This is a genomic window from Streptomyces sp. BR123 (assembly GCF_013401435.1).
Taxonomy (GTDB): domain Bacteria; phylum Actinomycetota; class Actinomycetes; order Streptomycetales; family Streptomycetaceae; genus Streptomyces.
The window spans coordinates 1-40,633 of the sequence record NZ_JACBGN010000033.1 but is presented as its reverse complement, the minus strand read 5'-3'; the positions used below and the strand labels follow the sequence as shown (position 1 = coordinate 40,633).

Below are 40,633 nucleotides of genomic sequence, written 5' to 3'. Positions count from 1 at the left end.
GGGCAGCGGCTCCGGGGAGGGCTTGGACTCGGCGCGGGCGTTGCGCGGGGGCAGGGCCAGCTGGAGGACGTCGGCGAGGCTGCCGGCGTACCGGTCGGCGATGGCGCGGGCGAGGGCGAGCATGCCCGGGGTGAGCACGGCCTCGGGCGAGACGACGTGGGCCAGGGCGGCCAGCGCCCCGCTGTAGTCGGACTCGGCGCGCCGCTCGACGATGAACCCGTCGATCAGCCGGCCGCCCTCGCGGCGTCCGCCGTGGACGTGGTGGGAGCCGGCGCCGAAGCGGACGCGGACGCGGACGCCGGGCTGCGCGGCCTCGGAGAGCTCCTCGGGGACGGCGTAGTCCCAGAGCTGGTCGAGGTGGAGCACGCCCTTGTTGACGAGGACTCGGGCGATCGGCAGGTCGTGGGCGAGGGCCGCGCCCCGCCAGGTGCGCGGCTTGGCCTTGGGTGCCTTGGCCTTGGCCTCGGCGACCATCTCGCGCATGAGCGCAAGCTGCTCCGGCGGGTCGCCGGGCGCCTTGTGCCCGCCCCCCCGGCCGGAATCGTTCTCGCTGCTCACACCCGCATTCTTACCAAACCCCACCGACAGCGGACGGGGTGCGGGCGGCCTCCCGAGGTGTCGGCCGGCGGCGACGCAACGCGCACGGCCCGCTGGGCAACGCGCACGGCCCGCTGGGCAACGCGCACGGTCCGCTGGGGAACGCGTACGGCCCCGGACCACAGGGGCCGGGGCCGTACGCAGCGCGCTCGGGTGCGCTTGGGTCCTGCGGACCGTCCTACAGACCGGCGGCGGCGCGCAGGGCGTCGACGCGGTCGGTGCGCTCCCAGGTGAAGTCCGGCAGCTCACGGCCGAAGTGGCCGTAGGCGGCGGTCCGGGCGTAGATCGGGCGGAGCAGGTCGAGGTCGCGGATGATCGCGGCCGGGCGGAGGTCGAAGACCTCGCCGATGGCGTCCTCGATCCTGGCCACGTCGACCTTGGCGGTGCCGAAGGTCTCGACGAAGAGGCCGACGGGCTCGGCCTTTCCGATGGCGTACGCGACCTGCACCTCGCAGCGCGAGGCCAGGCCGGCGGCGACCACGTTCTTGGCGACCCAGCGCATCGCGTACGCGGCGGAGCGGTCGACCTTCGACGGGTCCTTGCCGGAGAACGCGCCGCCGCCGTGGCGGGCCATGCCGCCGTACGTGTCGATGATGATCTTGCGGCCGGTCAGGCCGGCGTCGCCCATCGGGCCGCCGATCTCGAAGCGGCCGGTCGGGTTGACCAGCAGGCGGTAGCCGTCGGTGTCCAGCTTGATGCCGTCCTCGACGAGTTCCTTGAGGACGTGCTCGACGACGAACTCGCGGATGTCGGGCGCGAGCAGCGACTCCAGGTCGATGTCGGAGGCGTGCTGCGAGGAGACCACGACCGTGTCGAGGCGGACGGCCTTGTCGCCGTCGTACTCGATGGTGACCTGGGTCTTGCCGTCGGGGCGCAGGTACGGGATGGTCCCGTTCTTGCGGACCTCGGACAGGCGGCGGGAGAGCCGGTGCGCGAGGTGGATCGGGAGGGGCATCAGCTCGGGCGTCTCGTCGCACGCGTAGCCGAACATCAGGCCCTGGTCGCCGGCGCCCTGCTTGTCGAGCTCGTCCTCGTCACCTTCGACGCGCTGCTCGTACGCGGTGTCGACGCCCTGCGCGATGTCCGGGGACTGCGCGCCGATGGACACCGACACGCCGCAGGAGGCGCCGTCGAAGCCCTTCTTCGAGGAGTCGTAGCCGATCTCGAGGATCTTGTCGCGGACGAGCTGCGCGATCGGCGCGTACGCCTTCGTCGTCACCTCGCCGGCGATGTGGACGAGACCGGTGGTGATGAGCGTCTCCACGGCCACACGCGAGGTCGGGTCCTCCGTGAGGAGTGCGTCGAGGATCGTGTCGCTGATCTGGTCAGCGATCTTGTCGGGGTGGCCCTCGGTGACGGACTCCGAGGTGAACAGGCGGCGGGACACATCGCTCCCTGGGGTTGCAGCGGCTGCTGGCTGATCATTTGGCGAAACCTTACCGGGGGCTGCGCCCGGTCACGTTCCGAATGCAGTTTATCGGTCGCCACCGTTCGCCGGACCACCCGTCTCGCCTTCTGGGAGGCGTGTGACCTGCGGCACTCCATTCTGGCTCATGGAATCGGCTTCGAGAAGGGCCTTCCGTCAGGTGAGTCGGGGGGCGACCTGGTCCCAAACGGCGTCCGCCAGGGCCTCCTTGGGACCGTAGGGGACTGCTACCTCTTGACCGTCAGAGGAAAGGATCACCGCTTCGTTCTCCTCGGATCCAAAGGTCTTCGCCTCGCCGACCTCGTTCACGACGAGAAGGTCACACTTCTTGCGGAGGAGCTTGGCGCGCCCGTTCGCCAGAACTTCGTCGGTTTCCGCCGCGAACCCGACGATGACCTGCCCCTTCCGGGCCCGGTCGGCCGAGATCTCGGCGAGGACGTCGGGGTTGCGGACGAGGGCGACGGGGGCGGGATCCTGCCCGTCCTTCTTCTTGATCTTGCCGGAGGCGTACGCGGCCGGCCGGAAATCGGCCACGGCCGCGGCCATCACCACGGCGTCGGCGTCGGCGGCCGCCTTGAGCACGGCCTCCCGCAGTTGCACGGCGGTGCCGACGCGGACGACGTCCACCCCGGCCGGGTCGGCGAGCGCCGTGTTGGCGGCGACGAGGGTCACCCGCGCCCCCCGGGCCACGGCGGTGCGGGCCAGCGCGTAGCCCTGCTTGCCGGAAGAGCGGTTGCCGAGGAAGCGGACCGGGTCGAGGGGCTCGCGGGTGCCGCCGGCGCTGATCACCACGTGGCGCCCGGCCAGGTCGGGCTCGGCCGCCGCCCCGCGGGCCAGGACCCGGACGCAGACCTCGTAGATCTCCTCGGGGTCGGGCAGCCGGCCCTTGCCGGTGTCCTTGCCGGTGAGCCGGCCGACCGCGGGCTCGATCACGACGGCGCCGCGGCGGCGCAGCGTGGACACGTTCTCCTGGGTGGCGGGGTGCTCCCACATCTCGGTGTGCATGGCGGGGGCGAAGACCACCGGGCAGCGGGCGGTGAGCAGGGTGTTCGTGAGGAGGTCGTCGGCCAGGCCGTGGGCGGCCTTGGCCAGCATGTCCGCGGTGGCGGGGGCGACGACGACGAGGTCTGCGGTCTGGCCGATGCGCACGTGCGGCACCTCGTGGACGCTCTCCCAGACCTCCGTTCCCGCCGGGTTTCCGGAGAGGGCGGCCCAGGTGGCCTCGCCGACGAAGTTGAGGGCCGACGCGGTGGGGACCACCCGTACGTCGTGGCCGGACTCGGTCAGCCGGCGCAGCAGCTCGCACGCCTTGTAGGCGGCGATCCCGCCGCTCACCCCGAGCACGACCTTCGGCTTACCCACCACACACGCCCCTTCGGCTGACCGTTGCTACGTACCTATGACACACCACAGGCCCGGCAGATGTGCTGCCGGGCCTGTGGTGCAAGGAATTCTCGGTGCCTTACTGGGCCGGGGCCTCGATGGCCTCGGAGGTCAGCAGACCCGCGTTGATCTCGCGCAGCGCGATCGAAAGCGGCTTCTCGTGGACGTGGGTGTCCACGAGGGGGCCGACGTACTCGAGCAGGCCCTCACCGAGCTGCGAGTAGTACGCGTTGATCTGACGCGCGCGCTTGGCCGCGTAGATCACGAGGCTGTACTTCGAGTCCGTGGCCTCGAGCAGCTCGTCGATCGGCGGGTTGATGATGCCCTCGGGCGCAGTGATGGAAGAGGACACGCTCTACCTTCCGAAGATACGGGTGAAAGATCAGACGTTGGCCGAGCGGGTCATCCGGAGCGGATGGAGCACCGGCCAGCGATCACACAACGTCCATCAAGGCTAGCAGCTCGCGCGCCACGTCCTCGACGGAGGTGTTGACCAGGGTGGTGTCGAACTCGGACTCGGCGGCCAGCTCGACCTTGGCCGTCTCCAGCCGGCGCTCGATGACCTCGGCGGACTCGGTGCCCCGGCCGGTGAGCCGGCGGACCAGTTCCTCCCAGCTCGGCGGGGCCAGGAAGACCAGCCGGGCCTCGGGCATGGACTCGCGCACGAGGCGGGCGCCCTGGAGGTCGATCTCCAGGAGAACGGGCTCGCCGTTCTCCAGTCGCTCGGTCACCGCGCCGCGCGGTGTGCCGTAGCGGTTGCCCGCGAATTCGGCCCACTCCAGCAGCTCGCCGTTGGCGATCAGCTTGTCGAACTCGTCGTCGTTGACGAAGAAGTAGTGGACTCCGTGTCGTTCACCGGGCCGCGGCTTGCGGGTGGTGGCCGACACCGAGAGCCACACCTCGGGGTGGACCTTGCGCATATGCGCGACGACCGTGCTCTTGCCGACACCCGAAGGGCCGGAGAGCACGGTCAGCCGCGGACGAACCTCTGCTGCCATAGAGCGATTATCCAGGTTCTCGGGACTGCCTGAGAACGCCGGAGGAACTCCGGGCAACACGTCAGCCGGCAGGAGTGCCGAACTCACGCTCCAGGGAGGCGATCTGGTTGGAGCCGAGACCTCGGACACGCCGGGACTCGGAGATGCCGAGGCGCTCCATGATCTGCTTGGCGCGGACCTTGCCCACGCCAGGCAGGGACTCCAGCAGGGCGGAGACCTTCATCTTGCCGATGACGTCGTTCTCCTGGCCCGTCTTGATGACCTCTTGGAGCGAGGCGCCGGAGTGCTTGAGTCGATTCTTCACCTCGGCCCGCTCCCGGCGAGCCGCGGCGGCCTTTTCGAGCGCGGCTGCGCGCTGTTCAGGGGTAAGGGGCGGAAGAGCCACGCCTACGTCACCTCGGATGTCGAACTGTCGGATATACGGACCGGTGGGGAGCCCGAGGGCGCCACACCAGGCGAGGGCCCGAACAGCGGTGGAACTCGTTCGCTGCTCGTTCACTCTGGTCGGAGACTAGCGGCCACAACCGCTCCAGTCAGCGAGAACGGACGAAAAGTCCTGGTCAGCCTCCACTGAACCGTACATCACGGACAAACCACCCTGGTTTTGTCCGGTGAAAGACGTTCGATTTTCGTCAGACCGTACGACGCGCACCCCGGTCGGCGCGCTCAGGCGGCGACGGCCACGCGGATCTCGTCGGCGAATCGGGCCGCCGCACGGCGCAGGGCGCCGGCGTCCGGCCCGTGCCGCAGGACCCCGCGCGACACGTTCGGCACGACGTTGCGCACGGCCGTGCCGAAGACCCGCGGCAGGTCGGCTGCCTCGGCGCCCTGCGCGCCGATGCCGGGGGCGAGCAGCGGGCCGTTGATGTCCAGGTCGAAGGAGGACAGGTCGCCCAGGGTCGCGCCGACGACGGCGCCGAAGGACCCCATGGGCGTGGCGCCCGCGTTCTCCTCGGCCAGGTGGGCCAGCATGGTCGCGCCGATGGTGCGGCCGTCCTCGCGGACCGCCCGCTGGACCTCGGCGCCCTCGGGGTTCGAGGTCAGGGCGAGGACGAACAGGCCGGCGCCGGACTCGCGGGCCAGCTCCACGGCAGGGGCCAGCGAGCCGTAGCCGAGGTACGGGGAGACGGTCAGGGCGTCGGAGAACAGCGGCGAGTCCTCGCGGAGGAAGGTCTCGGCGTACGCGGCCATGGTGGAGCCGATGTCGCCCCGCTTGGCGTCCATGACCACGAGCGTGCCGGCCGCCCGGGCGTCGGCCACGGTCTGCTCCAGGACCGCGATGCCGCGCGAGCCGAAGCGCTCGAAGAAGGCCGCCTGGGGCTTGAAGACGGCCACCGTGTCGGCGAGCGCCTCGACCACGGTGCGGGAGAACCGCTCCAGGCCGGCGATGTCGTCGCTCAGCCCCCAGGAGGACAGCAGGGAGGCGTGCGGGTCGATGCCGACGCAGAGCGGCCCGCGCTCGTCCATGGCGGAGCGCAGGCGGGTACCGAAGGAGAGGGGCATCACGAGGCGGCCTTTCGGGTTTCGGCGCCGACGGCCTCGGCGAGGGTGGCGTACGGGCTGGCGGCCAGGCGGGCGGCCAGGCCCTTGTGGATGGCGCGGGCGTAGAACGGGCCCTCGTAGATGAACGCGCTGTACCCCTGGATGAGCGTGGCGCCGGCCAGGATCCGCTGCCAGGCGTCGTCGGCGTTCTCGATGCCCCCGACCCCGACGAGGACCAGGCGGTCGCCCACGCGGGCGTACAGGCGGCGCAGGACTTCCAGGGAGCGCTGCTTGACGGGGGCACCGGACAGGCCGCCGGTCTCCTTGACCAGGGCGGGGTCGGACTTCAGGCCCAGGCCCTCGCGGGCGATGGTGGTGTTGGTGGCGATGATGCCGTCCAGGCCGAGCTCCAGGGCGAGGTCGGCGACCGCGTCCACGTCCTCGTCGGCGAGGTCGGGTGCGATCTTCACCAGGAGGGGGACGCGGCGGTCGGTGACGGTGCGGTCCGCAGCCTCGCGAACGGCCGTGAGGAGGGGGCGCAGGGATTCGGTGGCCTGGAGGTTGCGCAGGCCCGGGGTGTTCGGCGAGGAGACGTTGACGACGAGGTAGTCGGCGTGGCGGGCCAGGCGCTCGGTGGAGGTGACGTAGTCCGCCACGGCCTCTTCCTCGGGCACCACCTTGGTCTTGCCGATGTTGACCCCCACGACGGTCCGGAAGACCGCCTTGCGGGCGGCCAGGCGGGCTGCCACGGCCGCCGAGCCCTCGTTGTTGAAGCCCATCCGGTTGATCAGCGCGCGGTCCGGCACGAGGCGGAACAGCCGCTTCTTGGGGTTGCCGGGCTGTGCCCGGGCGGTGACCGTGCCGATCTCGACGTGGTCGAAGCCGAGCATGGACATGCCGTCGATGGCCACGGCGTTCTTGTCGAAGCCCGCGGCGAGGCCGAAGGGACCGTGCATGCGCAGGCCGAGGGCCTCGGTGCGCAGCTCCTTGTGGCGGGGGGCGAGGGCGGCCGCGGCGAAGGTGCGCAGCACCGGGGTGCGGGCGGCGAGGCGGATCCAGCGGAAGGCCAGGTAGTGGGCTTCCTCGGGGTCCATCCGCTTGAAGACCAGGTTGAAGAACAGCTTGTACATAGTCCGGGAGTTCCCTTGTGCGCTCATGAAGAGGGGGACACCGCCGCGCGTCGCGCTCGTGGTGTCCCCCTGTCCGTACGGGTTGTCAGTCGCGTGCGGCGGTCAGGTGCTCGGCGTGCTCCTGGAGGGAGCGGACGCCGACCTCGCCGTGGCCCAGGGCCTCGATGCCCTGGACGGCCGCGGCGAGTGCCTGGACCGTGGTGAGGCACGGGACGCCGCGGGCGACGGCCGCGGTGCGGATCTCGTAGCCGTCGAGACGGCCGCCGGTGCCGTACGGGGTGTTGACGATCAGGTCGACCTGGCCGTCGTGGATGAGCTGGACGATGGTCTTCTCGCCGCCGGGGCCCTCGCCCTCGCTGAGCTTGCGGACCACGGTGGCGTTGATGCCGTTGCGGCGCAGGACCTCGGCGGTGCCGGAGGTGGCGAGCAGCTCGAAGCCGTGGGCGACGAGCTCGCGGGCCGGGAAGATCATCGAGCGCTTGTCGCGGTTGGCGACGGAGATGAACGCGCGGCCCTTCGTGGGCAGCGGGCCGTAGGCGCCGGCCTGCGACTTGGCGTAGGCCGTGCCGAAGACCGAGTCGATGCCCATGACCTCGCCGGTGGAGCGCATCTCCGGGCCGAGGACGGTGTCCACGCCGCGGCCCTGGATGTCGCGGAAGCGCGACCACGGCATCACGGCCTCCTTGACGGAGATCGGCGCGTCCAGCGGCAGGGTGCCGCCGTCGCCGGTCTTCGGCAGCATGCCCTCGGCGCGCAGCTCGGCGATGGTGGCGCCGAGCGAGATGCGGGCGGCGGCCTTCGCGAGCGGGACCGCGGTGGCCTTCGAGGTGAAGGGCACGGTGCGGGAGGCACGCGGGTTGGCCTCCAGCACGTAGAGGATGTCGCCGGCCATCGCGAACTGGATGTTGATCAGGCCGCGGACGCCGACGCCCTTGGCGATGGCCTCGGTGGAGGCGCGCAGGCGCTTGATGTCGAAGCCGCCGAGGGTGATCGGGGGCAGGGCGCAGGCCGAGTCGCCGGAGTGGATGCCGGCCTCCTCGATGTGCTCCATGACGCCGCCGAGGTAGAGCTCGGTGCCGTCGTAGAGGGCGTCGACGTCGATCTCGATCGCGTCGTCGAGGAAGCGGTCGACCAGCACCGGGCGGGTCGGGGAGATCTCGGTGGACTCGGCGATGTACGACTCCAGGCGCGCCTCGTCGTAGACGATCTCCATGCCGCGGCCGCCGAGCACGTAGGACGGGCGGACGAGGACGGGGTAGCCGATCTCGTCGGCGATCGCCTTCGCTCCCGCGAAGGTGGTGGCCGTGCCGTGCTTGGGGGCGGGCAGGCCGGCCTCGGCGAGGACCCGGCCGAAGGCGCCGCGGTCCTCGGCGGCGTGGATGGCCTCCGGGGAGGTGCCGACCACGGGGACGCCGTTGTCCTTGAGCGCCTGGGCGAGGCCGAGCGGGGTCTGGCCGCCGAGCTGGACGACGACGCCCGCGATGGGGCCGGCGAGGGACTCGGCGTGGACGATCTCCAGCACGTCTTCGAGGGTCAGCGGCTCGAAGTACAGGCGGTCGGAGGTGTCGTAGTCGGTGGAGACGGTCTCCGGGTTGCAGTTGACCATCACGGTCTCGTAGCCGGCGTCGCTCAGGGCGAAGGAGGCGTGGACGCAGGAGTAGTCGAACTCGATGCCCTGGCCGATGCGGTTCGGGCCGGAGCCGAGGATGATCACAGCGGGCTTCTCGCGGGGGGCGACCTCGGACTCCTCGTCGTAGGACGAGTAGAAGTACGGGGTGTTCGCGGCGAACTCGGCGGCGCAGGTGTCGACCGTCTTGTAGACGGGGCGTACGCCGAGGGCGTGGCGCAGCTCGCGGACGACGTCCTCGCGCAGGTCGCGGATCTCGGCGATCTGGGAGTCGGAGAAGCCGTGCCGCTTGGCCTCGGCGAGCAGGGCGGGCTCGAGGCGCTCGGCGGAGGCGAGCTCGTCGGCGATCTCCTTGATCAGGAAGAGCTGGTCGACGAACCACGGGTCGATCTTGGTGGCCGCGAACACCTCCTCCTGGGTGGCGCCGGCGCGGATGGCCTGCATGACGGTGTTGATGCGGCCGTCGGTCGGGCGGACCGCCGCGAGGAGCAGCGCGTCCTTGTCGCCGGGCTCGCCGGTGAAGGTGAACTGCGAGCCCTTCTTCTCCAGGGAGCGCAGGGCCTTCTGCAGGGCCTCGGTGAAGTTGCGGCCGATGGCCATGGCCTCGCCCACCGACTTCATCGTGGTGGTGAGGGTGGCGTCGGCGGCCGGGAACTTCTCGAAGGCGAAGCGGGGGGCCTTGACGACGACGTAGTCGAGGGTCGGCTCGAAGGAGGCCGGGGTCTTCTCGGTGATGTCGTTCGGGATCTCGTCGAGCGTGTAGCCGACGGCCAGCTTGGCGGCGATCTTGGCGATCGGGAAGCCGGTGGCCTTGGAGGCGAGCGCCGAGGACCGGGAGACGCGCGGGTTCATCTCGATGACGATGATGCGGCCGTCTTCGGGGTTGACGGCGAACTGGATGTTGCAGCCGCCGGTGTCGACGCCGACCTCGCGGATGATCGCGATGCCGATGTCGCGCAGCCGCTGGTACTCGCGGTCGGTCAGGGTCATCGCCGGGGCGACGGTGATGGAGTCGCCGGTGTGGACGCCCATCGGGTCGAAGTTCTCGATGGAGCAGACGACCACGACGTTGTCGGCCTTGTCGCGCATCAGCTCCAGCTCGTACTCCTTCCAGCCGAGGATGGACTCCTCCAGGAGCACCTCGGTGGTCGGGGAGAGCGTGAGGCCCTGGCCCGCGATGCGGCGCAGCTCCTCCTCGTCGTGGGCGAAGCCGGAGCCGGCGCCGCCCATGGTGAAGGAGGGGCGGACGACGACGGGGTAGCCGCCGAGGGTGTCCACGCCGGCGAGGACCTCGTCCATGGTGTGGCAGATGACCGAGCGGGCGGACTCGCCGTGGCCGATCTTCCGGCGGACCTCCTCGACGACCTCCTTGAAGAGGTCGCGGTCCTCGCCCTTGTTGATGGCCTCGACGTTGGCGCCGATGAGCTCGACGTTGTACTTCTCCAGCACGCCCTGCTCGTGCATGGAGATGGCGGTGTTCAGGGCCGTCTGGCCGCCGAGGGTGGGCAGGAGGGCGTCGGGGCGCTCCTTGGCGATGATCTTCTCGACGAACTCGGGGGTGATCGGTTCGACGTAGGTGGCGTCGGCGATCTCCGGGTCGGTCATGATCGTCGCGGGGTTGGAGTTGACCAGGATGACCCGCAGGCCCTCGGCCTTGAGGATGCGGCAGGCCTGGGTCCCGGAGTAGTCGAACTCGGCGGCCTGGCCGATGACGATCGGGCCGGAGCCGATGACCAGGACGGACTGGATATCGGTGCGCTTAGGCACGCTCGGCCTCCATCAGGGCGGTGCTCATCAAAGACGTGAAGCGGTCGAAGAGGTACGCGGCGTCGTGCGGGCCCGCGGCGGCCTCGGGGTGGTACTGGACGCTGAAGGCCGGCTGGTCGAGCAGCTGGAGGCCCTCCACCACGTTGTCGTTGAGGCAGACGTGGGAGACCTCGGCGCGGCCGTAGGGCGTCTCGGAGACCTTGTCGAGGGGCGCGTCGACGGCGAAGCCGTGGTTGTGCGCGGTGACCTCGACCTTGCCGGTGGTCCGGTCCTGGACCGGCTGGTTGATGCCGCGGTGGCCGTACTTCAGCTTGTAGGTGCCGAAGCCGAGGGCGCGGCCGAGGATCTGGTTGCCGAAGCAGATGCCGAAGAGCGGCGTCTTGCGCTCCAGGACGCCCTGCATGACGGAGACGGCGTGGTCGGCGGTGGCCGGGTCGCCGGGGCCGTTGGAGAAGAACACGCCGTCCGGCTGCACCGCGTAGATGTCCTCGACGGTGGCGGCGGCGGGCAGGACGTGCACCTCGATGCCGCGCTCGGCCATGCGGTGCGGGGTCATGCCCTTGATGCCGAGGTCGACGGCGGCGACGGTGAACTTCTTCTCGCCGATCGCGGGGACGACGTACGGCTCCTTGGTGGCGACCTCGGCGGAGAGGTTGGCACCCTTCATCTGGGGGGATTCCTGGACGCGGGCCAGCAGGGCCTCGTCGCGGACGCCCTCGAAGGCCTCGCCCGAGAAGATGCCGACGCGCATGGCGCCGCGCTCGCGCAGGTGGCGGGTCAGGGCTCGGGTGTCGATGCCGCTGATGCCGACGACGCCCTGGGCGGCGAGCTCCTCGTCGAGGGAGCGCCGGGAGCGCCAGTTGGAGGGGATGCGGGCGGGGTCGCGGACGACGTAGCCGGAGACCCAGATGCGGGCCGACTCGGGGTCCTCGTCGTTGACGCCGGTGTTGCCGACGTGCGGGGCGGTCATCACGACGACCTGCCGGTGGTACGACGGGTCGGTGAGGGTCTCCTGGTAGCCGGTCATGCCGGTGGAGAACACGGCCTCGCCGAAGGTCTCCCCCACTGCGCCGTAGGCGCGGCCGCGGAAGATGCGGCCGTCCTCCAGGACGAGTACGGCGGGAGCTTTGGCTGCTCCCCTGGTGGAGGTCGTCATCGTTCGGCGCCTTCCGTCGTGGTGGATGTGTTCATGTGGTTGACGGCTTCGACCCAGGCGGCGTGTTCGGCCGCCCGGTCGGAGCGGAATCCGGAGTCGATCAGCGTGTCGCCGTGCGCCCAGGTGACGACGAGCAGACCGCCCTCGGTGAGTACCTTGCCCGCGATCCCCTTGTCGAGGCGGGCGCCGCGCAGCTGCGCGGCCGGTACGAAGAAGTCGGTGGCACCCGGACGGACCACTTCGAGGCCCTCGTCCGTGAGCGTGAGTTCGACGCGGCTGCGCACGCCCAGACCGTGGGCGACGATCCGGTCGAGCCACTGCCCGGCGGTGGTGGACCCGTGGTACCGGCCGGTGAGGACCAGCCGGTGCTCGGGGAGTCCGCCGGGGGCGGCGGGCAGTTCCGGCAGGTTGCCCTGCAGGGCGCCGCGCCATTTCCAGCCCTGCCGCATCAGCCAGTACACGAAGGCGATGAAGAGGAGCAGACCGATCACCCACGCGATGCGGGCGCCCCAGTCCGTCACCTCCGCCGACTTCTGTTCGGCAGCCCCTGCGGCCAGTCGGATTGCTCCAGGTGTCACGCCAGTTTCCCGTCCACGACCGTTGTACGGCCCCGCAGGAAGGTGTGAGTGACGCGTCCCGGAAGCTCGCGGCCCTCGTAGGGCGTGTTGCGGCTGCGGGAGGCGAAGTGTGCGGGGTCCACGACACCACGGTACGAGGTGTCGACGAGCACGAGGTTCGCGGGTTCACCTGCCGAGACGGGGCGCCCGTGGTGTGAGAGGCCGCCGATGCGGGCCGGGGCGAAGGACATGCGCTCGGCGACGCCGGCCCAGTCGAGGAGGCCGGTCTCGACCATGGTCTGCTGGACGACGGAGAGGGCGGTCTCCAGGCCGACCATGCCCATGGCGGCCGCGGCCCACTCGCAGTCCTTGTCCTCGTGCGGGTGCGGGGCGTGGTCGGTGGCGACGATGTCGATCGTGCCGTCGGCGAGGGCCTCGCGCAGGGCCATGACGTCGCGCTCGGTGCGCAGCGGCGGGTTGACCTTGTAGACGGGGTTGTAGGAGCGGACCAGCTCGTCGGTGAGGAGGAGGTGGTGCGGGGTGACCTCGGCGGTGACGTCGATGCCGCGGGACTTGGCCCAGCGGACGATCTCGACGCTGCCGGCGGTGGAGAGGTGGCAGATGTGGACGCGGGAGCCGACGTGCTCGGCGAGGAGGACGTCGCGGGCGATGATCGACTCCTCGGCGACGGCGGGCCAGCCGCCCAGGCCCAGCTCGGCGGAGACGATGCCCTCGTTCATCTGGGCGCCCTCGGTCAGGCGGGGCTCCTGGGCGTGCTGGGCGATGACGCCGCCGAAGGCCTTCACGTACTCCAGGGCGCGGCGCATGATCACGGCGTCGTCGACGCACTTGCCGTCGTCGGAGAAGACGGTGACCTTGGCGGCGGACTCGTGCATGGCGCCGAGCTCGGAGAGCTTCTTGCCCTCCAGGCCGACGGTGACGGCGCCGATCGGCTGGACGTCGCAGTAGCCGGCCTCCTGGCCGAGCCGGTAGACCTGCTCGACGACGCCGGCGGTGTCGGCGACGGGGAAGGTGTTCGCCATGGCGAAGACGGCGGTGTAGCCGCCGGACGCGGCGGCGCGGGTGCCGGTGAGGACGGTCTCGGAGTCCTCGCGGCCGGGCTCGCGCAGGTGCGTGTGGAGGTCGACGAGGCCGGGGAGGAGGACCTGGCCGGCGGCCTCGATGACGGTGTCGACGCCGTCGGCGGAGAGTCCGGTACCACTCCGGTCGATTTCGCCCTGCCGGGCGGTGGCGGCGATGGTCTCGCCGTCGATCAGGACGTCCTGCGCCTCGCCGCCGAGGACCTTCGCACCGCGGATCAGGATCTTGGTCATGGTTACTTGGTCTCCTCGGCAGTGCGGGCGGCGGTGGTGGTGGTGACGGCGGGCTCGGAGCCGCCGAGCAGCAGGTACAGGACGGCCATGCGGATGGACACGCCGTTGGCGACCTGCTCGACGACCGTGCAGCGGTCGGAGTCGGCGACCTCGGCGGTGATCTCCATGCCGCGGACCATGGGGCCGGGGTGCATGACGACGGCGTGCTCGGGCATCTTCGCCATCCGGGTGGCGTCGAGCCCGTAGCGGCGGGAGTACTCGCGCTCGGTGGGGAAGAACGCGGCGTTCATGCGTTCGCGCTGCACACGCAGCATCATGACGGCGTCGGACTTCGGCAGCACCTCGTCGAGGCTGTACGACACCTCGCAGGGCCAGGTGCCGACGCCGACGGGGAGCAGGGTGGGCGGGGCCACGAGGGTGACCTCGGCGCCGAGCGTGTGCAGCAGGTCGACGTTGGAGCGGGCGACGCGGCTGTGCAGGACGTCGCCGACGATGGTGATCCGGCGGCCGTCGAGGCCCTTGCCGAGGCCCGCGTCCCGGCCGACGAGGCGGCGGCGCATGGTGAAGGCGTCCAGCAGGGCCTGTGTGGGGTGCTGGTGGGTGCCGTCGCCGGCGTTGATGACGGGGGCGTCGATCCAGCCGGAGGTGGCGAGCCGGTAGGGGGCGCCGGAGGCGTGGTGGCGGATGACGACGGCGTCGACGCCCATGGCCTCCAGGGTCTGGGCGGTGTCCTTGAGGGATTCGCCCTTGGAGACCGAGGAGCCCTTGGCCGCGAAGTTGATGACGTCGGCGGAGAGCCGCTTCTCGGCGGCCTCGAAGGAGATCCGGGTGCGGGTGGAGTCCTCGAAGAAGAGGTTGCAGATCGTGCGGCCTCGGAGGGTGGGCAGCTTCTTTATCGGCCGGTCGGCGACCCGGGCCATCTCCTCGGCTGTGTCGAGGATCAGGACGGCGTCGTCGCGCGTGAGGTCGGCGGCCGAGATGAGGTGGCGCATCATCTGGGTGCTCCGTAAGTCGGGGGAGGTCAGAGCGGCGGGGCTGGCTCGCCGGCGTGCGGGCAGGGCAGGCCGGCGCGCGGGCCCCGGGAGCGGGGCCCTTCACTCGTACGGGCGTACGGGGGTCCGTGGGTACGGCTACGGCTGCTGCGCGACCGCCGGGGCGGTCTGCTGGCCGAGCAGTACGGCGTCACGGCCGTCCTCCTCCTGGAGCTGGACCTTGACGGTCTCCCGCAGTGAGGTGGGCAGGTTCTTGCCGACGTAGTCGGCGCGGATCGGCAGTTCCCGGTGGCCGCGGTCGACGAGGACCGCGAGCTGCACGGCGCGGGGGCGGCCGAGGTCGCCGAGGGCGTCGAGGGCGGCCCGGATGGTGCGGCCGGAGAAGAGGACGTCGTCGACGAGGACGACGAGGCGGCCGTCGATGTCGTCGCCCGGGATCTCGGTGCGACCGATGGCGCGGGCCGGCTTCATCCGCAGGTCGTCGCGGTACATCGTGATGTCGAGGGACCCGACCGGGATCTTCGATCCGGTGATCTCTTCGAGCTTGGCGGCCAGCCGGCGGGCGAGGGACACGCCGCGGGTGGGGATGCCGAGGAGCACCACGTCGTCGGCGCCCTTGGCGCGTTCGACGATCTCGTGGGCGATGCGGGTCAGCACCCGCGCGATGTCCTGTGCCTCGAGCACGGGGCGCATCGCATCGGCGCCAGCGCCAATGGCGTTCTGGGCAGCCTGAGCGTCCATGGAAAGGACCTCCTTCTCCGCCTCACGGGACGGACCTTAAAGGACGTCTGTACAACGCCGTCCACGGTACCAGGGGGATTCGGTGGAGCCGAACCGGGGCGGCGCCGCGCCGCTCTTGCGTGGGCGAGCGACGGCATTCGGCTTGACGCATCCAAGTCACGCTGCGTAACCTCACAGTGAGTTACCAGCCGCGCGGCGGAGCCGCATGGTCTCCATGTAGTCACAGCGTCACAGCGTCCGGGAGCGTTATGTCCAGCGAATACGCCAAACAGCTCGGGGCCAAGCTCCGCGCCATCCGCACCCAGCAGGGCCTCTCCCTCCACGGTGTCGAGGAGAAGTCGCAGGGCCGGTGGAAGGCCGTGGTGGTCGGTTCGTACGAGCGCGGGGACCGCGCCGTGACCGTCCAGCGCCTCGCCGAGCTGGCGGACTTCTACGGGGTGCCGGTGCAGGAGCTTCTGCCGGGCACCACCCCCGGCGGGGCGGCCGAGCCGCCGCCGAAGCTGCGTCTCGACCTGGAGCGCCTGGCGGGCGTGCCCGCCGAGAAGGCCGGTCCGCTCCAGCGCTACGCTGCGACCATCCAGAGCCAGCGCGGCGACTACAACGGCAAGGTGCTGTCGATCCGCCAGGACGACCTGCGCACCCTCGCGGTCATCTACGACCAGTCGCCCTCGGTCCTGACCGAGCAGCTGATCAGCTGGGGCGTCCTGGACGCGGACGCGCGTCGCGCCGTGGCGCACGAAGACGCCTGATCCGGCCCCGGACCAGCAGAAACGTTACCGGTGTGGGCCGGGAGCCTGAAGGGGCTCCCGGCCCACACCGGTTTCTCGTACGGGTGCCTTCCGGGTCGGCGGCCGAGCGCCCGCGGACGGACACAGGGGCCCGCTGCGCGGCTGCGCTGCGGGCCCTTGTGTCGTGCCGGGCGGCTTCCCGGGGGCTACTCGCCCCGGCGCAGGCTCGGCTTCAGGTCCTTGAAGCGTGCCAGGAGGCCGTTGACGAACGAGGGCGACTCGTCCGTGGAGAACTCCTTGGCCAGCTGCACGGCCTCGTCGATCGCCACGGCGTCCGGGGTTTCGTCCACCCAGATCAGCTCGTACGCACCGAGCCGCAGGATGTTCCGGTCGGCGACCGGCATGCGGTCGAGATCCCAGTCCACGGCGTAGGTGACGATCAGGTCGTCGATGCGCTTCACCTTGTCGGCGTAGCCCTCGACGAGATCCATCGTGAAGGCGTTGACCGGCGGCTGCCGGTCGTCCGACCGCGCGTGGCGGACCCAGTCCGCGAGGACCTCGCGCACGGGCACCCCGCGCTGGTCGGCCTCGAAGAGGATCTGGAAGGCGCGCTTGCGCGCGTTGCTGCGGGCAGCCACGGTTAGCTGCTCACCCGGCCGAGGTAGTCGCTGGTGCGGGTGTCGACCTTGACCTTCTCGCCGGTGGTGACGAAGAGGGGGACCTGGATCTCGTGGCCGGTCTCCAGGGTGGCCGGCTTGGTGCCGCCGGTGGAGCGGTCGCCCTGGACGCCCGGGTCGGTGTGCTGGATGGTCAGCTCGACGGCGGCCGGGAGCTCGACGTAGAGCACCGATCCCTCGTGCTGGGCCACGGAGGCGGTGAAGCCCTCGATGAGGAAGTTGGCGGCGTCGCCGACGGCCTTGCGGTCGACGTGCAGCTGGTCGTAGGTCTGCATGTCCATGAAGACGAAGTAGTCGCCGTCCATGTACGAGAACTGCATGTCGCGTCGGTCGATGGTGGCCGTCTCGACCTTCACGCCCGCGTTGAAGGTCTTGTCGACGACCTTGCCGGACAGCACGTTCTTGAGCTTGGTGCGCACGAAGGCCGGGCCCTTGCCGGGCTTGACGTGCTGGAACTCGACGACGGACCAGAGCTGGTCACCGTCGAGCTTGAGCACCATGCCGTTCTTGAGGTCGTTCGTGGAAGCCACGGTTGCGGAATCTCCTGCACTGGAAGACCAGGGGTGCGCGCCCAGCCCGGCACACCGGACTACAGTGCGAGCAGCTCCTTGGTCGTAATGGTGAGTAGCTCGGGACCGCCGTCCGCCTCGGGGCGCACGACGAGCGTGTCATCGATCCGGACCCCGCCCCGGCCCGGGAGGTGGACCCCCGGTTCGACGGTGACCGGCACGCAAGCGTCCAGTTTACCCATTGCCGTAGGTGCAAGCTGCGGGTCCTCGTCGATTTCGAGGCCGACACCGTGTCCGGTCGACGGAGCGAGGGCCTCCCCGTGGCCGGCCGAGTCCAGCACGGATCGGGCCGCGCGGTCCACGTCGCGGCAGGCGGCGCCCGGCAGCAGGGCCTCCCGTCCCGCCCGCTGGGCCGCGAAGACGAGGTCGTACAGCTCGATCTGCCAGTCGGCCGGGCTGGTGCCGATCACGAAGGTTCGGCCGATCTCGCACCGGTATCCGCGGTAGTTCGCTCCGAGGCAGACGGAGAGGAAGTCGCCCTCCTCGACCCGCCGGTCGGAGGGACGGTGCCGGGAGCGCCCGGAATGGGGACCGGTGCCGACGGAGGTCGGGAAGGCCGGGCCGTCGGCCCCGTGGTCGACGAGCCGGCGTTCCAGCTCCAGGGCGAGGTGGCGTTCGGTACGGCCGACGAGGATCGACTCCAGCAGTTCGCCCAGCGCCTGGTCGGCGATCTCGGCGGCGATCCGCAGGCAGGCGATCTCCTCCTCGTCCTTGACCAGGCGCTGCTGTTCCACAGCGGCGCCGAGGTCGCTGAGCCGCAGCCGGGGCGCGACGGATTCGAGGGCGCGGTACCGGGCGACGGTGAGGTGGTGCTCCTCGACCGCGAGGGTTTCGGCCCTGGCCGATCCGGCCAGGTCGGCGGCGGCGACCGCGGCGTCGGCGCCCCGGGTGGGCAGCACGCTGACGGCGAGCCGGTCGTCGAGGCGGCCCTCGTCGACCTCCCCGGTCGGGGGCCCGACAGTGAACAGGGTGTCCTCGGCACCCGGTCCGACGAGGAGGACGGCGTCGCGCGGGGAGCCCCCGGCGAGGTAGCGGACGTTCGCCGGACGCGTGATCAGTGCGGCGGCGTTTCCGGCGGCGGCACAGCGGTCGCGAAGCAGGCCACGGCGGGCCGCGTACACGTCTGACATGTCTTCGAGACTACGAGCGCCCGGCGTGTCCGGCCCGGTGAGCGCCTCCGTACGGGGCCTGCTTCCAGCGGAGCTCAGAAGGCGGAGGCGGTGATCGCGCGGGCCAGGGCCTCGTCCAGGGCCCGGGCGGTGCCCTCCACGTCCAGGTCCGAGTTGTCGATGATCGGCAGGCCGGAGCCGTACCAGCCGGCCATCCGGCCGTGGATCCGGGCGACCTCCTCGTCCGAGAGGCGGCGGTTGCCGGAGCGCTGGGCGTTGCGCTCCAGGACGATCTCCAGGCCGGGCAGCAGCACCACGGGCAGGAGGGTGGGGCCGACGTGGCGCTTCCAGCCGCCGAGGCCCACGACGGGGCGGTCGGGGAAGACGGCGTCGTCGAGGATGCAGGAGATCCCGTTGGCCAGGAAGTTGCGGGCGGCGAAACCGCAGGTGCGGCGGGCCAGCCGGTACTGGGCCTCGGACTGGTCGTTCCAGCCGGCCTGGGGGTCGGCGAAGCCCGAGCAGACCCATTCGCGGACGTCGTCGAGGCTGATGTGCGCGGTCGGCACGGGCCGCGAGTTCGCCCAGTGCCGGGCGACCGTGGTCTTGCCGGCGCCCGCCGGCCCGATGAGCAGCACGGCCAGCATCGCCGTGCCCGTGCCCGTGCTCGTGCCCGTGCCGCCGCCGGTGCCGGGGCCGGCTGCGGGCCCCGGCACCGCGACGACGGGCGGCAGCGGGATGTGCCCGGTGGCCTCCGGCCCGGGCGGCGGCAGGTGCGGCGGCACCTGCGGTTGCGGGGGCGGAGGCCAGCCCTGTGCGGGCGGTATCGGCGGCTGCGGTGGCACCGCCGGCTGGTGTCCCGGCGGGCCCCAGCCGCCGCTGCCGGCCGCCCCCCATCCCTGGTGCATCCGCTGCCACTCCGTCTCGTTCCACCGACTGATGCGAGAACGTTATATGACTGCCGGGGCGGTGCCGCCCACCAGCACCGTCAGCGGTCGACCTCGTCCGCCAGGGCGCGCAGCGCCAGCCGGTACGAGCCGATCCCGAAGCCCGCCACCGTGCCCGTCGCCACCGAGGCGATGACGGAGGTGTGCCGGAACTCCTCCCGCGCGTACGGGTTCGAGATGTGCACCTCGATCAGGGGGGCGGTGCGCTGCGCGGCCGCGTCCCTCATCCCGTACGAGTAGTGCGTGAACGCACCGGGGTTGATGACCACCGGGACCTTCCCGTCGGCCGCCTCGTGGAGCCAGCGGATGATCTCGCCCTCGTCGTTGGTCTCGCGGACCTCGACGTCGAAGCCGAGCTCCGCGCCCAACTCCCGGCAGGTCTCGACGAGCCCGGCGTACGAAGTGGCCCCGTACACGTCGGGTTCGCGGGAGCCGAGCCTGCCGAGGTTGGGGCCGTTCAGCACCAGCACCTTGCGGCTCATGCGGACACCTCGCCGTACGCGGCGATCAGGTGCGCCGGGTCGGGTCCCTCCAGGACGGTCGGCTTGGCCAGACCGTCGAGGACGATGAAGCGCAGCAGGTTGCCGCGGGACTTCTTGTCGACCTGCATGGTCTGGAGCAGCTTGGGCCACTGGTCGCCGCGGTAGGTCAGCGGCAGGCCGACGGAGGCCAGGATCTCCTTGTGCCGGTCGGCGGTCGCGTCGTCGAGTCGGCCCGCGAGCCGGCCGAGCTCGGCGGCGAACACCATGCCGACCGAAACGGCCGCGCCGTGCCGCCACTTGTAGCGCTCGTTCTTCTCGATGGCGTGCGCGAGGGTGTGGCCGTAGTTGAGGATCTCCCGCAGGCCCGATTCCTTCAGGTCGCCGGAGACGACGTCCGCCTTGACCCGGATGGAGCGGACGATGAGTTCCGCGGTGTGCGGGCCGTCCGGGGTGCGGGCGGCGGCCGGGTCGGCCTCGATCAGGTCGAGGATGGCGGGGTCGGCGATGAAGCCGGCCTTGATGATCTCGGCGAGGCCGCTGACGTAGTCGTTGACCGGCAGCGACTCCAGCGCGGCGAGGTCGCACAGCACGCCGGCGGGCGGGTGGAAGGCGCCCACGAGGTTCTTGCCCTCGGCCGTGTTGATGCCCGTCTTGCCGCCGACGGCCGCGTCCACCATCGCCAGGACGGTGGTCGGCACGGCGATCCAGCGCACCCCGCGCAGCCAGGTCGCCGCGACGAAGCCCGCCAGGTCGGTGGTGGCACCGCCGCCGACGCCGACGATGACGTCGGTGCGGGTGAAGCCGGACTGGCCGAGCGCCTTCCAGCAGTACGCGGCCACCTCGGCCGTCTTGGCCTCCTCGGCGTTCGGCACCTGGATGGCGATCGCCTCGTAGCCCTGGTCGGCGAGGTCGTCGCGCAGGGCCTCGCCGGTCGAGGCCAGCGCCTCGGGGTGGATCACGGCGATCCGCTGGGCCTTGGTGCCGATGAGGCCGCCGAGCTCGCCGAGCAGCTGCCGGCCGACCAGCACGTCGTACGGCTCGTGTCCGGCGCTGCCGCCGACGTGGATCCGCGTCACCTGGTCTGTCATACGTCCTTCAACTCCAGAGCGTCGAGGACCGCCTGGGCGACCTCTTCGGGGGTGCGGTCGTCGGTGGGCACCTCGACGCGCGCTACTTCGGTGTACAGGGGGCGGCGTGCCTCCATCAGCTCGCGCCACTGGCGGCGCGGGTTGACGGCGAGCAGCGGGCGGGCGGCGCCCAGGCCGACGCGCCGGACGGCTGCCTCGACGTCCATCGAGAGGTAGGCGACCGGCAGGCCGGCCAGCACCTCGCGGGTGCCCGCGTCGAGGACGGCGCCGCCGCCGAGGGCGAGGACTCCGGTGTGCTCGGCGACGGCGGCGGCGACCGCCTGCCGTTCCAGCTCACGGAAGTACGGCTCGCCCTCGTCGACGAAGATGTCCGAGATCGGGCGGCCCTGGGCCGCGACGATGTCGGCGTCCGTGTCCCGGTAGGGGACGCCGAGCCGCCGGGCCAGCAGCTCCCCCACCGTGGACTTGCCGGATCCCATGGGGCCGACGAGGACGACCAGGGGGCCGCCGGTCACCGGATGTGCAGGTTGTCGAGGTACGACTGCACGTTGCGGCGGGTCTCGGCCACCGAGTCACCGCCGAACTTCTCCACCACGGCGTCGGCGAGGACCAGGGCGACCATGGCCTCGGCGACGATGCCGGCGGCGGGGACGGCGCAGACGTCGGAGCGCTGGTGGTGCGCGGCCGCGGCCTCGCCGGTGGCCACGTCGACGGTGGCCAGGGCGCGCGGGACGGTCGCGATGGGCTTCATCGCGGCGCGCACGCGCAGCAGTTCGCCGGTGGTCAGGCCGCCCTCGGTCCCGCCGGAGCGGCCGGTGGTGCGCTTGATGCCCTCGGGGGTGGCGACGATCTCGTCGTGGGCCTTCGAGCCGGGGACGCGGGCGAGTTCGAAGCCGTCGCCGACCTCGACGCCCTTGATGGCCTGGATGCCCATCAGCGCCGCCGCGAGGCGGGCGTCCAGGCGGCGGTCCCAGTGCACGTGCGAGCCCAGGCCGACGGGGACGCCGTAGGCGAGGACCTCGACGACGCCGCCGAGCGTGTCGCCGTCCTTGTGGGCCTGGTCGATCTCGGCGACCATCGCCTTCGACGCGTCCTCGTCGAGGCAGCGCACCGGGTCGGCATCGAGCTTCTCGACGTCCGCCGGGGTCGGGTACACGCCGTACGGGGCCTTCGCGGAGGCGAGTTCGACCACGTGCGAGACGATCTCGATGCCGGCGGCCTCCTTCAGGAAGGAGCGGGCGACGGCGCCGAGGGCGACACGGGCGGCGGTCTCACGGGCGCTGGCGCGCTCCAGGATCGGCCGGGCCTCGTCGAACCCGTACTTCTGCATGCCGGCCAGGTCGGCGTGGCCCGGGCGCGGCCGGGTCAGCGGCGCGTTGCGGCCGGTCTCCTTCAGCTCCGAGGGGTCCACGGGGTCGGCCGACATGACCTTCTCCCACTTCGGCCACTCGGTGTTCCCGACCATCACCGCGACCGGCGAGCCCAGCGACAGTCCGTGCCGGACACCGCCGAGGAACGTCACCTCGTCCTGCTCGAACTTCATCCGCGCACCGCGCCCGTACCCGAGCCGGCGCCGCGCCAGGTGGTCGGCCACCAGCTCCGTGGTCACCGGAACGCCGGCGGGAAGCCCCTCCAGCGTCGCCACCAGCGCCGGACCGTGCGATTCCCCAGCGGTCAGCCAACGCAACCTGCTCAACGATGCTCCTCATGCTCGCGCCTGGTACAGCGGCGGCGCGGTCCTGGGGGCACCTCCCAGTGGCTGCTGGGGGCGCGCGGCCCGGACCCGCCATACCCGATCCTCCCACGTCCGGGCCGGTGCGCCGGTCCCGGTCCAGCTGGCGGGACGGCGGTGCACCCGACCCACCCTGACCGGTGCCCCCAAGCCCGGGCAAGATCGACCGGTGGAGTGCATCAGGTGTCGGATGCGCGGCGGTGCCGGATCCGTCGGGTGCGGATCAGTGGCGGCGGTCGCGCAGGGCGGCCTCACCCGCGGCGCGCATCGCGGCCAGCGGCCCGGCGGCGCAGCCGGTCATCTGCTCGACCTGGAGGACCGCCTGGTGGACCAGGAGGTCCAGGCCGCCGAGGAGTCGGCCGCCGCGCTCCGACCAGACGGCGGCGAGGGCGGTCGGCCAGGGCTCGTACAGGACGTCGAAGAGGGTGCCGGGGGCGTCGGGGACCGCGCTGACCAGCTTGTCCGTGGCACCGGCCGGGGTGGTGGCGATCACCAGGGGGGCGGTGAGGGCCTCGGCGGCCTGCGACCACTCCTCGGTGCGGACGGGGACGCCCAGCCGCTCGCCCCACCGGAGCATCTCCTCGGCGCGGAGCCGCGAGCGGACGTAGGCGGTGACCTCGCCGGTGCAGATCCGGGCGAGGGCGGCCAGGGCGGAGGAGGCGGTGGCGCCGGCTCCGAGGATGGCGGCGCTGTCGACCTTGTCGACGCCGCGCTCGTGGAGGGCGGCGACGATCCCGGGGATGTCGGTGTTGTCGCCGAGGCGGCGGCCGTCCTCGGTGAGGACGACGGTGTTGACCGCCTCGACGGCGGCGGCGGTCTCGCTGATGCCGTCGAGCAGCGGGATGATCGCCCGCTTGAGCGGCATGGTCAGGGACAGTCCGGCCCACTCGGGGCCGAGGCCGGAGACGAACCCGGGGAGCGCGGCCTCGTCGATCTCGAAGCGGTCGTACGACCAGTCGTCGAGGCCGAGCTCCTGGTACGCGGCGCGGTGCAACACCGGTGAGAGGGAGTGCTCGATCGGTGAACCCAGCACCGCGGCCCGTATGCGTGACATCTTCTCTGCCTACCCGCCGTTCTTCTGCTTCTGACGCGCGTTGAACTCCGCGACCAGTTTCTCGTGCTCGGCGAAGGTCTTGGTGAAGGTCGTCGTGTTTCCGTCGACCGACACGAAGAACATCCAGCCGCCCTTGTCGGGGTCGAGTGCGGCGTTGAGGGCTTCGCTGCCCGGGTTGCTGATCGGTCCCGGGGTGAGGCCCTTGTAGAGGTAGGTGTTGTAGGGGTTGTCGAGCTTGCGGGTCTCCTCGCGGGAGACGTTGATGTTGCTCGTGCCCTTGAGGTAGTTGATCGTCGAGTCGAACTCGAGCTTCTGGTTCGTGACGTCGTTGGTCTTCTTCAGGCGGTTGTAGATGACCTCGGACATCTTGCGGTAGTCGTCGTGCTTGTTGCCCTCGACCTGGACCAGGCTCGCGACCGTGACCAGCTGGAGCGGGGTCTCCAGGCCGAGGGACTTCGCCTTGGCCTCGAAGCCGAGGTTCGCGTACTGGTCGCTGGCGTTCCGGACCATCTGCTTGAGCAGCGATTCGGGGGTCGTTTCCTTGGTGACGTCGTAGCGCGCCGGGAAGAGGAACCCTTCCAGCGGGTCCTTGATCTTCGGGTTGTCGGCCGCCCAGGCGGGCAGGCCCAGGCCCTTGGGGTCGCGCTTGGCGATCTCCGCCGTGGTGCCCGCGGGTTTCTGGAGCTTCTTGTCGATCATCTCGTACACCTCGACGGCGCGCTTGCCCTCGGGGAGGACGAGGACGTTGAGCTTCGAGGGGTCGATCATCACCGCGACCGCGGATGCAGCCGACATCTTCTTCTTGAGCGTGTAGACGCCGGGCTGGATGGAGCTGCCCTTCTTGTTCGCCGTGGCGGCGGCGACGAACGCGTCCGCGCTGGCGACCACGCCGTGCTCCTTCAGGATGAGGCCCATCTGCGAGAGGCCGGCACCGTTGGGGATCTGCACCTCGACGGACTCGGAGGTGCCCTCACCGGTGTAGTCCTCCGCAGGGCCGAACCGCGTCTTGAGGTAGTCGTAGCCGTAGTAGCCGCCACCGCCGAGGACGCCGACGATCACGACGGCGGCGACCAGGCAGGACGCACGGCTCCGCTTCGGCTTGTCCTTCCCCTTGCCCTTGCCCTTGCCCTTGCCCTTCGGACGGCTCCCGCGGCGCCCGCCGCCGGCGGTCGAGGCGGTCTCCTCGTCCTCCTCGTCCTCCTCGGCTTCCGGTTCCGCTTCCGGGTCCGGAGCCGGGCGGCGGCGGCCCGGGGGCTCCGGCGGCGGGTAGGACTCCTCGGTGCCGTACAGGTCGGGGGTCTCCCCCGGGTAACCGCCGACGGGCTGCTGGGCGTACGGCTCCGCGCCCGCGTACGGGTCGGCGGCCGCGTACGCGTCGGGCGCCTGGAGGTTCTGGTCCTGGTCCGGGTACCCCTGCGGAGCCTGCGGGGCCGGGGCCTGCGGGTCGGCGACGGCGTACTGGCCCTGGCCGGTGTCCCAGACCTGGCCGCCGTACGCCTGCTGCTGTTGCTGCGGGTGGACCTGCTGCTGGGCGTGCGGGTGCATCTGCGGGTGCGCCTGCTGCTGCGGGGGGTAGCCCTGCATCTGGTCCGGGTACGGGCCCTGCTGGGCGAACTGCTGCTGGTACTGCGGCTCCTGCGGATACTGCTGCTGCGGGCCACTGCCGTAGGGCATCTGGCCCTGCTGGGCCTCGTGCCCGTTCCACCCGGGGTCGCCGTACAGCGGGTCCCCCGGGTGCCACGGTTCGGAGCCGGGGCTCCGGCCATACTCAGTCATCGATCCCCTAGAGCCGCGAGACGGAGTGCTCATGGCTCGCGCCGCCACGGCACCCGGTTCCGCCTCTGAAGTGGTGGGCGACGACTGTTCGAATGTCGCCGCGTCTCGCGGAACGTTACCGTACCGCGATCAGACAACCACTTCGACGCACTCGCCGGGCGGATTACCCGATACCCGTTCGGTCTCAAGAGCATTCTGGAGGATCACCACAGCGGCGGCCTGGTCGATGACCGACCGGCCCTTCTTGGCGTTGCGGCCGGAGGCCCGCAGGCCCTGGGCGGCGGTGACCGTGGTCATCCGCTCGTCCACCAGCCGGACCGCCACCGGCTTGATGCCCTTGGCGAGTTCGGCGGCGAAGGCGCGCACCTTGGCCGCGGCCGGCCCCTCCCGCCCGCTGAGCGAGCGGGGCAGGCCGACCACGACCTCCAGGGGTTCGTACTCCTCGACGAGCTGCCGGAGCCGCCGGTGGGCGAAGGGGATGTCCCGGCCCGGAACGGTTTCCACCGGCGTGGCGAGCACCCCGTCGGGGTCGCAGGTGGCGACCCCGATACGGGCGTCCCCGACGTCGATGGCGAGACGGCGGCCGCGGCGCAGTGTCATGGTCAGACCGTCTCCACGACCAGGCGCTCGACCGCGGCGATGGCCTTCGGGACGGCGTCCGGGTTCTGGCCGCCGCCCTGGGCCACGTCCGGCTTGCCGCCACCGCCGCCGCCGAGGGTCTTGGCGGCGGTGCGGACCAGGTCGCCGGCCTTGAGACCGCGCTCGCGGGCGGCCTCGTTGGTGGCGATCACGGTCAGCGGACGGCCGCCCGCCGTGGCGAACAGGGCCACGACGGCCGGGCGGTCGCCCTGGATGCGGCCGCGGACGTCGAGGACCAGCTTGCGCAGGTCGTCGGCGCCGGTGCCGTCCGGCACCTGGCCCACGACGAGGGCGACGCCGCGGATGTCCTGGGCGTTCTCGGCGAGGCCGGCGGCGGCCTGGAGGACCTTCTCCGCGCGGAACTTCTCGATCTCCTTCTCGGCGTCCTTCAGCTTGCCGAGCATGGAGGCGATCTTCTCCGGCAGCTCCTCGGGACGGCCCTTGACCAGCTCCTGGAGCTGGGCGACGACCGTGTGCTCCTTGGCGAGGAAGTTGTACGCGTCCGCGCCGACGAGGGCCTCGACACGGCGCACGCCGGAGCCGATGGAGGACTCGCCGAGCAGCTTCACCAGGCCCAGCTGGGCGGTGTTGCCGACGTGCGTGCCGCCGCACAGCTCCTTGGAGAAGTCGCCGATGGTGACGACGCGGACCTGCTCGCCGTACTTCTCGCCGAACTCGGCGATGGCGCCCTGCTTCTTCGCCTCGTCGATGCTCATGATCTCGGCCGTGACCTCGAGCTCGCGGGAGAGCACGTCGTTGATCTTCTGCTCGACGTCGGTGAGGACCGTGCCGGGGACGGCGTTCGGCGAGCCGAAGTCGAAGCGGAAGCGGCCGGGGCTGTTCTCGGAACCGGCCTGGGCGGCGGTCGGGCCGAGGGCGTCGCGCAGCGCCTGGTGGGTCAGGTGCGTGGCCGAGTGGGCGCGGGCGATGGCCCGGCGGCGCTTGACGTCGATGGCGGCGTACGCGGAGGCGCCCACCGTCACCTCGCCGACCTGGACGGAACCCTTGTGGACGGAGACGCCGGGGACCGGCTGCTGCACGTCGCGGACCTCGATGACGGCGCCGGTGTCGAGCTTGATCCGGCCCTGGTCGGCGAGCTGGCCGCCGCCCTCGGCGTAGAAGGGGGTGCGGTCGAGGACGACCTCGACCTCGTCGCCCTCGGAGGCCGCGGGCGAGGAGACGCCGTTGACGAGCAGGCCGACGACGGTGGCCTCGCCCTGGTTGGTGGCGTAGCCGGTGAACTCGGTGCCGCCGGCGGTGTCGGCGATCTCGCGGTAGGCGGAGACGTCGGCGTGGCCGGTCTTCTTGGCCTTGGCGTCGGCCTTGGCGCGGTCGCGCTGCTCCTGCATCAGGCGGCGGAAGCCGGCCTCGTCCACCGTGAGGCCCTGCTCGGCGGCCATCTCCAGGGTGAGGTCGATCGGGAAGCCCCAGGTGTCGTGGAGCAGGAACGCCTTGTCGCCGGAGAGGACCGTGCCGCCGGCGGCCTTGGTCTCGGTCACGGCGGTGTCGAGGATGTTGGTGCCGCCCTTGACGGCCTTCAGGAACGCGGCCTCCTCGGCGAGGGCCACGGTCTCGATGCGCCTCCGCTCGGTGATGAGCTCCGGGTACTGCTGGCCCATCGTGTCGATCACGACGTCGATGAGGTCCTTGACCACGGGGCCGGTGGCGCCCATGAGGCGCATGTTGCGGATGGCGCGGCGCATGATGCGGCGCAGCACGTAGCCGCGGCCCTCGTTGCCGGGGGTGACGCCGTCGCCGATGAGCATGGCGGAGGTGCGCATGTGGTCGGCGACCACGCGCATCGAGACGTCGGTGTCCTTGGCCTGGCCGTAGCGGACGCCGGTCAGCTCGGTGGCCTTGTCCATGACGACGCGCAGGGTGTCGGTCTCGTACATGTTCTGCACGCCCTGCAGGATCATCGCCAGGCGCTCGAGGCCGAGACCGGTGTCGATGTTCTTGGACGGCAGGTCGCCGAGGATCGGGAAGTCCTCCTTGCCGTCGCCCGCGCCCCGCTCGTACTGCATGAAGACGAGGTTCCAGATCTCGACGTACCGCTCGTCGTTGACGGCGGGGCCGCCCTCGACGCCGAACTCGGGGCCGCGGTCGTAGTTGATCTCGGAGCAGGGGCCGCAGGGCCCGGGGACGCCCATGGACCAGAAGTTGTCCTTCTTGCCCAGGCGCTGGATGCGCTCGGCGGGGACGCCGATCACGTCGCGCCAGATCGTCTCGGCCTCGTCGTCGTCGAGGTAGACGGTGATCCAGAGCTTCTCCGGCTCCAGGCCGTAGCCGCCCTTGTCCTGGGGCGTGGTGAGCAGCTCCCAGGCCAGCTTGATGGCGCCTTCCTTGAAGTAGTCGCCGAAGGAGAAGTTGCCGCACATCTGGAAGAAGGTGCCGTGGCGGGTGGTCTTGCCGACCTCTTCGATGTCCGGGGTACGGACGCACTTCTGCACGCTGGTGGCCCGCGGGGCGGGCGGCTTGGTCTCACCGAGGAAGTACGGCTTGAACGGGACCATGCCCGCGTTGACCAGGAGCAGAGTCGGGTCGTCCGCGATGAGCGACGCCGAAGGGACGACGGTGTGACCGCGCTCCTCGAAGAAGCTCAGCCAGCGGCGGCGAATCTCAGCCGACTCCATCAGTGGTCCTCATTCCGGTTGATGTGGGAGAAGTTCGGTCGGTGGGTGGTCTTGCGGTGCGTGTCGTTCTGGATGGCCCGCACCCGCCGCGGCCCGGGGAGGGCGGTGACGTTGTCGGGCCGGTCGGGGTCCTGATGCAACCCCAGTGCGTCATTCAGCTCGTCCTCGCGCTGGGACATTCCCGCCTTGACGTCGAGGGCGAACTCCTTGAGGCGGTGGCCCGCCTCCACGGCCTTGTCTGCGGCCTGGGCGGCGAGGCTCTCCGGTGTCAGCTTCTTCAGCTGGCGGTGGACCTTGTTGGTGGCCCACACGCCGGCGGCTGCGCCGGCGGTGAACCAGAAGGCTCGGCGGAACATCGGCGTGGGTCAGCCCTTCTGCTTCCGGCGCCGGGCCGCCGGCACCGTACGCCCAACGATCACGGTACGGCGCTCCGCGGCGAGCGGGGCACCCTCCTGGGTCCGGCCCAGGGCCTTGCGGACCCCGTAGCCGAAGGCCGCGACCTTGACCAGCGGGCCGCCGAAGGTGGAGGCCACGGTGGACGACAGCGCGGACGCGTTGGAGGTGACCTCCTGGACGTCGCTGGCGATGGCGTCGACCCGGTCGAGCTGCGTGCGCGCGGAGCGGACGGTGGTAGACGCGTCCGCCAGCAGCGGGACGGCCTGCTCGGTCACCTCGGCCACCAGCTTGGTGGTCGCCTTGAGCACCTGGGCCAGCCTTGCCAGCGCCACGGCGAGGAAGGAGACCAGAATTGCCCAGAAGACGGCCACGAGGATCCCGGCCACCTCTCCACCGGACACGTTGCACCGCTCTCTGCATGTTGATCGCTACGTAGAAAAGTCGTTCTCCGACCCTATCGCGCCGGAGATACGCAGCCGTACCGGAAATCCGCGCCCGCGGGGCCCCGGGACCCCGGAAACAATCTTGCCCCGGGCCCGGCCGGCCCCGTCGGGCGGGGTGCGTCCTGCGGCTCCTGCGCCGGGCCCGGAAAACAGGAAGCCCGCCGGCTCCCCCGAGGGGGAGCCGGCGGGCTGACCAGCCTGTGAGGCTACGCCTGGCGGATCAGATCAGCGGGCGTAGTACTCGACGACGAGCTGCTCGTCGCAGATGACCGGGATTTCCTTGCGGTTCGGGTCGCGGTCCAGGCGGAAGGCCAGGGCCTTCAGGTTGACCTGCAGGTAGCGCGGGGTCTCGCCCTCGCCTGCGTAGCCACCCTCACGGGCGATCTGGAACGGAACCTTCTCGCGGCTGCGCTCGCGCACGGTGATGACGTCGTCCGGGCGGACACGGAACGACGGCTTGTCGACCTTGGCGCCGTTGACCTCGATGTGGCCGTGGACGACCATCTGGCGGGCCTGGTAGATGGTGCGGGCGATGCCCGAACGCAGGACCAGGGCGTCGAGACGACGCTCGAGCTCGACGACCAGCGCCTCGCCCGTCTTGCCCTCGGCCTTCTTGGCGCGGTCGTACGCGCGGGCCATCTGGCGCTCGGAGATGTCGTACTGAGCGCGCAGACGCTGCTTCTCCAGCAGACGGACCTTGTAGTCCGAGTTCTGCTTGCGGCCACGGCCGTGCTCGCCCGGCGGGTAGGGGCGGGCCTCGAAGTACTTGACGGCCTTCGGCGTCAGGGCGATGCCGAGAGCGCGCGACTTCTTGACCTTGGGTCGCTTCTGGTTCACGGGGAACCTACCTCCATGTAAGTTAGGTGAGGCTTACCTTATCGAGGAGGACGTAATGTCTCGACCGCATGGGATCCCCCTGCCCAGTGCGCATCGGAGTTCGGATTCCAACGAAACGGAATCCGCTTTCGACGACGATAAGCAAGGTCAGCCGCGTCCCAGGGAAGGCGTTCGGCAGCTCACCGGAGCCGAACGCGTACGAACCCTCGTAGAGTCCAACGCCTCAGTATCCCTCACGCTGCCCGGTGCTCGTGACCAGGGAGAGTGGTGGACAGGAATGCCGGCCGCTGCGACCGTCACCCCGGACGGGGACGTGATTCTCCTGGTGTCAGGGGATTCCACGGCTGCCAGGGCGGCCGCTCACGCCCAGGACGACGACCTCACCGCCGTGATCGAGATCACGGATGTGGCGCCGGTGTCCGTGCCCCATCGTATCCGAGGCCGCGCGTGGCTCGCCGGGTGGCTGACCCGGGTCGACGGGGAGGACCGGCCCGCCTGCGCCGCGCTGCTCGCCGAGCGCCACCCGGTGGGCGAGCTGCTGCGACTCCACGGCCACCCGCAGTGGGTGCTGCTGCGGCTGGAGGTCGGCGACATCTCCGTCGACGACCTGTGGGGCGCCGAGCGAGTCGACCCAGACGACCTCGCCGCGGCCGAGCCCGACCCTGTGGCCGCCCACGAGACCGAGCTCCTCCAGCACCTCGCCGCCGCCCACCGCGACCGGATCCGCGACCTGGGCTCCCTGCTGGGACCGCGGAGGAGCGCGGGCCTGGCCGCCGTCCCCCTCGCCCTCGACCGGCTCGGCCTGCGCGTCCGCTTCACCTGCCCGGAGTCGGCCTCCTCCTTCGACGTACGCTTCGACTTCCCCACCCCCGTCGCCGACGCCCCCGGGCTGCGCCGCGCCCTGCAGAACCTCTTCGCCGCGGCCGGCCGCTAGCGCTCCGAGCCGCGCAGGCGCTCGCGGACCTTCTCCACCACGTCCGCGTACCGCGCCTCCGCGCCGTAGCGCGTCGGCTCGTAGTACCGCTTGCCGTGCACCGCGTCCGGGGCGTACTGCTGCGCCGCGATCGCACCCGGCACGTCGTGCGGGTACACGTAGCCCACCGCATGCCCGAGCTTCGCCGCGCCCTTGTAGTGCCCGTCCCGCAGGTGCGCCGGAACGGCCCCCGCCAGGCCCGCCCGGACGTCCGCGAGCGCCGCTCCGATCGCGGTCGTCGCCGTGTTCGACTTCGGGGCCAGCGCCAGGGCGATCGTCGCGTGCGACAGGGTCAGCGCAGCCTCCGGGAAGCCGATCATCGCCACCGCCTGCGCCGCGGCCACCGCGAGCGGCAGGGCCGTCGGGTCCGCCAGGCCGATGTCCTCGCTCGCCGAGATCATCAGCCGCCGGGCGATGAACCGGGGGTCCTCCCCCGCCTCGATCATCCGGGCCAGGTAGTGCAGCGCCGCGTCCACGTCCGAGCCGCGGATCGACTTGATCAGTGCGCTCGCCACGTCGTAGTGCTGGTCGCCGTCCCGGTCGTAGGACACGGCCGCCCGGTCGACCGTCTCCTCCACGGTCCTCAGGCTGATCTCTTCCTCGCCCTTGGCCATCGCCGCGCCGGCGGCGGCCTCGAGCGCCGTCAGCGCCCGCCGGGCGTCCCCGCCCGCGACCCGCAGCAGGTGCGCCTCGGCATCCGCCGGCAGGGACACGGCCCCGCCCAGCCCCCGGTCCTCGGTCAGGGCCCGGCGCATCAGCGCGCTCAGGTCCTCGTCGGTCAGCGGCTCCAGCGTCAGCAGCAGCGAACGCGACAGCAGGGGGGAGATGACCGAGAAGTACGGGTTCTCGGTCGTCGCGGCGATCAGCGTCACCCAGCGGTTCTCGACGGCCGGGAGCAGCGAGTCCTGCTGGGCCTTGCTGAAGCGGTGGATCTCGTCGAGGAAGAGGACGGTCTCCTTGCCGTATCCGCCGGCCGCGCGCCGCGCGCCCTCGATGACCGCCCGTACCTCCTTCACACCCGCGGTGATGGCGGACAGCTCCACGAAGCGCTTCTGCGTCGCCTGGCTCACCACGTACGCGAGGGTGGTCTTGCCGATGCCGGGCGGGCCCCACAGGATCACCGACGACGACCCGGCCGGACCGCCCGCGCCCTCCCCGACCAGCCGGCGCAGCGGCGATCCGGGCTTCAGCAGGTGCTGCTGGCCGACGACCTCGTCCAGGTTGCGCGGGCGCATCCGGACGGCGAGCGGGGAGCTCGCCGGGTCCTTCTCCTGGCGCTCTTCGGCTGCGGCGGTGAACAGGTCTGGTTCCACACGGGAAGCCTAAGCGCTCGCGCCGACAGCCCGCGGCGGGCTCAGGAGGTCCAGAAGTCCCACCAGCGGGTCAGGATCAGCATGCCGATGATCCCGGTGTGCAGGACCGGCAGGACCCAGGTGAACTCGTCGAGGAAGCTGCGCAGCCAGCCCGGCGCGGGCAGCATGCCCTCGCGGACGTTGTGCGCGGTGACGTACCAGAACATGAAGATCGTGGCGACCCAGGCCAGGCTGCACCACAGGCACAGGGCGCCGATGGTGTACAGCGACTGGTACGTCAGCCACGCGCAGAAGACGACGCCGAAGAGGCAGCCCGCGTTGAAGGTCAGCCAGTACCAGGGGCGGAACCGGGCCCCGGCCAGCACGCTCATCCCGACGCAGATCACGATGCCGTAGGCGACGAGGCCGAGCATCGGGTTCGGGAAGCCGAACACCGACGCCTGCTCGCTCTTCATGATGTTGCCGCAGGAGACGACGGGGTTGAGGCTGCAGCCCGGCGTGAAGTTCGGGTCTTCGAGCAGCTTGAACTTGTCGATCGTGATCACCCAGGCCGCGAGCAGCCCGGCCGCGCCGGTGATCACCAGCAGCCAGGCCAGCGCCCGGCTCGCGCCGACGGTGCGCACGGTCTTGTCGCCTGTAGTCGTCATGCGGTGCATTCTGCCGCACGGACCTGTGGCCCGGACGGGGAGTAACCACGCACGGCCACCGGTCGTTGTGCGGTTGAGTGTTCCCCGCGCGCGGGGATGATCCCAGGTTCACGTCTTCGAATCCGGGCGTCTCAACCTGCTCCCCGCCATCGCGGGGGTGGGGCCGGGCAGCACATGCTGTCCGGCCCCTTTTCGTCACGCGAGCTTCGCGCGCACGCTCTCGACCAGCGCGTCCAGCGCCACGGCCGTCTGCTCGCCGGACTCCATGTCCTTGAGCTGGACGACCCCCTCGACCAGGTCCCGCTCGCCGGCGATGATCGCCAGGCGCGCGCCCGAACGGTTCGCGCCCTTCATCGCTGCCTTCAGGCCCTTTCCGCCGTACGAGAGGTCGGCGGCGATGCCGACCGCGCGCAGCTGCGTGATCACGCCGAACAGCAGGCGCTTCGCCTCCTCACCCAGCGGCACTGCGAAGACCTCCGTAGCCGGCGGGATGTCCAGCTCGACGCCCTCGACCTCCAGCGCCAGGACCGTGCGGTCCACGCCGAGCGCCCAGCCCACCGAGGGCAGCGCGGGGCCGCCGATCATCTCGGACAGGCCGTCGTAGCGGCCGCCGCCGCCGACCGCGGACTGGGAGCCCAGGCCGTCGTGGACGAACTCGAAGGTGGTGCGGGTGTAGTAGTCCAGGCCGCGGACCAGCTTCGGGTCGTCCTCGAAGGCCACGCCCGCCGCGGTGATCAGCGTGCGCACCTCCTCGTGGTACGCCTTGCAGCCGTCGCAGAGGTAGTCGCGCAGCAGCGGCGCGTCGGCCAACTGCTTCTGGACGTCGGCCCGCTTGTCGTCGAGCACTCGCAGCGGGTTGATCTCGGCGCGGCGCAGGGTCTCCTCGTCCAGGTCGAGCCCGCGCAGGAAGGCCTGGAGCGCCTCGCGGTAGACCGGACGGCACTCCTGGTCGCCGAGCGAGTTCAGCAGGATGCGGAAGTTGCGCAGGCCCAGCGAGCGGTACGCCTGGTCGGCCAGGATGATCAGCTCGGCGTCCAGGGCCGGGTCCTCGGTACCGATCGCCTCGGCGCCGACCTGCGAGAAGTGGCGGTAACGCCCCTTCTGCGGGCGCTCGTAGCGGTAGTACGAGCCGGAGTACCAGAGCTTGACCGGCAGGCCGCCGGCCTTGTGGAGGTTGGCCTCCAGTGCCGCGCGCAGGACGGATGCCGTGCCCTCGGGGCGCAGCGCCAGATTGGCACCGCCCTTCGTGGTCAGCGTAAACATTTCCTTCGTCACGATGTCGGTCGATTCGCCGACACCCCGCGCGAAAAGCTCGACATCCTCGAAGCCCGGCGTCTCGACGTACCCGTAGCCCGCCTTGCGCAGCGGCGCGGAGATGGCCTCGCGGACGGCCAGGTACTTCGCCGAGAACGGCGGGATCAGGTCGTACGTGCCCTTGGGGGCCTTGAAGGTGCTCACGAAGTCTCGTCACATTCCTCGTCGTGGAGCGGCGGTCGTGTCCGCTCCGAGGCCGGCGGCGACTTCCCGGAGGTACGGGTTGGTCACGCGCTCGCGGCCGATGGTGGTCTGGGGACCGTGGCCGGACAGCACCACGGTCGAGTCGTCGAGCGGCAGGCACACGCGGGCCAGCGACTCGAGCATCTCGGCGTGGGAGCCGCCGGGCAGGTCGGTGCGTCCGATGGAGCCGGCGAAGAGCAGGTCGCCCGAGAAGAACACCGACGGGATGTCGGCCTGCTCGGGCATCCGGAAGGTCACCGACCCCTTGGTATGGCCGGGCGCGTGCGCCACCGTGAAGTCGAGGCCCGCCAGCTTCAGCCCGGCGCCGTCGGAGAGCTCGCGGACGTCGTCCGGCTCGCCGATGGTGAGCTCGCCCATGAGCGGCATGCCGATGGAGCGGCCGAGGGCCTTCTCCGGGTCGCTCATCATGTAGCGGTCCTCGGGGTGGATCCAGGCGGGAACGTCGTGCGCTCCGCACACCGGGACCACCGAGGCCACATGGTCGATGTGGCCGTGGGTGAGGACGACCGCGACGGGCTTGAGCCGATGCTTCTTCAGCGTCTCCTCGACTCCCTGGGCGGCCTGGTGGCCCGGGTCGATGATCACGCACTCCTCGCCAGCGGCGGGGGCGACCACGTAGCAGTTGGTCCCCCAGGCCCCTGCGGGGAACCCGGCAATCAGCACGTTCGTCCTCATTCGTGTCCGGCGGGAGGGTCGGCAGCGGGCCGTCGATCGCCAATGCTGCTGCTCAGAGCCTACCGGCGCGGCTCGTTCCACAGCGAACCCATATACGGTACGGCATAACCGAGCCCGGACAGCGGTACCAGACACGTACAAGGAGACGACCCGGTGGTCACGAGCGATCAGCGGCGGCGACAGCTCGCCAGGGAGAAGTTCGAGCGTCAGCAGCAGCGTCGGGCCGAGGCCCGGCGCAAGGGGCGGCAGCGGGCGATGGTGATCGGCGCGGCGGTGGCCGTGGTGATCGCCGCGCTGGTCGGCCTGATCGTCGGCGGCGTCTTCGACTCGGGCAAGAAGGACGAGGCGGCGGACCCGGCGGCGAGCCCGTCGGCCGAGCCGACGCCGAAGCAGTCCCCGGCTCCGGCGATGGCCATCGACCAGAAGGCGAAGTACACCTTCGCGCTGAAGACGAGCGCCGGCGACATCAAGATCGACATGGATGCGGCCAAGACCCCTGAGACGGTCAATTCGTTCAAGGCCCTGGCGGACAAGGGCTTCTTCGACAACACCAAGTGCCACCGCCTCACCACCTCCGGGATCTACGTGCTGCAGTGCGGCGACCCGGAGGGCACCGGCATGGGCGGCCCCGGCTACACGATCGCGGACGAGAACCTCGACGCCCTGGGCAAGCCGAACGAGCAGGGTCAGGTGACCTACCCGGCGGGCACGGTGGCGATGGCCAACACCGGCCGCCCGCACACCGGCGGCAGCCAGTTCTTCCTGGTCTACAAGGACAGCCCGCTGGCGCCGTCCTACACGCCGTTCGGAAAGATCGACGCGGCGGGCCTGAAGGCGCTGGAGGAGGTCGCCAAGGCCGGTACGGCCGAGGGCGGCCAGGACGGCGCCCCGAAGACCCCGGTGGCCATCCAGAAGGGCACCGTCACCCAGAACTGAAGGACCCGGCGGCGCGCCGGGCCGGCCCCGCGCCCCCCGCGGCGATATTCCGTCGTGCGGGATGCGGACAGCCGGCCCGGCGGTCGCCTATGTTGGCGTTGTGCAGGGCGGGCGCTGCCCGCCCCAGGAAACTGTGGACGATGCCCGGGGGTGGACCCCCTCGCAGGCATCAGGTGGAGGAGGCGCTGTGAGCAGCGACCCGTGGGGCCGCGTCGACGAGACGGGCACCGTGTACGTGCGTACTGCCGAGGGGGAGAAGGTCGTCGGCTCGTGGCAGGCGGGCACCCCCGAGGAGGCCCTGGCCTACTTCGAGCGCAAGTACGAGGGCCTGGTGGTCGAGATCGGCCTCCTCGAGCGGCGGGTGCGGACCACCGATCTGTCCGCCAAGGACGCCCAGATCGCGATCGACCACCTGCGCACGCAGGTGGAGGAGCACCACGCGGTGGGTGACCTCGACGCGCTGCGCGTGCGGCTGGACAAGCTGGTCGCGGACGTGGAGGCGCGCCGCGAGGAGCGCAAGGCGCAGAAGGCCAAGCAGGCGGACGAGGCCCGGACGGCCAAGGAGACCCTGGTGGTCGAGGCCGAGGAGCTGGCGCAGAGCGACCAGTGGCGGACCGCCGGCGAGCGGCTGCGGGCGCTGGTGGACACCTGGAAGGGGCTGCCGCGGCTGGACCGCAAGTCCGACGACGAGCTGTGGCACCGCTTCTCGCACGCCCGTTCCGCCTTCTCCAAGCGCCGCAAGGCCCACTTCGCGGCGCTGGACGCGCAGCGCGAGGACGCCCGCAAGGTCAAGGAGAAGCTGGTCGCCGAGGCCGAGTCGCTGTCGAAGTCGACGGACTGGGGTCCGACGGCGGCCCGCTACCGCGAGCTGATGGCGGACTGGAAGGCGGCGGGCCGGGCGCAGCGCGAGGCCGAGGACGATCTGTGGAACCGTTTCCGCGGTGCGCAGGACGTGTTCTTCGCGGCGCGCAGCGAGGTGTTCGCGGAGCGCGACGCCGAGCAGGTGGAGAACCTGAAGCTGAAGGAGGAGCTGGCCGAGGAGGCCGAGAAGCTCGTCCCTGTGACGGACCTGAAGGCGGCCCGTGCCGCGTTCCGCTCGGTCAACGAGCGCTGGGAGGCCATCGGCCACGTGCCGCGGGACGCCCGCGCCCGGGTCGAGGGCCGGATGCACGCGGTGGAGCGTGCGATCCAGGAGGCCGAGGAGGGCGAGTGGCGGCGCACGAACCCGGAGGCGCGGGCCCGTGCGGCCGGTCTGACGGGTCAGCTGCAGGCGGCGGTCGACAAGCTGCGTGCGGAGATCGACGCGGCGCGTGCGGCGGGCAACAACGCCAAGGCCGACAAGCTGGCGCGTGAGCTGGAGGGCCGCCAGGCCCTGCTGGACCAGGCGCTGAAGGGCCTGGAGGAGTTCGGCGGCTGAGCAGCCGGCCCGGAACGGGACGGGGCCCCGGTACGCGATCGCGTACCGGGGCCCTCGTGCGTCGGTGCCCGGGCGGCTGAGGCCGCCTCCGGCCGGAAGGTCTGCCGGCTCGCGGTGTCCGCTGCGGTGCACCGCACGGCGGAGGGCCGCTGCCCGTACTCGGTCTGCTCGTGCGGTCCGACGCCGCGGCGAGGTGCCGTGCCGGGCGGTGTGGCGGTGCGCCGTTCCGGTCGGAGCACCGGGACCGCTACGGCCTGCGGGCCGAGGTGACGCGGTAGACGTCGTAGACGCCCTCGACGCCCCGTACGGCCTTCAGGACGTGGCCGAGGTGCTTCGGGTCGCCCATCTCGAAGGTGAACCGGGAGGTGGCCACCCGGTCGCGGGAGGTCTGGACCGCGGCCGAGAGGATGTTCACGTGCTGGTCCGACAGGACCCGGGTGACGTCCGAGAGGAGGCGGGAGCGGTCCAGCGCCTCGACCTGGATGGCGACCAGGAAGACGGAGGACTGGGTGGGCGCCCACTCGACCTCCAGGATCCGCTCGGGCTGCTGGGAGAGGGAGTCCACGTTGACGCAGTCCGCGCGGTGAACCGATACGCCACTGCCGCGGGTGACGAATCCGATGATCGGATCGCCGGGGACCGGGGTGCAGCAGCGTGCCAGCTTGACCCACACGTCGTCGACACCCTTGACGACGACACCCGGGTCGGCGCTGCCGCGCCGCTTGGTGCGGGCGCGGGACGGCGGGACGCTCTCCTCGATGTCCTCGTTGGCGGCCTCCTCGCCGCCGAGGGCCTGGACCAGCTTCTGGACGACGCCCTGCGCGGCCACGTGCCCCTCGCCGATCGCCGCGTACAGCGAGGAGATGTCGGGGTAGCGCATCTCGTGCGCGAGGGTGACGAGGGAGTCGCCGGTGAGGATGCGCTGGATCGGCAGGTTCTGCTTGCGCATGGCCCGCGCGATGGCGTCCTTGCCGTGCTCGATGGCCTCGTCGCGGCGCTCCTTGGAGAACCAGGCGCGGATCTTGTTGCGGGCCCGCGGGGACTTGACGAAGCCGAGCCAGTCCCGGGAGGGGCCGGCGCCCTCGGCCTTGGAGGTGAAGACCTCGACGAGGTCGCCGTTGTCGAGGGTGGATTCGAGCGGGACGAGGCGGCCGTTGACGCGGGCGCCTATGGTGCGGTGGCCGACCTCGGTGTGGACCGCGTACGCGAAGTCCACCGGGGTGGCCCCGGCCGGCAGGGCGATGACGTCGCCCTTCGGGGTGAAGACGAAGACCTCGTTGCGGGAGAGGTCGAAGCGCAGCGAGTCGAGGAACTCGCCCGGGTCCTCGGTCTCCTTCTGCCAGTCCAGCAGCTGGCGCAGCCAGGCCATGTCGTTGACGGTGTCCTGGCCGGCACTGCCCTTGGCGGCCTGCGGGACATCGGTGCGGATCTTGGAGGTGCCGGCGACGGTCTGCTGCTTGTACTTCCAGTGCGCGGCGATGCCGTACTCGGCGCGGCGGTGCATGTCGAAGGTGCGGATCTGCAGCTCGACCGGCTTGCCGTTGGGCCCGATGACCGTCGTGTGGAGCGACTGGTACATGTTGAACTTGGGCATCGCGATGTAGTCCTTGAACCGCCCCGGAACCGGGTTCCAGCGGGCGTGGACGGTGCCCAGTGCCGCGTAGCAGTCGCGGACGGTGTCGACGAGGACGCGGATGCCGACCAGGTCGTAGATCTCCGCGAAGTCGCGCCCGCGCACGATCATCTTCTGGTAGACGCTGTAGTAGTGCTTGGGCCGGCCGGTGACGGTGGCCTTGATGCGGGCGGCTCTGAGGTCCGTCTGCACCTCGTCGGTGACGATGGCGAGGTACTCGTCGCGCTTGGGGGCGCGTTCGGCGACGAGGCGGACGATCTCGTCGTACATCTTGGGGTAGAGGATCGCGAAGGAGAGGTCCTCGAGTTCCCACTTGATGGTGTTCATGCCCAGCCGGTGGGCCAGCGGGGCGTAGATCTCCAGGGTCTCGCGGGCCTTCTTCTCCTGCTTCTCCCGCTTGAGGTAGCGCATGGTGCGCATGTTGTGCAGGCGGTCGGCGAGCTTGATGACGAGGACGCGGGGGTCCTTGGCCATGGCGACGACCATCTTGCGGACGGTCTCGGCCTGGGCGGCCTCGCCGAACTTGACCCGGTCGAGCTTGGTGACGCCGTCGACGAGGAGGGCGACGGCGTCACCGAAGTCGCGGCGGAGGTCCTCCAGCCCGTAGTCGGTGTCCTCGACGGTGTCGTGGAGCAGGCCGGCCATCAGGGTGGCCGGGTCCATGCCGAGTTCGGCGAGGATGGTGGTCACCGCGAGCGGGTGGGTGATGTACGGGTCGCCGCTCTTGCGCTTCTGGCCCCGGTGCCAGCGTTCGGCGACCTGGTAGGCCTGCTCGATCTGGCGGAGGGTGGCCGTCTCGATCTTCGGGTCGTTGCTGCGGACTATGCGCAGCAGGGGTTCCAGGACCGGGTTGTACGGGTTGGAACGCTGGACCCCGAGGCGGGCGAGCCGGGCGCGCACACGGTTGGAGGACCCTGCGGACTTCGTCGGTGCCGGCCTCGGTGCGGGCTTCGCGAGGGGCGCCGGCGTGGGCGTGGCGGGGGACGCCGCAGCCTTGTCGGCCTGGGGGTCGGGCTGCGCGGCGGAGAGTGGCTGGACCTCGTCTGGCAAGAGCGCTCCTCTGGGGGGTCCCCCAGGACGGAGTCCGGGGGAGGATCCGGTGCCCCGGTCAGGTCCGGATATCCCATGGTAGCGAGGGTTCCGCCCGCCTGTTCCCCCTGCCCGTACCGCGGACGGCAGCCGCCTGCGCGCGGGTCCCCGGCGGCGGGGGCGGAGTCCGGGGGC

General features: G+C 71.2%; 37 protein-coding genes and 1 pseudogene. 4 read left to right on the top strand and 34 right to left on the bottom strand.

Going from position 1 to position 40,633, the window contains the following annotated elements; all coding sequences use genetic code 11:
• The 14 genes and pseudogenes from HYE82_RS08290 to pyrR all read right to left on the bottom strand — a co-directional run.
• A pseudogene (locus tag HYE82_RS08290) lies at positions 1-483 on the bottom strand (primosome assembly protein PriA); the annotation flags it as partial.
• Between the two features lie 292 nt (positions 484-775).
• Positions 776-1,984, bottom strand: a complete 1,209-nt coding sequence (gene metK, locus HYE82_RS08285; protein WP_179173299.1) for a methionine adenosyltransferase — start codon at positions 1,982-1,984, stop codon at positions 776-778.
• A gap of 195 nt (positions 1,985-2,179) precedes the next feature.
• On the bottom strand, positions 2,180-3,385 hold the full coding sequence (gene coaBC / locus HYE82_RS08280) for a bifunctional phosphopantothenoylcysteine decarboxylase/phosphopantothenate--cysteine ligase CoaBC (RefSeq protein ID WP_179173298.1): 1,206 nt from the start codon (positions 3,383-3,385) through the stop codon (positions 2,180-2,182).
• A gap of 100 nt (positions 3,386-3,485) precedes the next feature.
• Positions 3,486-3,758, bottom strand: a complete 273-nt coding sequence (gene rpoZ / locus HYE82_RS08275) for a DNA-directed RNA polymerase subunit omega (protein WP_004948662.1) — start codon at positions 3,756-3,758, stop codon at positions 3,486-3,488.
• 82 nt (positions 3,759-3,840) lie between these two features.
• Complete coding sequence (gene gmk / locus HYE82_RS08270) at positions 3,841-4,404, bottom strand: guanylate kinase (protein ID WP_179173297.1); 564 nt, start codon at positions 4,402-4,404, stop codon at positions 3,841-3,843.
• A gap of 61 nt (positions 4,405-4,465) precedes the next feature.
• Positions 4,466-4,789, bottom strand: a complete 324-nt coding sequence (locus HYE82_RS08265; RefSeq protein ID WP_008740406.1) for an integration host factor — start codon at positions 4,787-4,789, stop codon at positions 4,466-4,468.
• A gap of 281 nt (positions 4,790-5,070) precedes the next feature.
• Positions 5,071-5,907 carry an orotidine-5'-phosphate decarboxylase gene (pyrF, locus tag HYE82_RS08260; RefSeq protein ID WP_179173296.1) on the bottom strand — a complete coding sequence of 279 codons (837 nt, stop codon included), beginning with the start codon at positions 5,905-5,907 and terminating at the stop codon, positions 5,071-5,073.
• Entirely contained in the window at positions 5,907-7,016 is a 1,110-nt protein-coding gene (locus HYE82_RS08255) for a quinone-dependent dihydroorotate dehydrogenase (RefSeq protein WP_179173295.1), read from the bottom strand. The genes pyrF and HYE82_RS08255 overlap by 1 nt, the downstream gene beginning before the upstream one ends.
• Positions 7,017-7,101: 85 nt before the next feature.
• Positions 7,102-10,410, bottom strand: coding sequence for a carbamoyl-phosphate synthase large subunit (carB, locus tag HYE82_RS08250; protein ID WP_179173294.1), 3,309 nt, complete (start codon positions 10,408-10,410; stop codon positions 7,102-7,104).
• Positions 10,403-11,566, bottom strand: coding sequence for a glutamine-hydrolyzing carbamoyl-phosphate synthase small subunit (gene carA / locus HYE82_RS08245; protein WP_179173293.1), 1,164 nt, complete (start codon positions 11,564-11,566; stop codon positions 10,403-10,405). The genes carB and carA overlap by 8 nt, the downstream gene beginning before the upstream one ends.
• On the bottom strand, positions 11,563-12,144 hold the full coding sequence (locus tag HYE82_RS08240) for a hypothetical protein (protein WP_179173292.1): 582 nt from the start codon (positions 12,142-12,144) through the stop codon (positions 11,563-11,565). Before HYE82_RS08240 ends, carA begins: the two co-directional genes overlap by 4 nt.
• Positions 12,141-13,457 (bottom strand): dihydroorotase, encoded by a 1,317-nt coding sequence (locus tag HYE82_RS08235; protein WP_179173291.1) that lies wholly within the window; start codon positions 13,455-13,457, stop codon positions 12,141-12,143. Before HYE82_RS08235 ends, HYE82_RS08240 begins: the two co-directional genes overlap by 4 nt.
• Before the next feature lie 2 nt (positions 13,458-13,459).
• Positions 13,460-14,452 carry an aspartate carbamoyltransferase catalytic subunit gene (locus HYE82_RS08230; protein WP_179173290.1) on the bottom strand — a complete coding sequence of 331 codons (993 nt, stop codon included), beginning with the start codon at positions 14,450-14,452 and terminating at the stop codon, positions 13,460-13,462.
• A gap of 135 nt (positions 14,453-14,587) precedes the next feature.
• Positions 14,588-15,190 (bottom strand): bifunctional pyr operon transcriptional regulator/uracil phosphoribosyltransferase PyrR, encoded by a 603-nt coding sequence (gene pyrR, locus HYE82_RS08225; RefSeq protein WP_256987011.1) that lies wholly within the window; start codon positions 15,188-15,190, stop codon positions 14,588-14,590.
• Between the two features lie 248 nt (positions 15,191-15,438).
• Here pyrR and bldD point away from each other — a divergent pair, with 248 nt between their 5' ends.
• Positions 15,439-15,939: a transcriptional regulator BldD gene (gene bldD / locus HYE82_RS08220; protein WP_030841550.1), complete on the top strand. Its 501-nt coding sequence runs from the start codon at positions 15,439-15,441 to the stop codon at positions 15,937-15,939.
• Between the two features lie 185 nt (positions 15,940-16,124).
• Here the strand turns inward: bldD and nusB are convergent, their stop codons facing one another.
• The 15 genes from nusB to rpsD form a co-directional block, all read right to left on the bottom strand.
• Positions 16,125-16,556 carry a transcription antitermination factor NusB gene (gene nusB / locus HYE82_RS08215; protein WP_179173289.1) on the bottom strand — a complete coding sequence of 144 codons (432 nt, stop codon included), beginning with the start codon at positions 16,554-16,556 and terminating at the stop codon, positions 16,125-16,127.
• Positions 16,557-16,558: 2 nt separating this feature from the next.
• The gene (gene efp, locus HYE82_RS08210; RefSeq protein WP_179173288.1) at positions 16,559-17,125 is read right to left on the bottom strand and encodes an elongation factor P; all 567 of its coding nucleotides are present in this window, start codon (positions 17,123-17,125) and stop codon (positions 16,559-16,561) included.
• Between the two features lie 59 nt (positions 17,126-17,184).
• Positions 17,185-18,294, bottom strand: coding sequence for an aminopeptidase P family protein (locus tag HYE82_RS08205; protein WP_179173287.1), 1,110 nt, complete (start codon positions 18,292-18,294; stop codon positions 17,185-17,187).
• A 74-nt stretch (positions 18,295-18,368) separates the two neighbouring features.
• Positions 18,369-19,178 carry an AAA family ATPase gene (locus HYE82_RS08200; RefSeq protein WP_179173286.1) on the bottom strand — a complete coding sequence of 270 codons (810 nt, stop codon included), beginning with the start codon at positions 19,176-19,178 and terminating at the stop codon, positions 18,369-18,371.
• 80 nt (positions 19,179-19,258) lie between these two features.
• Positions 19,259-19,699: a type II 3-dehydroquinate dehydratase gene (gene aroQ, locus HYE82_RS08195; RefSeq protein WP_179173285.1), complete on the bottom strand. Its 441-nt coding sequence runs from the start codon at positions 19,697-19,699 to the stop codon at positions 19,259-19,261.
• Positions 19,696-20,787: a 3-dehydroquinate synthase gene (gene aroB, locus HYE82_RS08190; RefSeq protein ID WP_179173284.1), complete on the bottom strand. Its 1,092-nt coding sequence runs from the start codon at positions 20,785-20,787 to the stop codon at positions 19,696-19,698. Before aroB ends, aroQ begins: the two co-directional genes overlap by 4 nt.
• Positions 20,784-21,302: a shikimate kinase gene (locus HYE82_RS08185; protein WP_179173283.1), complete on the bottom strand. Its 519-nt coding sequence runs from the start codon at positions 21,300-21,302 to the stop codon at positions 20,784-20,786. Before HYE82_RS08185 ends, aroB begins: the two co-directional genes overlap by 4 nt.
• Complete coding sequence (gene aroC, locus HYE82_RS08180; protein WP_179173282.1) at positions 21,299-22,483, bottom strand: chorismate synthase; 1,185 nt, start codon at positions 22,481-22,483, stop codon at positions 21,299-21,301. The genes HYE82_RS08185 and aroC overlap by 4 nt, the downstream gene beginning before the upstream one ends.
• Before the next feature lie 259 nt (positions 22,484-22,742).
• Positions 22,743-23,573 (bottom strand): shikimate dehydrogenase, encoded by an 831-nt coding sequence (locus HYE82_RS08175; RefSeq protein WP_179173281.1) that lies wholly within the window; start codon positions 23,571-23,573, stop codon positions 22,743-22,745.
• A gap of 9 nt (positions 23,574-23,582) precedes the next feature.
• Positions 23,583-25,349, bottom strand: coding sequence for an endolytic transglycosylase MltG (gene mltG, locus HYE82_RS08170; protein WP_179173280.1), 1,767 nt, complete (start codon positions 25,347-25,349; stop codon positions 23,583-23,585).
• 129 nt (positions 25,350-25,478) lie between these two features.
• Positions 25,479-25,949 carry a Holliday junction resolvase RuvX gene (gene ruvX / locus HYE82_RS08165; protein WP_179173279.1) on the bottom strand — a complete coding sequence of 157 codons (471 nt, stop codon included), beginning with the start codon at positions 25,947-25,949 and terminating at the stop codon, positions 25,479-25,481.
• Positions 25,950-25,951: 2 nt separating this feature from the next.
• Positions 25,952-28,621 carry an alanine--tRNA ligase gene (gene alaS / locus HYE82_RS08160; RefSeq protein WP_179173278.1) on the bottom strand — a complete coding sequence of 890 codons (2,670 nt, stop codon included), beginning with the start codon at positions 28,619-28,621 and terminating at the stop codon, positions 25,952-25,954.
• A complete protein-coding gene (locus HYE82_RS08155) occupies positions 28,621-28,977 on the bottom strand; it encodes a DUF6167 family protein (protein ID WP_179173277.1) in 357 nt (118 codons plus the stop codon). Before HYE82_RS08155 ends, alaS begins: the two co-directional genes overlap by 1 nt.
• Before the next feature lie 9 nt (positions 28,978-28,986).
• Complete coding sequence (locus HYE82_RS08150; protein WP_179173276.1) at positions 28,987-29,418, bottom strand: DUF948 domain-containing protein; 432 nt, start codon at positions 29,416-29,418, stop codon at positions 28,987-28,989.
• Between the two features lie 267 nt (positions 29,419-29,685).
• Positions 29,686-30,297, bottom strand: coding sequence for a 30S ribosomal protein S4 (gene rpsD, locus HYE82_RS08145; protein ID WP_114056761.1), 612 nt, complete (start codon positions 30,295-30,297; stop codon positions 29,686-29,688).
• A 55-nt stretch (positions 30,298-30,352) separates the two neighbouring features.
• Here rpsD and HYE82_RS08140 point away from each other — a divergent pair, with 55 nt between their 5' ends.
• Entirely contained in the window at positions 30,353-31,231 is an 879-nt protein-coding gene (locus HYE82_RS08140; RefSeq protein WP_256987010.1) for a DUF2470 domain-containing protein, read from the top strand.
• On the opposite strand, the gene HYE82_RS08135 is transcribed toward HYE82_RS08140, so the two are convergent.
• The 4 genes from HYE82_RS08135 to HYE82_RS08120 all read right to left on the bottom strand — a co-directional run bounded on the left by HYE82_RS08135 (position 31,228) and on the right by HYE82_RS08120 (position 35,411).
• Positions 31,228-32,583 carry a replication-associated recombination protein A gene (locus HYE82_RS08135; protein ID WP_179173274.1) on the bottom strand — a complete coding sequence of 452 codons (1,356 nt, stop codon included), beginning with the start codon at positions 32,581-32,583 and terminating at the stop codon, positions 31,228-31,230. The two genes, HYE82_RS08140 and HYE82_RS08135, sit on opposite strands and share 4 nt — an antisense overlap.
• A 41-nt stretch (positions 32,584-32,624) precedes the next feature.
• A complete protein-coding gene (locus tag HYE82_RS08130; protein ID WP_256987009.1) occupies positions 32,625-33,230 on the bottom strand; it encodes a vitamin K epoxide reductase family protein in 606 nt (201 codons plus the stop codon).
• Positions 33,231-33,425: 195 nt separating this feature from the next.
• A complete protein-coding gene (gene hisS / locus HYE82_RS08125) occupies positions 33,426-34,688 on the bottom strand; it encodes a histidine--tRNA ligase (RefSeq protein ID WP_179173272.1) in 1,263 nt (420 codons plus the stop codon).
• A 9-nt stretch (positions 34,689-34,697) separates the two neighbouring features.
• On the bottom strand, positions 34,698-35,411 hold the full coding sequence (locus tag HYE82_RS08120; RefSeq protein ID WP_179173271.1) for an MBL fold metallo-hydrolase: 714 nt from the start codon (positions 35,409-35,411) through the stop codon (positions 34,698-34,700).
• Positions 35,412-35,576: 165 nt separating this feature from the next.
• Between HYE82_RS08120 and HYE82_RS08115 the strand changes: the two genes are divergently transcribed.
• A complete protein-coding gene (locus tag HYE82_RS08115) occupies positions 35,577-36,359 on the top strand; it encodes a peptidylprolyl isomerase (RefSeq protein WP_179173270.1) in 783 nt (260 codons plus the stop codon).
• A 187-nt stretch (positions 36,360-36,546) separates the two neighbouring features.
• Complete coding sequence (locus HYE82_RS08110) at positions 36,547-37,776, top strand: DUF349 domain-containing protein (RefSeq protein ID WP_179173269.1); 1,230 nt, start codon at positions 36,547-36,549, stop codon at positions 37,774-37,776.
• Positions 37,777-38,023: 247 nt separating this feature from the next.
• Here HYE82_RS08110 and HYE82_RS08105 read toward each other — a convergent pair whose 3' ends face one another.
• Positions 38,024-40,459 carry a bifunctional (p)ppGpp synthetase/guanosine-3',5'-bis(diphosphate) 3'-pyrophosphohydrolase gene (locus HYE82_RS08105; protein WP_179173268.1) on the bottom strand — a complete coding sequence of 812 codons (2,436 nt, stop codon included), beginning with the start codon at positions 40,457-40,459 and terminating at the stop codon, positions 38,024-38,026.
• Positions 40,460-40,633: the final 174 nt, after the last annotated feature.

Coding starts and splice junctions, on each gene's coding strand:
- gmk (WP_179173297.1), bottom strand. CDS start 4,404: ATGGCAGCAGAGGTTCGTCCGCGGCTGACCGTGCTCTCCGGCCCTTCG.
- carA (WP_179173293.1), bottom strand. CDS start 11,566: ATGACGACCTCCACCAGGGGAGCAGCCAAAGCTCCCGCCGTACTCGTC.
- HYE82_RS08140 (WP_256987010.1), top strand. CDS start 30,353: ATGTCTCGACCGCATGGGATCCCCCTGCCCAGTGCGCATCGGAGTTCG.
- HYE82_RS08235 (WP_179173291.1), bottom strand. CDS start 13,457: ATGACCAAGATCCTGATCCGCGGTGCGAAGGTCCTCGGCGGCGAGGCG.
- ruvX (WP_179173279.1), bottom strand. CDS start 25,949: ATGACACTGCGCCGCGGCCGCCGTCTCGCCATCGACGTCGGGGACGCC.
- HYE82_RS08255 (WP_179173295.1), bottom strand. CDS start 7,016: ATGTACAAGCTGTTCTTCAACCTGGTCTTCAAGCGGATGGACCCCGAG.
- HYE82_RS08155 (WP_179173277.1), bottom strand. CDS start 28,977: ATGTTCCGCCGAGCCTTCTGGTTCACCGCCGGCGCAGCCGCCGGCGTG.
- HYE82_RS08175 (WP_179173281.1), bottom strand. CDS start 23,573: ATGTCACGCATACGGGCCGCGGTGCTGGGTTCACCGATCGAGCACTCC.
- pyrF (WP_179173296.1), bottom strand. CDS start 5,907: ATGCCCCTCTCCTTCGGTACCCGCCTGCGCTCCGCCATGGACGAGCGC.
- alaS (WP_179173278.1), bottom strand. CDS start 28,621: ATGGAGTCGGCTGAGATTCGCCGCCGCTGGCTGAGCTTCTTCGAGGAG.
- pyrR (WP_256987011.1), bottom strand. CDS start 15,190: ATGGACGCTCAGGCTGCCCAGAACGCCATTGGCGCTGGCGCCGATGCG.
- mltG (WP_179173280.1), bottom strand. CDS start 25,349: ATGACTGAGTATGGCCGGAGCCCCGGCTCCGAACCGTGGCACCCGGGG.
- HYE82_RS08130 (WP_256987009.1), bottom strand. CDS start 33,230: ATGACGACTACAGGCGACAAGACCGTGCGCACCGTCGGCGCGAGCCGG.
- aroB (WP_179173284.1), bottom strand. CDS start 20,787: ATGACAGACCAGGTGACGCGGATCCACGTCGGCGGCAGCGCCGGACAC.
- HYE82_RS08205 (WP_179173287.1), bottom strand. CDS start 18,294: ATGTCAGACGTGTACGCGGCCCGCCGTGGCCTGCTTCGCGACCGCTGT.
- aroQ (WP_179173285.1), bottom strand. CDS start 19,699: ATGAGCCGCAAGGTGCTGGTGCTGAACGGCCCCAACCTCGGCAGGCTC.
- HYE82_RS08230 (WP_179173290.1), bottom strand. CDS start 14,452: ATGATGCGCCACCTCATCTCGGCCGCCGACCTCACGCGCGACGACGCC.
- HYE82_RS08200 (WP_179173286.1), bottom strand. CDS start 19,178: ATGCACCAGGGATGGGGGGCGGCCGGCAGCGGCGGCTGGGGCCCGCCG.
- bldD (WP_030841550.1), top strand. CDS start 15,439: ATGTCCAGCGAATACGCCAAACAGCTCGGGGCCAAGCTCCGCGCCATC.